The organism is Streptomyces hyderabadensis, assembly GCF_020404845.1.
Lineage (GTDB): Bacteria > Actinomycetota > Actinomycetes > Streptomycetales > Streptomycetaceae > Streptomyces > Streptomyces hyderabadensis.
Genome location: NZ_JAIOJZ010000037.1, coordinates 1 through 56,292, shown reverse-complemented (window position 1 = coordinate 56,292; position 56,292 = coordinate 1). Strand labels below are relative to the sequence as shown.

Annotated in this window: 52 protein-coding genes, 1 pseudogene and 1 riboswitch (1 of these 54 only partly in view); of the genes and pseudogenes, 35 read left to right on the top strand and 18 right to left on the bottom strand. The window is 73.2% G+C overall.

From position 1 onward, the window contains the following. Both metK and K7854_RS25515 read left to right on the top strand, forming a co-directional pair. A protein-coding gene (gene metK, locus K7854_RS25520; protein ID WP_226028883.1) for a methionine adenosyltransferase crosses the window boundary here: on the top strand, positions 1-463 show its 3' portion. The gene continues 746 nt to the left of window position 1, outside the view; 463 of the gene's 1,209 nt are visible here — the last part of the coding sequence; the start codon falls outside the window, past its left edge; its stop codon occupies positions 461-463. A 128-nt stretch (positions 464-591) separates the two neighbouring features. After that, the gene (locus tag K7854_RS25515) at positions 592-2,742 is read left to right on the top strand and encodes a primosomal protein N' (protein WP_226028882.1); all 2,151 of its coding nucleotides are present in this window, start codon (positions 592-594) and stop codon (positions 2,740-2,742) included. A gap of 116 nt (positions 2,743-2,858) precedes the next feature. On the opposite strand, the gene K7854_RS25510 is transcribed toward K7854_RS25515, so the two are convergent. Beyond that, entirely contained in the window at positions 2,859-3,410 is a 552-nt protein-coding gene (locus K7854_RS25510) for a hypothetical protein (protein ID WP_226028881.1), read from the bottom strand. Positions 3,411-3,709: 299 nt separating this feature from the next. Between K7854_RS25510 and fmt the strand changes: the two genes are divergently transcribed. The 10 genes from fmt (at position 3,710) to K7854_RS25460 (ending at position 14,554) form a co-directional block, all read left to right on the top strand. After that, positions 3,710-4,642, top strand: a complete 933-nt coding sequence (gene fmt, locus K7854_RS25505; RefSeq protein ID WP_226028880.1) for a methionyl-tRNA formyltransferase — start codon at positions 3,710-3,712, stop codon at positions 4,640-4,642. A gap of 96 nt (positions 4,643-4,738) precedes the next feature. Continuing rightward, a complete protein-coding gene (locus K7854_RS25500) occupies positions 4,739-6,166 on the top strand; it encodes an RsmB/NOP family class I SAM-dependent RNA methyltransferase (RefSeq protein ID WP_226028879.1) in 1,428 nt (475 codons plus the stop codon). 362 nt (positions 6,167-6,528) lie between these two features. Continuing rightward, positions 6,529-7,215: a ribulose-phosphate 3-epimerase gene (gene rpe / locus K7854_RS25495; protein ID WP_226028878.1), complete on the top strand. Its 687-nt coding sequence runs from the start codon at positions 6,529-6,531 to the stop codon at positions 7,213-7,215. 77 nt (positions 7,216-7,292) lie between these two features. Then, the gene (locus K7854_RS25490; protein ID WP_226028877.1) at positions 7,293-8,336 is read left to right on the top strand and encodes a sugar-binding transcriptional regulator; all 1,044 of its coding nucleotides are present in this window, start codon (positions 7,293-7,295) and stop codon (positions 8,334-8,336) included. Between the two features lie 63 nt (positions 8,337-8,399). Continuing rightward, positions 8,400-8,753 carry a barstar family protein gene (locus K7854_RS25485; protein WP_226028876.1) on the top strand — a complete coding sequence of 118 codons (354 nt, stop codon included), beginning with the start codon at positions 8,400-8,402 and terminating at the stop codon, positions 8,751-8,753. Positions 8,754-8,861: 108 nt separating this feature from the next. After that, entirely contained in the window at positions 8,862-10,304 is a 1,443-nt protein-coding gene (locus K7854_RS25480) for a GuaB1 family IMP dehydrogenase-related protein (RefSeq protein WP_226028875.1), read from the top strand. 137 nt (positions 10,305-10,441) lie between these two features. Then, positions 10,442-10,837, top strand: coding sequence for a hypothetical protein (locus K7854_RS25475; protein WP_226028874.1), 396 nt, complete (start codon positions 10,442-10,444; stop codon positions 10,835-10,837). Positions 10,838-11,181: 344 nt separating this feature from the next. Continuing rightward, complete coding sequence (locus tag K7854_RS25470; RefSeq protein WP_226028873.1) at positions 11,182-12,672, top strand: amino acid permease; 1,491 nt, start codon at positions 11,182-11,184, stop codon at positions 12,670-12,672. A 15-nt stretch (positions 12,673-12,687) separates the two neighbouring features. Beyond that, a complete protein-coding gene (locus K7854_RS25465) occupies positions 12,688-13,140 on the top strand; it encodes an Lrp/AsnC family transcriptional regulator (RefSeq protein WP_133888152.1) in 453 nt (150 codons plus the stop codon). A gap of 148 nt (positions 13,141-13,288) precedes the next feature. Then, positions 13,289-14,554: an MFS transporter gene (locus tag K7854_RS25460; RefSeq protein ID WP_226028872.1), complete on the top strand. Its 1,266-nt coding sequence runs from the start codon at positions 13,289-13,291 to the stop codon at positions 14,552-14,554. Here the strand turns inward: K7854_RS25460 and K7854_RS25455 are convergent. Beyond that, complete coding sequence (locus tag K7854_RS25455; RefSeq protein WP_226028871.1) at positions 14,502-14,786, bottom strand: hypothetical protein; 285 nt, start codon at positions 14,784-14,786, stop codon at positions 14,502-14,504. The two genes, K7854_RS25460 and K7854_RS25455, sit on opposite strands and share 53 nt — an antisense overlap. A 136-nt stretch (positions 14,787-14,922) precedes the next feature. Between K7854_RS25455 and K7854_RS25450 the strand changes: the two genes are divergently transcribed. Together K7854_RS25450 and K7854_RS25445 are read left to right on the top strand one after the other, a co-directional pair. Beyond that, on the top strand, positions 14,923-15,711 hold the full coding sequence (locus tag K7854_RS25450) for a carbon-nitrogen hydrolase family protein (protein WP_226028870.1): 789 nt from the start codon (positions 14,923-14,925) through the stop codon (positions 15,709-15,711). A 56-nt stretch (positions 15,712-15,767) separates the two neighbouring features. Then, positions 15,768-17,465: a flavin monoamine oxidase family protein gene (locus K7854_RS25445; RefSeq protein ID WP_226028869.1), complete on the top strand. Its 1,698-nt coding sequence runs from the start codon at positions 15,768-15,770 to the stop codon at positions 17,463-17,465. Between the two features lie 20 nt (positions 17,466-17,485). On the opposite strand, the gene K7854_RS25440 is transcribed toward K7854_RS25445, so the two are convergent. Together K7854_RS25440 and K7854_RS25435 are read right to left on the bottom strand one after the other, a co-directional pair. Continuing rightward, positions 17,486-18,418 (bottom strand): LLM class F420-dependent oxidoreductase, encoded by a 933-nt coding sequence (locus K7854_RS25440; protein WP_226028868.1) that lies wholly within the window; start codon positions 18,416-18,418, stop codon positions 17,486-17,488. A gap of 137 nt (positions 18,419-18,555) precedes the next feature. After that, entirely contained in the window at positions 18,556-19,251 is a 696-nt protein-coding gene (locus K7854_RS25435) for a DUF5995 family protein (RefSeq protein WP_226028867.1), read from the bottom strand. A gap of 174 nt (positions 19,252-19,425) precedes the next feature. Here K7854_RS25435 and K7854_RS25430 point away from each other — a divergent pair, with 174 nt between their 5' ends. After that, positions 19,426-20,568, top strand: coding sequence for a glycoside hydrolase family 6 protein (locus tag K7854_RS25430; RefSeq protein ID WP_226028900.1), 1,143 nt, complete (start codon positions 19,426-19,428; stop codon positions 20,566-20,568). On the opposite strand, the gene K7854_RS25425 is transcribed toward K7854_RS25430, so the two are convergent. Next, complete coding sequence (locus K7854_RS25425; protein ID WP_226028866.1) at positions 20,550-21,980, bottom strand: uracil-xanthine permease family protein; 1,431 nt, start codon at positions 21,978-21,980, stop codon at positions 20,550-20,552. The genes K7854_RS25430 and K7854_RS25425 overlap by 19 nt on opposite strands. Before the next feature lie 177 nt (positions 21,981-22,157). On the opposite strand from K7854_RS25425, the gene K7854_RS25420 reads away from it, so the two are divergent. Beyond that, positions 22,158-22,625, top strand: a complete 468-nt coding sequence (locus tag K7854_RS25420; protein WP_226028865.1) for an acyl-CoA thioesterase — start codon at positions 22,158-22,160, stop codon at positions 22,623-22,625. On the opposite strand, the gene K7854_RS25415 is transcribed toward K7854_RS25420, so the two are convergent. Further along, positions 22,585-23,796, bottom strand: a complete 1,212-nt coding sequence (locus K7854_RS25415; protein ID WP_226028864.1) for an MFS transporter — start codon at positions 23,794-23,796, stop codon at positions 22,585-22,587. The genes K7854_RS25420 and K7854_RS25415 overlap by 41 nt on opposite strands. A 113-nt stretch (positions 23,797-23,909) precedes the next feature. Here K7854_RS25415 and K7854_RS25410 point away from each other — a divergent pair, with 113 nt between their 5' ends. Continuing rightward, the gene (locus K7854_RS25410) at positions 23,910-25,109 is read left to right on the top strand and encodes an ROK family transcriptional regulator (RefSeq protein WP_226028863.1); all 1,200 of its coding nucleotides are present in this window, start codon (positions 23,910-23,912) and stop codon (positions 25,107-25,109) included. 21 nt (positions 25,110-25,130) lie between these two features. On the opposite strand, the gene K7854_RS25405 is transcribed toward K7854_RS25410, so the two are convergent. From K7854_RS25405 to K7854_RS25395, 3 genes are all read right to left on the bottom strand, one after another. Next, on the bottom strand, positions 25,131-25,580 hold the full coding sequence (locus K7854_RS25405) for a hypothetical protein (RefSeq protein ID WP_226028862.1): 450 nt from the start codon (positions 25,578-25,580) through the stop codon (positions 25,131-25,133). Further along, on the bottom strand, positions 25,577-26,341 hold the full coding sequence (locus tag K7854_RS25400; protein WP_226028861.1) for an SDR family oxidoreductase: 765 nt from the start codon (positions 26,339-26,341) through the stop codon (positions 25,577-25,579). Before K7854_RS25400 ends, K7854_RS25405 begins: the two co-directional genes overlap by 4 nt. Before the next feature lie 160 nt (positions 26,342-26,501). Beyond that, positions 26,502-28,877 carry a chitinase C-terminal domain-containing protein gene (locus K7854_RS25395; protein ID WP_226028860.1) on the bottom strand — a complete coding sequence of 792 codons (2,376 nt, stop codon included), beginning with the start codon at positions 28,875-28,877 and terminating at the stop codon, positions 26,502-26,504. Positions 28,878-29,090: 213 nt separating this feature from the next. Further along, a riboswitch (FMN riboswitch) is annotated at positions 29,091-29,221 on the top strand. 149 nt (positions 29,222-29,370) lie between these two features. On the opposite strand from K7854_RS25395, the gene K7854_RS25390 reads away from it, so the two are divergent. The 9 genes from K7854_RS25390 (at position 29,371) to K7854_RS25350 (ending at position 36,705) form a co-directional block, all read left to right on the top strand. Continuing rightward, entirely contained in the window at positions 29,371-29,973 is a 603-nt protein-coding gene (locus tag K7854_RS25390; protein WP_226028859.1) for a riboflavin synthase, read from the top strand. Further along, positions 29,970-30,614 carry a nicotinamide mononucleotide transporter family protein gene (locus K7854_RS25385; protein ID WP_226028858.1) on the top strand — a complete coding sequence of 215 codons (645 nt, stop codon included), beginning with the start codon at positions 29,970-29,972 and terminating at the stop codon, positions 30,612-30,614. The genes K7854_RS25390 and K7854_RS25385 overlap by 4 nt, the downstream gene beginning before the upstream one ends. Further along, positions 30,611-31,900, top strand: a complete 1,290-nt coding sequence (locus tag K7854_RS25380) for a bifunctional 3,4-dihydroxy-2-butanone-4-phosphate synthase/GTP cyclohydrolase II (protein ID WP_226028857.1) — start codon at positions 30,611-30,613, stop codon at positions 31,898-31,900. The genes K7854_RS25385 and K7854_RS25380 overlap by 4 nt, the downstream gene beginning before the upstream one ends. Positions 31,901-31,921: 21 nt before the next feature. Then, the gene (gene ribH / locus K7854_RS25375) at positions 31,922-32,407 is read left to right on the top strand and encodes a 6,7-dimethyl-8-ribityllumazine synthase (protein WP_226028856.1); all 486 of its coding nucleotides are present in this window, start codon (positions 31,922-31,924) and stop codon (positions 32,405-32,407) included. 34 nt (positions 32,408-32,441) lie between these two features. Then, positions 32,442-32,714, top strand: a complete 273-nt coding sequence (locus K7854_RS25370; RefSeq protein WP_011027788.1) for a phosphoribosyl-ATP diphosphatase — start codon at positions 32,442-32,444, stop codon at positions 32,712-32,714. Positions 32,715-32,763: 49 nt separating this feature from the next. Further along, the gene (gene hisG / locus K7854_RS25365) at positions 32,764-33,621 is read left to right on the top strand and encodes an ATP phosphoribosyltransferase (RefSeq protein WP_226028855.1); all 858 of its coding nucleotides are present in this window, start codon (positions 32,764-32,766) and stop codon (positions 33,619-33,621) included. Positions 33,622-33,659: 38 nt separating this feature from the next. Beyond that, complete coding sequence (locus tag K7854_RS25360) at positions 33,660-34,130, top strand: PH domain-containing protein (protein WP_226028854.1); 471 nt, start codon at positions 33,660-33,662, stop codon at positions 34,128-34,130. A 203-nt stretch (positions 34,131-34,333) separates the two neighbouring features. Beyond that, complete coding sequence (locus tag K7854_RS25355) at positions 34,334-35,665, top strand: hemolysin family protein (RefSeq protein ID WP_226028853.1); 1,332 nt, start codon at positions 34,334-34,336, stop codon at positions 35,663-35,665. Next, a complete protein-coding gene (locus K7854_RS25350; protein WP_226028852.1) occupies positions 35,662-36,705 on the top strand; it encodes a hemolysin family protein in 1,044 nt (347 codons plus the stop codon). Before K7854_RS25355 ends, K7854_RS25350 begins: the two co-directional genes overlap by 4 nt. A gap of 176 nt (positions 36,706-36,881) precedes the next feature. On the opposite strand, the gene K7854_RS25345 is transcribed toward K7854_RS25350, so the two are convergent. Continuing rightward, the gene (locus tag K7854_RS25345) at positions 36,882-38,738 is read right to left on the bottom strand and encodes an AAA family ATPase (RefSeq protein WP_226028851.1); all 1,857 of its coding nucleotides are present in this window, start codon (positions 38,736-38,738) and stop codon (positions 36,882-36,884) included. Positions 38,739-39,165: 427 nt separating this feature from the next. After that, complete coding sequence (locus K7854_RS25340; RefSeq protein ID WP_226028850.1) at positions 39,166-39,735, bottom strand: uridine kinase family protein; 570 nt, start codon at positions 39,733-39,735, stop codon at positions 39,166-39,168. A gap of 234 nt (positions 39,736-39,969) precedes the next feature. Between K7854_RS25340 and K7854_RS25335 the strand changes: the two genes are divergently transcribed. The 3 genes from K7854_RS25335 (at position 39,970) to K7854_RS25325 (ending at position 42,366) form a co-directional block, all read left to right on the top strand. Then, complete coding sequence (locus K7854_RS25335; RefSeq protein ID WP_226028849.1) at positions 39,970-41,337, top strand: C39 family peptidase; 1,368 nt, start codon at positions 39,970-39,972, stop codon at positions 41,335-41,337. A 119-nt stretch (positions 41,338-41,456) separates the two neighbouring features. Continuing rightward, positions 41,457-41,597 (top strand): SCO1431 family membrane protein, encoded by a 141-nt coding sequence (locus tag K7854_RS25330; RefSeq protein WP_161379883.1) that lies wholly within the window; start codon positions 41,457-41,459, stop codon positions 41,595-41,597. Between the two features lie 106 nt (positions 41,598-41,703). Beyond that, on the top strand, positions 41,704-42,366 hold the full coding sequence (locus tag K7854_RS25325) for a TetR/AcrR family transcriptional regulator (RefSeq protein ID WP_226028848.1): 663 nt from the start codon (positions 41,704-41,706) through the stop codon (positions 42,364-42,366). A gap of 108 nt (positions 42,367-42,474) precedes the next feature. Here K7854_RS25325 and K7854_RS25320 read toward each other — a convergent pair whose 3' ends face one another. Continuing rightward, positions 42,475-43,740, bottom strand: coding sequence for a glycoside hydrolase family 18 protein (locus K7854_RS25320; protein WP_226028847.1), 1,266 nt, complete (start codon positions 43,738-43,740; stop codon positions 42,475-42,477). Positions 43,741-44,109: 369 nt separating this feature from the next. Here K7854_RS25320 and K7854_RS25315 point away from each other — a divergent pair, with 369 nt between their 5' ends. After that, complete coding sequence (locus K7854_RS25315) at positions 44,110-45,285, top strand: acyl-CoA dehydrogenase family protein (protein ID WP_226028846.1); 1,176 nt, start codon at positions 44,110-44,112, stop codon at positions 45,283-45,285. Here the strand turns inward: K7854_RS25315 and K7854_RS25310 are convergent. Continuing rightward, positions 45,248-45,565, bottom strand: coding sequence for a hypothetical protein (locus tag K7854_RS25310; protein ID WP_226028845.1), 318 nt, complete (start codon positions 45,563-45,565; stop codon positions 45,248-45,250). The two genes, K7854_RS25315 and K7854_RS25310, sit on opposite strands and share 38 nt — an antisense overlap. Before the next feature lie 162 nt (positions 45,566-45,727). Beyond that, on the bottom strand, positions 45,728-46,165 hold the full coding sequence (locus K7854_RS25305) for a hypothetical protein (protein WP_226028844.1): 438 nt from the start codon (positions 46,163-46,165) through the stop codon (positions 45,728-45,730). 277 nt (positions 46,166-46,442) lie between these two features. Between K7854_RS25305 and K7854_RS25300 the strand changes: the two genes are divergently transcribed. The 4 genes and pseudogenes from K7854_RS25300 to fxsA all read left to right on the top strand — a co-directional run bounded on the left by K7854_RS25300 (position 46,443) and on the right by fxsA (position 50,790). Next, complete coding sequence (locus K7854_RS25300) at positions 46,443-46,883, top strand: Lrp/AsnC family transcriptional regulator (RefSeq protein ID WP_019983923.1); 441 nt, start codon at positions 46,443-46,445, stop codon at positions 46,881-46,883. Positions 46,884-46,994: 111 nt separating this feature from the next. Continuing rightward, on the top strand, positions 46,995-48,599 hold the full coding sequence (locus K7854_RS25295) for an amidohydrolase (RefSeq protein ID WP_226028843.1): 1,605 nt from the start codon (positions 46,995-46,997) through the stop codon (positions 48,597-48,599). A 525-nt stretch (positions 48,600-49,124) separates the two neighbouring features. Further along, positions 49,125-49,913: pseudogene (locus K7854_RS25290) on the top strand (polyprenol monophosphomannose synthase); the annotation flags it as partial. Positions 49,914-50,202: 289 nt separating this feature from the next. After that, positions 50,203-50,790: an FxsA family membrane protein gene (fxsA, locus tag K7854_RS25285; RefSeq protein WP_226028842.1), complete on the top strand. Its 588-nt coding sequence runs from the start codon at positions 50,203-50,205 to the stop codon at positions 50,788-50,790. A 90-nt stretch (positions 50,791-50,880) separates the two neighbouring features. On the opposite strand, the gene K7854_RS25280 is transcribed toward fxsA, so the two are convergent. The 4 genes from K7854_RS25280 to yczE form a co-directional block, all read right to left on the bottom strand. Continuing rightward, the gene (locus tag K7854_RS25280) at positions 50,881-51,255 is read right to left on the bottom strand and encodes an RNA polymerase-binding protein RbpA (protein ID WP_003977404.1); all 375 of its coding nucleotides are present in this window, start codon (positions 51,253-51,255) and stop codon (positions 50,881-50,883) included. 277 nt (positions 51,256-51,532) lie between these two features. Beyond that, positions 51,533-52,891, bottom strand: coding sequence for an MFS transporter (locus tag K7854_RS25275; RefSeq protein ID WP_226028899.1), 1,359 nt, complete (start codon positions 52,889-52,891; stop codon positions 51,533-51,535). Positions 52,892-52,946: 55 nt separating this feature from the next. Then, positions 52,947-53,714: a glycerophosphodiester phosphodiesterase family protein gene (locus K7854_RS25270; RefSeq protein ID WP_226028841.1), complete on the bottom strand. Its 768-nt coding sequence runs from the start codon at positions 53,712-53,714 to the stop codon at positions 52,947-52,949. Beyond that, on the bottom strand, positions 53,711-54,394 hold the full coding sequence (gene yczE, locus K7854_RS25265) for a membrane protein YczE (RefSeq protein ID WP_226028840.1): 684 nt from the start codon (positions 54,392-54,394) through the stop codon (positions 53,711-53,713). Before yczE ends, K7854_RS25270 begins: the two co-directional genes overlap by 4 nt. A 100-nt stretch (positions 54,395-54,494) precedes the next feature. Between yczE and K7854_RS25260 the strand changes: the two genes are divergently transcribed. Next, a complete protein-coding gene (locus K7854_RS25260) occupies positions 54,495-55,994 on the top strand; it encodes an SCO1417 family PLP biosynthesis transcription factor (RefSeq protein ID WP_226028839.1) in 1,500 nt (499 codons plus the stop codon). Positions 55,995-56,292: the final 298 nt, after the last annotated feature.

Here is a 56,292-nt window from a genome sequence, read left to right as displayed (position 1 = left end):
GATCGGCGGCCCGATGGGCGACGCGGGCCTGACCGGCCGGAAGATCATCATCGACACCTACGGCGGCATGGCCCGGCACGGCGGCGGGGCCTTCTCCGGCAAGGACCCGTCCAAGGTCGACCGTTCCGCGGCGTACGCGATGCGCTGGGTCGCCAAGAACGTGGTGGCGGCGGGTCTCGCCGCCCGCTGCGAGGTCCAGGTGGCCTACGCGATCGGCAAGGCGGAGCCGGTGGGCCTGTTCGTGGAGACCTTCGGCACGGCCAAGGTCGAGCCCGAGAAGATCGAGAAGGCGATCGACGAGGTCTTCGACCTGCGTCCGGCCGCCATCATCCGCGACCTCGACCTGCTGCGCCCGATCTACGCCCAGACCGCGGCGTACGGCCACTTCGGCCGTGAGCTGCCCGACTTCACGTGGGAGCGCACCGACCGCGTGGACGCGCTGCGCGAGGCCGCCGGCCTGTAGACAGGACTCCTGGGCGCCACCGCGCCCGACGGGCGTGACGAGGCCCGGTGTCCCCGACGGGGGCGCCGGGCCTCGCCGCATGCTCCCGTCCCGGCAGTGCTGTCAGTGGTCTTTGCGAGAATGCAGGCGTGAGCAGCGAGAACGGACCGGAGCAGGGCGGCGCGCAGGACGCGCCGCCCGAGCAGCTCGCGCTCATCCGGGAGACCGTGCGCAAGGCGAAGACCCCGCGGGCCAAGCCGCGCACCTGGCGCGGTGCCGCGCTCGCCAAGGAGCTGCCGGTCGCCAGGGTCCTGGTCGACAAGGGCGTGCTCCATCTCGACCGGTACTTCGACTACGCCGTGCCCGAGGAGCTGGACGCCGACGCCCAGCCCGGGGTGCGGGTGCGGGTGCGCTTCGGCGCCGGACGGCACCGGGTGCGCGACGGGCGGCGCGAGGGCGGCGGGCTCATCGACGGCTTCCTCGTCGAGCGCCTCGCCGAGTCCGACTACGCGGGGCCGCTGGCCGCGCTGGCCCAGGTCGTCTCGCCCGAGCGGATCCTCGACGAGGAGCTGCTCGGCCTCGTCCGCGCGGTCGCCGACCGGTACGCGGGCAGCGTCGCCGACGTCCTCCAGCTCGCCGTGCCCCCGCGCAACGCGCGCGCCGAGAAGCGGGCCTCGCCGCCGCCGCTGCCGGCACCGCCGGTCCCCGAACCGGGACCGTGGACGCGCTACGAGCAGGGGGCGGCGTTCATCGCGGCCCTCGCGTCCGGCGGCACCCCGCGCGCCGTGTGGAACGCGCTGCCCGGTCCGCGGTGGACGGACGAGCTGGCGCGGGCCGTGGCGGCGACGCTGGCCTCCGGCCGGGGCGCCCTCGTGGTCCTGCCGGACGGCCGGGCGGTCGCCCGCGCCGACGCCGCGCTCACCGCGCTCCTGGGCGAGGGCCGGCACGCGGTGCTCACCGCCGACGCCGGTCCCGAGAAGCGGTACGCCGAGTGGCTCGCGGTGCGCCGGGGCGCCGTACGGGCCGTGATCGGGACCCGGGCCGCCATGTTCGCGCCGGTGCGGGACCTCGGCCTGGTCGCCCTGTGGGACGACGGTGACGACAGCCACGGCGAACCGCACGCCCCGCAGCCGCACGCCCGCGAGGTGCTGCTGCTGCGCGCCGCCCAGGACCGGTGCGCCTTCCTGCTGGGCGGCTGGAGCTGCACCGTGGAGGCGGCCCAGCTGGTGGAGACCGGCTGGGCCCGGCCGCTGGTCGCCGCCCGGGAGCAGGTGCGGGCCGCCGCGCCGCTGGTGCGGACCGTGGGGGACCAGGACCTGGCCCGGGACGAGGCCGCCCGCGCCGCCCGGCTGCCGAGCCTCGCCTGGCAGACCGTCAGGGACGGACTGCGGCACGGACCGGTGCTCGTGCAGGTACCCCGGCGCGGTTACGTACCGCGGATGGCCTGCGCGGCGTGCCGGACGCCCGCGCGGTGCCGGCACTGCTCGGGGCCGCTGGAGGGCCAGGAGTCCGGGTCCGCGCTGCGGTGCGGCTGGTGCGGGCGCGAGGAGGGCGCCTGGTCCTGCCCGGAGTGCGGGGCCGTCCGGCTGCGCGCGCAGATCGTGGGTGCCCGCCGCACCGCGGAGGAGCTGGGGCGGGCCTTCCCCGCCGTCCCCGTGCGCACCTCCGGGCGCGAGCACGTGCTGGACACGGTGTCCGAGGCCCCGGCCCTGGTCGTGAGCACCCCGGGGGCGGAACCCGTGGCCGAGGGCGGCTACGCGGCGGCGCTGCTGCTCGACGGCTGGGCGATGCTCGGGCGGCCCGATCTCCGTGCCGGTGAGGACGCGCTGCGGCGCTGGCTGGCCGCCGCTGCGCTGGTGCGCCCGCAGAGCGCCGGGGGCACCGTCGTCGCGGTCGCCGAGCCGACCCTGCGGCCGGTGCAGGCGCTGGTGCGCTGGGACCCGGCCGGGCACGCGCTGCGGGAGCTGGCGGAGCGGGCCGAGCTGGGCTTTCCGCCGGTGTCGCGGATGGCGGCGGTGGTGGGGCCAGCTGAGGCGGTGGCCGGCTTCCTCGGCGCGGTCGAGCTGCCGCGGGAGGCGGAGGTGCTCGGCCCGGTGCCCCTGCCGGTCACGCCACCGGGGCGGCCGCGGCGGGTGGGGGCGCCGCCGCCCGGCGAGCACTGGGAGCGTGCGCTGGTCCGGGTGCCGCCGGGACGCGGGGCGGCGCTGGCCGGTGCGCTGAAGGCCGCCCAGGCGGCGCGGACGGCACGCGGGAGCGACCCGGCGGTGTGGGTGCGGATCGATCCGCCCGACATCGGCTGAGCGTCGGACACGCCGCGGCCCTCCGTCTCCCGGGGTCGGGGGAGGGCGGAGGGCCGGTGCGGGGTCGCGGCTCGGCCGGTGCGGGCGGCCGGTGCGCGGGTCTGCCGGTGCGCGGATCAGCCGTTGCGCGGGCCGGGGAAGGCGGTCGGACGGACCTCGTCGCGCAGGGACGGGCTGCCCGAGGTCGGCTGGGTCGGCATGGAGCGGGCCGCCGGGACCGTGGGCACCGGGGGGAGCCCGGAGCCCACGTTGACCGCCCGGGTGCCCGTCGTCTCTGGTGCGTGCTCGGTGGTCTCGGTGCTGGACGCCGACTGGGCGGCGGCCCGCCGGGAGCCGTAGCGCCGGTGCACCGCCTGCTTGGTGACGCCGAGCGCCGAGCCCACCGCGTCCCACGAGAAGCCGAGCGAACGGTCGAAGTCCACGGCGGCCGTGACCAGGGTCTCGACACTGTCCCGCAGCTCCTGGGCGAGACGGACCGTCGGGGCGGGGGCGCGTCCGTAGACGACGAAGCCCGTGGAGGGGCCGGAGCGGCGCGGGCGGTAGACGTTGCCCAACTGGGCGGTGAGGGTGCGCAGTGCGTCCACCTGCCGGCGGACCCGCTCGATGTCCCGCACCAGCAAGTGCAGGCTGGCCCGAGCCTGGGCGTCGTGGGTTGCGTGGTCGGCCATGAACAAGCCTCTCGAACCGGCGTTGAAAGGAATCGGGCCGCGCGGGCGGCCCGGTCAACTCTTCCTTGACCAACGCGTCAGTGCTCCGCGGGTCACGGGTCGGGGCGCGGCGGCATATGCGTGCGCCCCTCGGTCCTCGGCCTCGGGGTCTCCCGCCCGCGCACCACGCGTTCGCCGTCGGCCGAGGGGCTGAGGTCTTGCGCGGGGGTGCCGCGCCGTCGGCGGGTTTCCCTCGTCCGGCGGCTCGTAGACTGGTGCGTCGCCCGCCAACGTTCCCGCCCGAGAGGCCCGTCCCACCCATGAAGCTCGTCTTCGCCGGTACCCCCGAGGTCGCCGTCCCCGCCCTGGACGCCCTGATCGCCTCCGGGCGTCACGAGGTGGCCGCCGTCGTCACCCGGCCCGACGCTCCGGCCGGGCGCGGGCGCCGGCTGGTCGCCTCCCCCGTGGCCGAGCGGGCCGAGGAGGCGGGCATCGAGGTGCTCAAGCCCGCGAAGCCGCGCGACCCCGGCTTCCTGGAGCGGCTGCGCGAGATCGGCCCGGACTGCTGCCCCGTCGTCGCCTACGGTGCCCTGCTGCCCCGCGTCGCCCTGGACGTGCCCGCCCGCGGCTGGGTCAACCTGCACTTCTCGCTGCTGCCCGCCTGGCGCGGCGCCGCCCCCGTGCAGCACGCGCTGATGGCGGGCGACGAGATCACCGGCGCCTCCACCTTCCTGATCGAGGAGGGTCTGGACTCCGGCCCCGTGTACGGGACCGTCACCGAGACCGTCCGCCCCACCGACACCAGCGGCGACCTGCTGACCCGGCTGGCCTTCGCCGGCGCCGGCCTGCTCGCGGCCACCATGGACGGCATCGAGGACGGCAGCCTGAAGGCCGTACCGCAGCCGGACGAGGGCGTCACCCTCGCCCCGAAGATCACCGTCGAGGACGCCCGGGTCGACTGGACCGCCCCGGCGCTGCGCGTGGACCGGGTGGTGCGCGGCTGCACCCCGGCCCCCGGCGCCTGGACCACCTTCCGCGGCGAGCGGCTCAAGCTCGTGCAGGCCCTGCCCGTGGCCGACCGGACCGACCTCGCCCCCGGGCAGCTCGCCGCCGGGAAGAACAACGTGTACGTCGGCACCGGCTCGCACGCCGTCGAGCTGCTGTGGGTACAGGCGCAGGGCAAGAAGCCGATGCGGGCCGCGGACTGGGCGCGCGGCGCGCGGATCACCGAGGGCGAGCTGCTCGGCGACTGACGCGCGCCGCCGCGTCCCGACGCCTCCGCCGCACCGTTCACCGCCCCGGCGTACGCTGGTGAACGCACTTCATCCCACACCCGGAGCACCTTTTTCGTGAGCGAGCAGCCCCGCCGTCCCCGCAAGCCCGGCAAGCCGTACCGCAGGCCCCAGAAGGACCCCGTCCGCATCCTCGCCTTCGAGGCGCTGCGGGCCGTGGACGAGCGGGACGCGTACGCCAACCTGGTCCTGCCGCCGCTGCTGCGCAAGGCGCGGGAGAAGGAGGGACCCGAGAAGTTCGACGCCCGGGACGCGGCCCTGGCGACCGAGCTGGTGTACGGGACGCTGCGCCGGCAGGGCACGTACGACGCGATCATCGCGGACTGCGTGGACCGGCCGCTGCGCGAGGTCGACCCGCCGGTGCTGGACGTGCTCAGCCTGGGCGTGCACCAGCTGCTAGGGACGCGGATCCCCAGCCACGCCGCCGTCTCCGCCTCCGTGGAGCTGGCCCGGGTCGTGCTCGGGGACGGGCGGGCCAAGTTCGTCAACGCCGTGCTGCGCAAGGTGGCCCGGGACGACCTCGACGGCTGGCTGGAACGGGTCGCCCCGCCCTACGACGAGGACCCCGAGGACCATCTGGCCGTCGTGCACTCGCACCCGCGCTGGGTCGTCTCCGCGCTGTGGGACTCGCTGGGCGGCGGCCGGGACGGCATCGAGGAGCTGCTGGCCGCCGACAACGAACGCCCCGAGGTCACCCTGGTCGCGCGGCCCGGCCGGGCCACCCGCGAGGAGCTGCTCGGCGAGGACGCCGCCGTACCGGGGCGCTGGTCGCCGTACGCCGTGCGCCTCAGCGAGGGCGGTGAACCCGGAGCCGTCGAGGCCGTGCGGGAGGGCCGCGCCGGTGTGCAGGACGAGGGCAGCCAGCTGGTCGCCCTGGCCCTCGCCAACGCGCCGCTGGAGGGGCCGGACCGACGCTGGCTGGACGGCTGCGCGGGACCCGGCGGCAAGGCCGCGCTCCTCGGTGCGCTGGCCGCCGAGCGGGGAGCGTTCCTGCTGGCCTCGGAGAAGCAGCCGCACCGTGCCGGGCTCGTGGCCAGGGCGCTGGACGGCAATCCCGGCCCGTACCAGGTGATCGCCGCCGACGGCACGCGCCCGGCGTGGCGGCCCGGCAGCTTCGACCGCGTCCTGGTCGACGTGCCGTGCACCGGGCTCGGCGCCCTGCGCCGCCGGCCCGAGGCGCGCTGGCGGCGCCGCCCCGAGGACCTGGACGGATTCGCCCCGCTCCAGCGCGGGCTGCTGCGCAGCGCCCTGGAGGCCGTACGGGTGGGAGGCGTCGTCGCCTACGCGACCTGCTCACCCCACCTCGCCGAGACCCGCGCGGTCGTCGCCGACGTCCTCAAGCAGCACCCGGAGGCGGAACTGCTCGACGCCCGCCCCCTCCTCCCCGACGTCCCCCACCTCGGAGAGGGCCCCGACATCCAGCTCTGGCCCCACCTCCACGGCACCGACGCGATGTACCTGGCCTTGATCCGCCGCACCGCGTAACTGCAACACGGTACGGTTCCGCCGCGCGGACGCGAGCCACCACACCCCCCGGGCGCGACGCTGTGACACGGTGTGGTTCCGCCGCGCGGACGCGGGCAACCACACGCAGCCCGAACCCGACGACGATCCGCAACCACCCCCAGGGGCGCGGGGAACTGCGCGACCAGCCCCCACCGGCCCGCGGCCGACGTACAACCCCTACCGCCCCCGCGGCGGACGATCACCCCTCGCCCCGCCGCCGGTCGGCTAACACCCCTCGCCCCGCCGGCCGGCAAACACCCCCCCGCCCCCCGGCCGGCGAACACCCGACCCCGGGGGTACCCATGCCGCCCACCCCCGGAGGGCATGGCAGGCTTGGGGACATGGCCGCGCAGATCAACCCCAGCATCCTGTCCGCCGACTTCGCCCGCCTCGCGGACGAGGCCCAGGCGGTCCAGGGAGCCGACTGGCTCCACGTCGACGTCATGGACAACCACTTCGTCCCGAACCTCACGCTCGGCGTGCCGGTGGTCGAGTCCCTGGCCCGCGCGACCGACACCCCGCTGGACTGCCACCTCATGATCGAGGCCCCCGACCGCTGGGCGCCCCAGTACGTCGAGGCGGGCGCCGGATCCGTCACCTTCCACGTCGAGGCGGCCGCCGCGCCGGTGCGGCTGGCCCGGGAGATCCGGGCCAAGGGCGCCCGCGCGTCCATGGCACTGAAGCCCGCGACGCCGATCGAGCCCTACGAGGACCTGCTCCCCGAACTCGACATGCTGCTGATCATGACGGTTGAACCCGGCTTCGGCGGGCAGGCGTTCCTCGACATCATGCTGCCCAAGATCCGGCGCACCCGTGAGCTGATCAAGAAGCACGGTCTGGAGCTGTGGCTCCAGGTCGACGGCGGGGTCTCGGCGTCGACGATCGAGCGCTGCGCCGAGGCCGGCGCCGACGTCTTCGTCGCGGGTTCCGCCGTGTACGGGGCGTCCGACCCGGCCGAAGCGGTACGTGCACTGCGCACACAGGCGGACGCGGCCACCGCCAAGGCATCCTGGTCCTGCGACCACTGAGGAACAGAAAGTGAACGGCTCCCATCAGGGCTGATCAAGTGCGCCGAATCTGCAAGGATGAACGGCGTATCCAGAGTGTGAACAGCAGTGAGGAGATCGCCGTGTCGGGTATGTCGGCGGGCCGTTCAGCCATGCGGATGGGACCCGCTGAGCTGGTCCAGGCGGCGGCCATGGCCCGCCGCTTCTACCTCGAGGGCAAGTCCAAGATCCAGATCGCGGAGGAGTTCGGCGTCAGCCGCTTCAAGGTGGCCAGGGTTCTCGAGACCGCCCTCGAGCGGGACCTTGTACGAATCGAGATCCGGGTGCCGGCCGAGCTGGACGCCGAGCGCTCGGACGCCCTGCGGGCCCGCTACGGCCTCAGGCACGCCGTGGTCGTGGAGTCCCCGGCGGACGCCGAGGAGACGCCCGACCCGGAGAACCTGGGCGAGGTGGCCGCCGACCTGCTCGGCGAGCTGGTCAACGAGGGCGATGTGCTCGGGCTGGCCTGGGGCCGGTCCACCATCCACATGGCGGCCGCGCTGGACCGGCTGCCGCCGTGCACGGTGGTCCAGCTGACGGGTGTGTACGACGCCGGGACCGCCGAGCGCGGCTCGGTGGAGGCCGTCCGCCGCGCCGCCCAGGTGTCGGGCGGCGACGCCCACCCCATCTACGCGCCGATGCTGCTGCCGGACGCGGCCACCGCGCAGGCGCTGCGGCACCAGACCGGGATCGCCCGGGCCTTCGAGTACTTCGACAAGGTCACGGTCGCCTGCGTCTCCATCGGCTCCTGGGAGCCCGGCATCTCGACGGTGCACGACATGCTCAGCGACGAGGAGCGCGCGCACTACGCCTCGCTCGGCGTCGCCGCCGAGATGTCCGCGCACCTCTTCGACGCCGAGGGCCGCCGGGTCGGGCGGGACCTGGGGGAGCGGTGCATCACGGTCAAGGCCGAGCAGCTCCGCCGTATCCCCGAGGTCGTCGCGATCGCGGGCGGGCAGCGCAAGGCGGCGGCGATCGACGCGGTGCTGCGCTCCGGCCTCGTCACCAGCCTGGTGACGGACACGTCGGCCGCGGACTACCTGATGACGGCGGGGTCGGCACCGAAGTCGACACTCAACCGCGCCGATCCCGACGGGATCTGACGGGCCGTCGGCGGCACGGGCGGGACCGGAAGAGCCGGAAGAGCGGGAAGAAGGGTGCGCGAGATGACCGAGGACTCCGCGGGGCGGCTCGTGGTCACGCTGGACCTCGGCGGGGTCACGGACAAGGCGGGCCTGATGGACCGCTGCGCCCGTGACCTGGCGCTGCCCGACTGGTTCGGCCGGAACTGGGACGCGCTCGCCGACTCCCTCGCCGACCCCTCCGTGTGGCCCGAGGGAGCGGCCGGCCGGGGTCTGGTCCTCGTGGTGGAGGGCTGGCGGGCGTACGCCGAGGCGCGGCCCGACGAGTGGGCCGTGGCCGAGGAGGTCTTCGCCGAGGCCACCGACCGCGGTCCGGGACTCTTCGTCACCCTGGGCCCTGGAGGTTCCTCCAAGGACTCCGCTGACCAGCCTGGATGATCTGCCCGGGGATTATCGGCCACCCGTCATGGGAGAATGAAGTACGTGCTCTTTCCCCCTGGCTGACCTGTCCGGGGGCCACCTCTGATCGACTGGGATGTGCAGCACGTGCGTTTCCTGAATGACATCCAGCCCTCGTACGACCTGACGTACGACGACGTGTTCATGGTGCCGAGCCGCTCCGCCGTCGGCTCCCGGCAGGGCGTGGACCTCGGCTCCCCGGACGGCACGGGCACCACGATCCCGCTCGTCGTCGCCAACATGACCGCCATCGCGGGCCGCCGGATGGCCGAGACGGTGGCCCGGCGCGGCGGGCTCGTGGTCATCCCGCAGGACATCCCGATCGAGGTCGTCACCGACGTCGTCTCCTGGGTGAAGGGCCGCCACCACGTCCTGGACACCCCGATCGTGCTCGCCCCGCACCAGACCGTCGCCGACGCGCTGGCCCTGTTGCCCAAGCGCGCGCACAACGCGGGCGTCGTCGTGGACGAGGACCACAAGCCGGTCGGCGTGGTCACCGACGCCGACCTGTCCGGGGTGGACCGCTTCACCCAGCTCGAAGAGGTCATGTCCAAGGACCTGCTCCTGATCGACGCGGACCTGGACCCCCGCGAGGCCTTCAACACCCTCGACGCCGCCAACCGGCGCTACGCGCCCGCCGTGGACCGGGACGGCCGCCTGGCCGGCATCCTCACCCGCAAGGGCGCCCTGCGCGCCACCCTCTACACCCCGGCCGTCGACGCGAACGGCAGGCTCCGCATCGCCGCCGCCGTCGGCATCAACGGCGACGTGGCGGGCAAGGCCAAGCAGCTCCTCGACGCGGGCGTGGACACCCTGGTCATCGACACGGCGCACGGCCACCAGGAGTCGATGATCAACGCGGTGAAGGTGGTGCGCGAGCTGGACCCGCGGGTCCCGATCGTCGCGGGCAACATCGTCTCCGCCCAGGGCGTGCGCGACCTGATCGAGGCCGGCGCGGACATCGTCAAGGTCGGTGTCGGACCGGGTGCCATGTGCACCACCCGGATGATGACCGGCGTCGGCCGGCCGCAGTTCTCCGCCGTCCTGGAGTGTGCCGCCGAGGCCAAGAAGTACGGCAAGCACGTGTGGGCCGACGGCGGCGTCCGCCACCCGCGCGACGTGGCGATGGCCCTCGCGGCCGGCGCGTCCAACGTGATGGTCGGCTCCTGGTTCGCCGGTACCTACGAGTCCCCGGGCGACCTCCAGCACGACGCCAACGGCCGCGCCTACAAGGAGTCCTTCGGCATGGCCTCCGCGCGCGCGGTGCGCAACCGCACCTCGGAGGAGTCGGCCTACGACCGGGCCCGCAAGGCGCTGTTCGAAGAGGGCATCTCCACCTCGCGGATGTTCCTGGACCCGGCCCGGCCCGGCGTCGAGGACCTGATCGACTCGATCATCGCGGGCGTCCGCTCCTCCTGCACCTACGCCGGTGCCGCCTCCCTGGAGGAGTTCGCCGAGAAGGCCATCGTCGGCATCCAGAGCGCCGCGGGCTACGCCGAGGGCAAGCCGCTGCACGCCAGCTGGAGCTGACCCGCACCACACCCGCACCCGGAACCGCACCCGCGCCCGGAGCCGTCCCGTGTCCGGATCCGTCCGCGTGTCCGGATCCGGACGTCGTCGCGTCAGGTCTGCTTGACGTCAAGCAGACCTGACGCGACGCTGGGCGTATGACGACACCCCAGAGCATCGAGCCGGAGCACACCCTGCTGACCGCGGTGGCCCGTCTCGACGAACTGCGCGCCCGCGAGTCCCTCGCCGGATTCGGCAGCGACGCCGAGGCCCTGGACCGCCCCCAGCTCCTGGAACTGCTCGCGCTCAGCGAGGTGGTCGCCCGCAAGGCCGCCTACGGGCGCCAGCTCACCGTCCGCGCCGCCCGCGAGGCGGGTGCCTCCTGGTCGCAGATCGGGGCGGCGCTCGGCACCAGCAAGCAGGCCGCCTGGGAGGCGCACACGCGCTGGATCGACGCCCAGGAAGAGGCCCGCGACCGGCCCGGACAGATCGGCTTCGACACCGCGGAGGCGGCCGAGGCACGTGCCGTCGCGGGCGAACCGGACGATCGCTGACCGGTCTCCGCCGGGTCGCCGGGCCAGATCCCGGCACGGTCGCTGACCAGGCCCGATCCGCCGTCCGTCGACCCCGCGCGCAACGCCCCGCACCCCGCGCGCAACGAACACCCGCGCTGCCCCGTGGAACGCAACGATCGTGCTCGAACGCGCAAGGTTGCTGCATTACCGGGGCACCGCCCCGCTCGTAGTGTTCTGCGCTGTACGTGGCGTGGCGGGGACCCCGCTCGGTGGGTTCCCGTTCTGCACGAGCGCGCCCGCCGGTCCCCGCCGCTCCCCAGGCCCGCCGGGAGCCGGTCCGCCCACCCGGGCGGCCTGACCGGCAGCGACAAAGGAGTCAACGCGTGCTCGACCAAGGCGCACCCCCGCACCACGACACATCGGCCACCCCCACGTCCCCGGGGCCGGCCGCGCGCCTCATGCGCCGCAAGCCCGTGGAACGCCTGGTCGCGGAGGGCGGCCAGGGCGAGGGCGGCAGCCTCCGCCGCTCCCTCGGCCTCTGGCAGCTCACGATGATCAGCATCGGTGCCACCCTCGGCACCGGCATCTTCGTCGTGCTCGGCGAGGCCGTCCCCAAGGCCGGACCGGCCGTCACGCTCTCCTTCGTCATCGCCGGCCTCACCGCGCTCTTCTCGGCCCTGTCCTACGCCGAACTGGCCGGCACCATCCCGGTCGCCGGATCCTCGTACTCGTACGCCTACGCCACGATGGGCGAGCTGATCGCCTGGATCTGCGGCTGGTGCCTGGTCCTGGAGTACGGCGTGTCCGTGGCCGCCGTCGCCGTCGGCTGGGGCGAGTACCTGAACGAGCTGCTCGACGGCACCATCGGCGTCACCCTCCCCGCGGCCCTGTCGGCACCGCCCGGCGACGGCGGCGTCTTCAACCTGCCCGCACTGATCGTCGTACTCCTCGCCATGACCTTCCTGCTCGGCGGCGCCCGCGAGTCCGCCCGCGCCAACACGGTCATGGTCGTCGTCAAGATCGCGGCGCTGGTGCTGTTCTGCGCGATCGGCGTGCAGGGCTTCCGCTCCGGCAACTACGAGCACTTCATGCCGCTCGGCATGGCCGGGGTCAGCGCGGCGGGTGCGACGCTCTTCTTCTCGTACATCGGCTTCGACGCCGCCTCCACCGCGGGTGAGGAGGCCAAGAACGCCCAGCGCGACCTGCCCCGCGCGATCATGCTGTCCCTCGTCATCGTCACGGTGCTCTACGTCCTGGTCGCCGCCGTCGCCGTCGGAGCCAAGCCCTGGCGGACCTTCACCGACTCCGAGGCCTCCCTCGCGCAGATCATGACCGACGTCACCGGGCAGAGCTTCTGGGGCACCCTGCTGGCCTTCTGCGCGGTCGTCGCCATCGCCAGCGTCGTCCTGACCGTCCTGTACGGCCAGACCCGCGTCCTGTTCGCCATGTCCCGCGACGGGCTGGTGCCCAAGGTGTTCTCCAAGGTCCACCCGAAGACCGGGGCGCCCCGTGCCAACACGCTGATCGTCTCCCTGTTCTGCGGCGTGCTGGCCGCCGCCATCCCGCTCGGACAGCTCGCCGACGCCACCAGCATCGGCACCCTCTTCGCCTTCGCCCTGGTCAACGTCGCCGTCGTGGTGCTGCGCCGGACCCGTCCCGACATGCGCCGCACCTTCCGCGTGCCGCTGTCGCCGGTCCTGCCCGCCCTGGGCTTCGGCTTCTGCGTCTGGATGATGGGCAGCCTGTCCACCGTCACCTGGGTGGTCTTCGGTGTCTGGATGGCCGTCGGGCTCGTGTTCTACTTCGTGTACGGCCAACGCCACTCCCGACTCGCCGCACCGGACCCCTCCGAGGTCCGCACGCACCAGAAGTGAAGTGAACGACCCGCAGTGCTGAACGATCTCGACGAACGCATCGTGCACGCCCTCGCCGAGGACGCCCGCCGCTCCTACGCGGACATCGGGCAGTCGGTCGGCCTCTCCGCGCCCGCCGTGAAACGGCGCGTGGACCGGCTGCGCGCCACCGGAGCCATCACCGGCTTCACGGTCCGGGTCGACCCCGCCGCGCTCGGCTGGGAGACCGAGGGCTTCGTCGAGATCTTCTGCCGCCGCAACACCTCGCCCGAGACCATCCAGCGCGGCCTGGAGCGCTACCAGGAGGTCGTGGCCGCGTCCACCGTCACCGGGGACGCGGACGCGGTCGCCCAGGTCTTCGCCTCCGACATGCGGCACTTCGAGCGGGTGCTGGAGCGGATCGCCGGGGAGCCGTTCGTGGAGCGCACCAAGTCCGTGCTGGTGCTCTCGCCGCTGCTGCGGCGCTTCTCGTCGGGCTCGCCCGCATAACCCGGTGGGCAGGAGGCCGGCCGGCGTCTAGCATCGGTGCCATGAGCCGACGACATTGATCCACCCGCGTCACCCGTGGCGCCGCCTCCCGAGGGCCGCCCCGGACGCCGTACCTCCGGTGTCCGATCCGCCCCCTCGGGAAGGCCTCATGACCGTCTCACCCTCACCCTCACCCTCGCCGTCGCTCGCGCGCGAGCGTGCCGCCGCCGCGCCCGCCGGTGTCCGCCGGCTCGTGCGCACGCTGTACGCCTCCGCGTTCTGCGACGAGTTCGTCCTGCTCTACCCGGTGTACGCGCTGCTGTTCGCCGACACCGGTCTGTCCGTCTGGCAGACGGCCTCGCTGTTCGCCCTGTGGTCGCTGACCGGCGTGCTGCTGGAGGTGCCTTCCGGTGCCTGGGCCGACGCCGTCTCCCGGCGGCTGCTGCTGATCCTCGGCCCGCTGCTGACCGCCGCGGGCTTCGCCCTGTGGGTGCTCCTGCCGTCCTACGGCGCCTTCGCGCTCGGCTTCGTGCTGTGGGGCGCCGGCGGCGCGCTCGGCTCGGGGGCGCTGGAGGCGCTGGTCTACGACGAACTGGACCGGGCCGGTGCGGCCGGCCGCTACGCCCGCGTCATGGGCCGGGCCCGGGCGATCGGCATCGCCGGGACCATGTCCGCCATGGGCCTGGCCGGTCCGGTCTTCGCCTGGGGCGGCTACGACGCGGTGGGCGCGGCGAGCGTGCTGGCCTGTCTGGCCGGGGCGCTGATCGCGACCCGGTTCCCCGAGCACCGCACGCCCTCCGGCGACGGCGAGCGCTGGTCGGCGACCCTGCGCGCGGGACTCGCCGACGCCCGCGCCGACCGGTCCGTGCGCGGCGCGCTGCTCCTCGTACCGGCCGTGACCTCGGTGTGGGGCGCCCTCGACGAGTACACCCCGCTGCTGGCGAGCGACACCGGCGTGGCACCCCAGACCGTGCCCTGGCTGCTGCTGGTGATCTGGGCCGGGGCCACGGCGGGCAGTCTGCTGGCCGGTGCGGCGGAGCGCCTGACCACCGACGGGTTCGCCGCCCTGCTCACCGCCTCCGCGCTCGCCCTGGCCGTGGGCGGCCTGGCCGGCACACCGGCCGCCCTGCTCCTGGTCGCGCTCGCCTTCGGCGGCTTCCAGCTGGCGACCGTGCTGGCCGACGCCCGTCTCCAGCAGCGCATCGACGACACCGGGCGGGCCACCCTGACCTCGGTCGCGGGCCTCGGCACCGAGCTGGGCAACCTCGCCACCTACGGTGCCTACGCGGCGGCGGCCACGGCGTGGGGCCACGGCACCGCCTTCGCCCTGTCGGCGGTGCCGTACGTCCTGACGGCGCTACTGCTGGCCGGTGCCGTCCGGACTACGGCCGCGGCCGCGAGGGCGCGCCGCCGAGGCCGCCGGTCTCCCTCCTGACCTCCCAGCGGTGGCCGAGCAGGTCGTGCCGGTCCGCGAGGGCGGAGCTGCCGTCGTCCCCGGCCGACCGGTACGGCCGGGCGGTGCCGGTGAGCGCGGCGGCCTCCCGCCGGGGCGGTCCGTCGTGCGGGCTGCCGCGCGGGCCGGAGACGACGGCCGCGCCCGTGGTGGCGGTGAGCAGCAGGGCGGCGCAGAAGGGGAGGGCACGCCGGGACTCGGGGGGAGCGCGCAACGAATCGCCGTGGGGTGCCGGGCGCACGCAACGATCCGCTCACCGGCGCGCAACAGGTCCGTCTTGTCCGGCCGAGTCCGCCGACCGTACCGTCTATCTGGCCCTCCGACCCCCTTCCCTCCGGTGAGGAACACGCATGCGCACCGCCCTGCTCCAGAGCTCCGGCCGCCCCGGTTGCACCGCCGAGAACCTCAAGGTCCTCGACGAGGCCGCGGGCCGCGCCGCCGCCGCGGGTGCCGCGCTGCTCGTCACCTCCGAGCTGTTCCTGACCGGATACGCCGTCGGCGACGAGATCGGCGTCCTCGCCGAGCCCGCCGACGGCGACTCGGCCGACGCGGTGGCCGAGATCACCGGGCGCCACGGACTCGCCATCGCCTACGGCTACCCGGAGCGGGCGGGCGAGCGGGTGTTCAACTCCGTGCAGCTGATCTCCGCCGACGGCACCCGCCTGGCCGGCTACCGCAAGACCCACCTCTTCGGCTGCTTCGAACGCGACCACTTCACGCCGGGGGAGCGGCCCGTCGTCCAGGCCGAGCTGAACGGCGTCACCGTCGGCCTGATGATCTGCTACGACGTGGAGTTCCCGGAGAACGTCCGCGCCCACGCCCTGGCCGGCACCGACCTGCTGCTCGTCCCGACCGCGCAGATGCACCCGTTCCAGTTCGTCGCCGAGTCGGTCGTGCCGGTGCGGGCCTTCGAGAACCAGATGTACCTGGCGTACGTCAACCGCGTCGGCCACGAGGGCGAGTTCGAGTTCGTCGGCCTGTCCACCCTCGCCGGGCCCGACGGCGTCGCCCGCGCCCGGGCGGGACACGCCGAGGAGCTGGTCCTCGCCGACGTCGACCCGGCCTTCCTGGCCGCCTCGCGCGAGGCCAACCCGTACCTGCGGGACCGCCGCCCCGGGCTGTACGGCGCCCTCGCCTGAGCCCCCCGACCGCGCGTCCCGACCTCCGTTCCACCCGTGCAAGGAGCCCGTACCCCATGACGTCCACCGTGCCCAACGCGATCGAGCACGCAGACGAGCAGCAGCCGCCGATCACCATGTTCGGGCCGGACTTCCCGTACGCGTACGACGACTTCCTCGCCCACCCCGCCGGCCTCGGCCAGATACCCGCCACCGAGCACGGCACCGAGGTCGCCGTCATCGGCGGCGGCCTGTCCGGCATCGTGGCCGCCTACGAGCTGATGAAGATGGGTCTCAAGCCCGTCGTCTACGAGGCCGACCGGATCGGCGGCCGCCTGCGCACCGTCGGCTTCGACGGCTGCGACCCCTCGCTGACCGCCGAGATGGGCGCGATGCGCTTCCCGCCGTCCTCCACCGCCCTGCAGCACTACATCGACCTGGTGGGCCTGGAGACCAGGGCCTTTCCCAACCCGCTGGCCGAAGCGACCCCCTCGACCGTCGTCGACCTCAAGGGCGAGTCGCACTACGCCGAGACGCTCGACGACCTGCCGCAGGTCTACCGGGACGTGGCCGAGGCCTGGGCGAAGTGCCTGGAGGACGGCGCCGACTTCACAGACATGAACCGCGCCCTGCGCGAGCGTGACGTGCCCCGCATCCGCGAGATCTGGGCGAAGCTGGTCGAGAAGCTCGACAACCAGACCTTCTACGGCTTCCTGTGCGACTCCGAGGCCTTCAAGTCCTTCCGGCACCGCGAGATCTTCGGCCAGGTCGGCTTCGGCACCGGCGGCTGGGACACCGACTTCCCCAACTCCATCCTGGAGATCCTCCGCGTCGTCTACACCGAGGCCGACGACCACCACCGCGGCATCGTCGGCGGTTCCCAGCAACTGCCGCTCAGGCTCTGGGAGCGCGAGCCGGAGAAGATCGTCCACTGGCCGCACGGCACCTCGCTGAAGTCCCTCCATGTGGACGGCGACCCCCGCCCGGCCGTGACCCGGCTCAACCGCACCGCGGGCAACCGCATCACCGTGACCGACGCCGACGGCGACATCCGTACGTACCGGGCGGCGATCTTCACCGCCCAGTCCTGGATGCTGCTCTCCAAGATCGCCTGCGACGACTCACTCTTCCCGATCGACCACTGGACCGCGATCGAGCGGACCCACTACATGGAGAGCTCCAAGCTCTTCGTGCCCGTCGACCGGCCCTTCTGGCTGGACAAGGACGAGGACACCGGCCGGGACGTCATGTCGATGACGCTCACCGACCGCATGACCCGCGGCACCTACCTGCTCGACGACGGCCCGGACAAGCCCGCCGTCATCTGCCTCTCCTACACCTGGTGCGACGACAGCCTGAAGTGGCTGCCGCTGTCCGCGAACGAGCGGATGGAGGTCATGCTGAAGTCACTCGGCGAGATCTACCCGAAGGTCGACATCAGGAAGCACATCATCGGCAACCCGGTGACCGTCTCCTGGGAGAACGAGCCGTACTTCATGGGCGCGTTCAAGGCCAACCTGCCCGGCCACTACCGCTACCAGCGGCGCCTGTTCACCCACTTCATGCAGGAGGAGCTGCCCGAGGACAAGCGGGGCATCTTCCTCGCCGGCGACGACATCTCCTGGACGGCGGGCTGGGCCGAGGGCGCCGTCCAGACCGCGCTGAACGCGGTCTGGGGGGTCATGCACCACCTCGGCGGCGAAACCGACCCGACCAACCCCGGCCCGGGCGACCTGTACGAGGAGATCGCGCCGGTGGAACTCCCCGAGGATTAGGGGCGCCTCCGGCCGGGGGCCTAGACCCCGGCCGCCCTCGCCTTCTCGTAGACCAGGGCGGCGACGTCCTTGAGCTCCTCGGCGTCGCGCGTGGTGCCCTGCACGTCGATGAGGATCTCGTCCAGGCCGATCTCGGCGTGCGCGGCCAGGTCCTCGACGATCTGGTCGACGCCGCCCTGGAAGGGGCGGCGGCCGGGACCCTCGTAGTTCTTCGCGCTGTAGCGGGCGTTGACCCGCAGCACCGTCCGGATCGGCTCCGTGCGGCCCCGCTCGGCGGCCAGCTCCCGCAGTTGCCGCCACTGCTCGGCGACGGTCTCGGCGCCCATGCCGGTGGGCAGCCAGCCGTCGGCGTGGTCGACCAGCCGGCGCCGGGCCCGGCCGCTGTCGCCCGCCGCCAGCAGGATCGGGATCGGCCGGGCGGGCTTGGGGCCGACCACGGCGGACGCGATCTTCGTGACCTCGCCGTCGTACACCACCGGGTCCGGACCCCACACCGCCCGGCACACCCCGATCAGCTCGTCCAGGGCGGCGCCGCGCTCGGCGAACGGCCGTACGGACGCCGCCGCGTACTCGTCGTGCGACCAGCCGGTGCCGAAGCCCGCCACCACCCGGCCGCCGCTCGCCGCGTCCAGCGAGGCCAGCGTCTTGGCGAGCTGGAAGGGCACGTGCAGCGGGGCGACCAGCACGCTCGTGCCCAGCCGGGCCCGCTCGGTGGCCGCGGCGGCGAGGGCGAGGGTGACCAGCGGCTCCGCCACGCTCCGGTAGGTGTCCGGCCAGGGCAGGCCCTCGACGCCGTACAGGCCCTGGGTCGCGGGCTCGGGGAACAGGGCGCGCTCGAACACCCACAGGCTCTCGTAGCCCGTCCGTTCCGCCGCGCGCGCCACGTCGGGGACGTCCTTGCCGATGTCGTACTGCCGCATCTGGGGGAGACCGAGTCCGAGTGGGGTCGTCATGCCGGGTGCTCCTTCGCAGTCGGGGTGCGATGTTGCCCGAGGGCCAGCCGGTTTCAACGTACAACGAACGTGCGCCTGTTCCGGAGGCGCACACCGGTCATGCGCACCGGTCGTGCGCACGGCGGGAATCGGCCGGATCAGTCCGGCAGCGGAGTGAGCAGCATGCGGCCCGCGAAGCCCACCGCCGCGTCCAGCCGTTCGGTGAACTCCCCGGCCACGTCCGGCAGCCGACGCAGCGCCCACAGCGCGCGGGCGGCGGCCCAGGTGGCCTCGCGGGCGCGCTCCAGGCTCCAGGAGCCGAGCAAATGGGTCAGCGGGTCGGCGATCTGGAGGAGGTCGGGGCCGGGCATCAGCTCGTCGCGGATGCGCTCCTCCAGCGAGACGAGGAGATCGCCCACGCGGTCGAACTCGTCCTCCAGCTCGACCGGTTCGCAGCCGAGCGTACGACAGGTGTCCACCACGGCCAGCGCGAGATCGTGGCCGATGTGCGCGTTGATGCCCGCCAGCGCGAACTGCAGCGGCCGTACCCCGGGATGGCGGCGGAACTGGAACAGGGGGCGCCAGCACGCGGGCGGACGGCGGTCCTCCTCCGCCGCGTCCACGGCGGCCAGGTAGCGCTCCGCGAACCGTACGTCCAGCGCGGTAGCGGCGGCGGTGTCCGCGAACCGGCCGCCGTCGATGTGCCGGTCGACGGCCTCCGTGACGGCCAGGTAGACGCGGTTGAAGACCGCGAGGCCGTCCCGGGCGGGCAGCGAAGCGTCGAGGGCGCGCATCCGGGACAGGACGCTGTCCACCGTCAAGGCGGCCGTCGGGACTTGCTCGCAGTGCGCCATGGCGGCAGCGTCGCAGCTTTAGGCTGACGGCTGGGCCGGCGGGCCCGACGCTTCCCCAGAACGGGGGAACGAGCCCGCCGCGCGGGGGAGGGGGATCCGTACGTGGCAGGCCTTCGTGCCCGGCGTCGGGCGGCCCGGAGGGCGGAGCGCAGGCGTGCCGCCGGCCGTGGCGCGATGGTCGCGGCGGCGTCCGTCGTCGTCGCGGTGGGCACCGTCACCGGCCTGCTGACCGCGCTCGGCGACGACGGCGGCGGCGCCGACCGGGCCGGGCCGCGAGTGACCCGCCCGGTGCGGCTGGACGCCCTGCCCGTCTCGCCGTCTCCGTCCCCGCCCTCGTCCCCGTCGGCGGAGCCGTCACGCTCCGCGTCGCCGTCCCCGATGCCCCGGAGGCGGACGCCCAGCCCCTCGCCGCGGCGGACCTCCGGGGAGCGGGACCCCCGGGCCACGACGGCCGCCACCCGGCTCTACCGGCACCCCGAGTCCCAGGTCCTCGACTGGGTCCGCGCCCACCCCGACGACCCGCGCCAGGACGTCATCGCGTCCCGGATCGCCGGCCGCCCGGCCGCCGTCTGGTTCACCGACCACTCGCCGGCCGCCATCACGGCCCGGGTCCGCGCCGTCACCTCGGCGGGCGCCGCGCAGGGCCGGGTGCCGGTCCTGGTGCCGTACGCGATACCCGACCGCGACTGCGGCGGCCACTCCGAGGGCGGCGCGCCCGGCCTCGACGCCTACGACGCCTGGATCGACCGGTTCGCCGCCGGGCTGGGCTCCGGCGAGGTGATCGTCGTGCTGGAGCCCGACTCGGTCGCCCAGTCCACGTGCCTGTCCGCCGGTGAGCGCGCCGACCGCTTCGCCTCCCTGGCCCGCGCCGGGCGAGTCATGAAGGACGCCAACCCGGCCGCCCGGGTGTACTACGACGCGGGCCACTCCGGCTGGCACCCGCCCGCCGAGCAGGCGGCCTGGCTGAAACAGGCCGGTGCCGCCTCGGCCGACTCCTCCGACGGCGTCTTCAGCAACGTCTCCAACTTCCACACCACCGCCGACGAGGTCGCCTACGATCGCGCGGTCCTCGACGCGCTCGGCGGCCCGGCGAGCCTCGGCGCCGTCATCGACACCAGCCGCAACGGCAACGGCGCCCCGCCCGACGGGCAGTGGTGCGACCCGGCCGGCCGCAAGCTCGGCCGCGCGCCGACCCTCAGCACCGGCATGGGGCGCATCGACGCCTACCTGTGGGTCAAGCTGCCGGGCGAGTCGGACGGCTGCCGGGGCGAGCCGGGGACGTTCACGCCGTCGTACGCCTACGACCTGGCGCGCTGAGCCCCGCCGTCACCGTCGCCGCCGGCGCTCCCGTTCTCGGACTTCGCGTCGTACGACGAGGTGCCCTCGTCGAGCAGCGGCTGCTGCGTCTTGAGGTGGGCCGGGGCGAAGGCGCGCAGCGCGTGGTAGCCGGTGATGACGACCAGGGTGCCGAGCGCGATACCGCTCAGGGAGAAGGTGTCGGTGAACTCCATGCTGACGTTGCCGACGCCGATGATGATGCCCGCGGCGGCCGGTACCAGGTTCAGCGGGTTGCGCAGGTCCACCTTGGCGTTGATCCAGATCTGCGCGCCGAGCAGGCCGATCATGCCGTAGAGGATGACGGTGATGCCGCCGAGCACGCCGCCGGGGATCGCGGCGACGACCGCGCCGAACTTCGGGCAGAGGCCGAAGAGCAGGGCGAAGCCCGCCGCGGCCCAGTAGGCGGCCGTCGAGTAGACCCGGGTCGCGGCCATCACGCCGATGTTCTCGGAGTACGTGGTGTTGGGCGGGCCGCCGACCGCCGTGGACAGCATCGAGCCGACGCCGTCGGCCGAGATGGCCGTGCCGAGCTTGTCGTCGAGGTTGTCGCCGGTCATCTCGCCGACCGCCTTGACGTGCCCGGCGTTCTCCGCGATCAGGGCGATGACGACCGGCAGGGCGACCAGGATCGCCGACCACTCGAAGCTCGGCCCGTGGAAGGTCGGCAGCCCGATCCAGTCGGCCTGGCCCACGGCGGAGAAGTCCAGCCGCCAGTGGTCGGTTAGCTTGCCGCTGCCGTCCACCGAGTGGATCTTCCCGAAGATCCGGTCGAGGGCCCAGGACAGGACGTACCCGAAGACCAGCCCGAGGAAGATCGCGATCCGGGACCAGAAGCCGCGCAGGCACACCACGGCCAGACCGGTGAACAGCATCACGAACAGGGCCGTCCACTGGTCCTGCGGCCAGTAGGTGGAGGCCGTGACGGGTGCCAGGTTGAAGCCGATCAGCATCACCACCGCGCCGGTGACGACCGGCGGCATCGCGGCGTGGATGATCCGCGCCCCGAACCGCTGCACGGCGAGCCCCACCAGGAACAGGACGGCGCCGACCACGAGGACCGCGCCGGTCACCGTGGCGCTGGTACCGCCCTGCGCCCGGATCACCGCGGCGACGCCGACGAAGGAGAGCGAGCAGCCGAGGTAGCTGGGCACCCGGCCGCGGGTGGCGAGCAGGAAGATGACGGTCGCCACGCCCGACATCATGATCGCGAGGTTGGGGTCCAGGCCCATCAGGACCGGAGCCACGAAGGACGCCCCGAACATGGCCACCACGTGCTGGGCGCCGAGCCCGGCCGTGCGGGGCCACGAGAGCCGTTCGTCGGGGCGGACCACCGCTCCGGGGGCGGGCACCTTGCCGTCCCCGTGCAGTCTCCAACGCACGCCGAGGTCCATGGTGAGGTTTCGCTTTCTTCGTACCGAGGTCTGTCCGGACCATTGTCAGGGGTGCCCGGCCGTGCGGTTGACCTGCACCCTTCCCGGAGGGGTGTGCTGAGCGTCCGCTTAGGATGGCTGTGGTCCCCGTACGACGCCGACGCCGCGCGTACCACCACGCACCACCCAGGAGCCACCGTGACCGCCGAAGCGCCCGCCGTCCCCGTCCCGCCCGCCGTCCCCTACGGCCGGCTCGTCCCCGTCACCGTCCACTTCGACGACCTGGACGCCCTCGGGCTGCTGCACAACGCCCGCTACCCCGTGATGGTCGAGCGGGCCTGGACCGAGCTGTGGGCCGGGCACGGAGTCCGGTTCGAGGGCGACTGGGCGGCGGCCGGCGACGCCTGCAACGCGGTCAGGGAGCTGACGATCGGCTACGAGGCGCCGGTCACCCGGCCGGGCGCCTACGCCGTCCACCTGTGGCTGGACCGGCTCGGCACCACCGGGCTGACCTACGGGTTCCGGTTCTGCTCGGCGGACGGCGCCACCACCTATGCCCGCGGCACCCGGGTGCTGGTCCGGCTGGACTCCGGGACGCTGCGCCCGGCGCCGTGGAGCGAGGCGTTCAGGACTGCCGGTCGGGCACTTCTGCGACCGGCCCACTGATCTTCGGGCGGTTCCGGTCCCCGGACCGCAGCACCCGCGCGAACACCACCAGGCAGCAGGCCAGCAGCGTCACCAGGCCGAACGACACCACCAGGCTGGTCGCCTGGGCCAGACCGCCGATGGCGCTCGGCGCGACCAGGCCGGAGGTGTACGTGATGGTGGCGACGCCCGCGATGGCCAGGCTCGGATTGGAGCCGGCCCGGCCGGCCGCGGCGAAGCACAGCGGGACGACCACGGCGATGCCGAGGCCCATCAGCGCGAAGCCGCTCATCGCCACCGCCGGATGGCCCCCGACCACGACGAGCAGACCGCCGAGGGTGGCCAGCACACCGCTCACCCGGACCGTGCGCACCGCGCCGAACCGGTCCACCACCTTGTCGCCGGCCAGCCGGGCCAGCGCCATCGTCAGCGTGAAACCCGTCGTGCTCGCCGCCGCCAGACCGGCCGAGGTCTCCAGCTCGTCCCGCAGGTAGACCGCGGACCAGTCCAGGCTCGCGCCCTCCGCGAACACCGCGCAGAAGCCGACCGCGCCGATCAGCAGCGCCGACCTGGGCGGCAGCGCGAAGCGCGGCGGCGGGTCCTCGTCCTCGGCGGGCTGCAGGTCCAGCACCCAGGTGCAGGCGACCAGGCCCGTCACGGTCAGCACCGCGGCGGCCAGGAGGTGGTGGGTCCGGGCGTCCGCGCCCAGGTGGGCGGCGAGCGTGCCGGCCGCCGAACCGGTCAGCGCGCCCGCGCTCCACATGCCGTGCAGCCCGGACATGATCGACTTGTCGAGGCGGTTCTCGATCTCGACACCCAGGGCGTTCATCGCCACGTCCGACATGCCCGCCGTGGCGCCGTAGACGAACAGGGCGAGGCACAGGGTGAGCAGGTTCGGGGCGAGCGAAGGCAGGATCAGCGCCAGCGTCCACAGGGCCAGCAGCCCGCGCAGCGCGGCACGGGCGCCGAAGCGGTGGGTGACGCGGCCGGCCAGCGGCATGGCGAGGGAGGCGCCGAGCGCCGGGAAGGCGAGCGCCAGCCCCAGCTGGCCCGCGCTCACACCGGCGTGGTCCTGGATCCACGGCACGCGGGTCGCGAACGAGCCGGTGACGGAGCCGTGCACGGCGAACACGGCCGCCACGGCGTACCGGGCGCGCTTCACCTCGCGGCGCCCGTAGGTCCCTGTGCTCATGGTCCACCCCTCCGTGTCCGTCAATCCGCGGCGTAAACTATCAGGGAGCCTGCCTGATAGATAGTGGGTTACCGGCGTGGGCCCCCGCGCCGCCGATCTGGAAGGATCCCGGCATGCCCGCATCCCCGAGCACCGCCCGGGCCATCAACGACCGGCTCGCCCTTCATCTGCTCCAGCAGGAGGGCCCGTTGACGGCAGGACAGTTGAAGAAGCTGACCGGCCTGTCCCGGCCCACCGTCGCCGACCTCGTCGAACGCCTGGGCGCCGCCGGACTGATCGAGGTGGCGGGGGAGTCCGGCGAGCAGCGCCGCGGCCCCAACGCCAAGCTGTACGGCATCGTCGCCGGGCGCGCCCACCTCGCCGCCCTCGACGTGCGCACCGAGGGCGTCGCCGTGCTCGTCTCCGACCTGCTCGGCCGGGTCCTCGCCGAGGCTTCCGTGCCCATCGACGACGACTCCGGCACGGGCCCCGCGGTGGAACAGGCGGTGAGCCTGGTCGAGCGCGCGGTCAAGGAGGCCGGCGCCGACCGGCTGCACACCGTCGGGATCGGCGCCCCCGGCCTGATCGACCCGGTCGGCGGCGAACTCCGGGACTCCACGGGACTGCCCGAGTGGCACCGCCGGCTGATGGCGGCGCTGCAGGAGAAGTTCCCCGAGGCGCGGGTCGGCGTCGAGAACGAGACCAACCTCGCCGCCCTGGCCGAACAGCGCGACGGCGCCGCCCGCGACCGGGACACCTTCGTGCTCCTCTGGCTCGGCCTGGGCATCGGCGCCGCCGTCGTCCTCGACGGCACCCTGCGCCGGGGCGTCTCCGGGGGCGCCGGGGAGATCGGCTTCATGCCGGTGCCGGGCACCGCGGGCCTGCCGTCGGCCACCGACTGCGACGGCGGCTTCCACTCCGTGGCGGGAGCGGCGGCGGTCTCCGCCCTCGCGGCGGAGCACGGCGTGACGGCCCGGCCCACCGGGCCCGAGCCGCACGCCGCCGCGCTGGTCCGGGAGGCGGTACACCGGTCGGCGTCCGCGGACGACCCCGCCGCCGGGCGCTTCCTCGACGCGCTCGCGGACCGCATCGCCCTGGGCGCCGCCGCCGTGGTCTCCGTCCTCGACCCCGGCTGCCTGGTCCTCGCCGGGGAGATCGGCCGGGCGGGCGCCGACGCCCTCGCCGGCCGCGTCCAGCACCGCCTCGCCCGGATGTCCCCGCTGGCCACGGAGGTGCGGCCGAGCACCCTGGGCGGCGGCGCGGTACTGCGCGGCGCCCTGCTCACCGCACGCGACCGCGCCCAGGACGACCTCTTCGGCCCGCCGGGGCGGTAGCCCGCGGCACCCGGAAGGGTCTTACCCGGGGTGCCGGCCGGTGCCCGCGGAGCCCGGCTCGGAGCCCGGCTCCCGGAACGCCGGGCCGGCCGCCGCCAGCCACACCAGTACCGCCGGGAGCAGCACGGCCGCCCCCAGCAGGGCCATGAAGCCCGCGGCGCTCGCCGCCGACAGGGGCTCCAGGTGCCGGGCGTGGAACAGCAGGTGGGCGACGGCGGAGACCAGGTAGGCGACCAGGGCCGTCAGCACCAGGCGGCGCTCCATCGTCGCCACCGCCGCGCACAGCACCACGGCGAGCGCGAGGCTCGCCCCGCCGAAGTCCTGGAGCAGATGCTCGTTGTAGGGCGGCAGGTGCGACACCCACGGCCACTTCCAGAACAGCTCGGGCAGCAGCACGATCCACAGCCCCAGCACCACCTGGCCGCCCGCGAGCAGCCCCAGTCCCGCCCGCAGCCACGCCCGTCCGCTCATCCGCGCCGCCCGCCCTCCCCGCCGCCGAACCGCCCCGCCAGGTACTCCTCGAACGTGCCCTTGCCGACCGCGTGTCCGGGCGCGAGATGCCCGCCCGCGCGGAACGCCCGGTAAGTCTTCCCCGCGAGCGGCACGTTCACCACGGCCCGCCGGCGTCCCGTCGCGTCCAGATAGGCACGGGCCAGCGACTCGAAGGTGCGCACCTCGGGACCGCCCACGTCCGGCATCCGACCGGCGGGCGCGCCCTCGGCCAGTGCGGCGAGCCGGTCCGCGACCTCCGCCACCTCCACCGGCTGGTCGCGGGCATGGGCCGGCAGCACCACGACCGGCAGCCTGGCCAGCGTCCGGAGCACCTGTGCCACCAGGTCGTGGAACTGGGTCGCCCGCAGCACCGTCCATCCGAGGCCCGACTCCGCCACCAGCTGCTCGACGGCGAGCTTGGACCGGTAGTAGCCGAGCGGCACCCGGTCGACGCCGACGATCGAGATGTACACCAGGTGGCTCACCCCGGCCCGCCGCGCCGCCGCGATCAGGTTCGCGGCCGACCGCTCGTCCCCGCCGCGCTGCGTGGTCGCACAGTGCACGACCGTGTCGGCACCGGCGAGCGCCGCGTCCAGAGCGCTGCCGCCCTCGCGCAGGTCGACGGCGTACGGCCGGCTGCGCCTGCTGAGCACCCGCACCTCGTGCCCGCCGGCCCGCAGCCGTTCGACGACGAGCCGGCCGAGCGTGCCGGTGCCGCCGGTCACCAGGATCGTGGTCATGCTGATCAGCCCCTGTCGGAAGTGGCGTGCGGTGCGCGGATCACACCGTCGCGCAGCTCCACGCGGAACGCACCCCGCCGGCGCTCGACGGGGTGCGTTGGGGGGACCCGGCGGCGGGCAAGGGCCTTCGTCACCGCCGCCGGGCCCGTTTCGGGTGGGGTCAGCAGGCGCCGAGGTCCTGCCAGACTCCCCATTCACCGGTGGTTCCGGGCTCCTCGCCCTTCGTCCACCACTTGGACTTCCAGGTGTGCCCCTGGTGGGAGACGGTGGTGCCACCGCCGTACGACGCGGCCGCGTCCCAGGCCGGGGCGGCGCACTGCCCGGTGCCGCCCGTCGGGCTCGGGCTCGGGCCCGGGGACTCGGATCCCGTGGGCGTCGGCGTGGGGGTCGGCGTCTGCGTCCCCGGGTCCACCACGGTCGTGCCCCGTGCCAGGTCGCCGGCCAGGGCGTACGCCTTGCCGCCGATCGTCACGGTCCAGTTCGACGGGGTCGACACGGGCAGGTAGTAGTTGAACGACAGGTCGACGGTCGCGCCCGGCGCCAGCGACTGCCACGCCGGCAGCTTCAGCGACACCCGGTGGAAGTCGCCCTTCAGGCCGCCCACGTTGTCGCCCGTGTGGTCGCTGCTGACGACCTTGGTGCCGAACCCGGACTGGTCGGAGGCGTTCCCGGGGGCCGAGGTCGCGTAGTCGAACCGGAACTCGGTGCCGCCCGGCAGCGCGGTCTTCGTGTTGTTCGTGATCCGCAGCTTGGGCGTGATCGGGTAGTTGGAGTCGCCCAGCTTGAAGTCCGTGAACTCCACGTCCACGTTCACGGCCTCGGTCGGCAGGTCCGCGTTCGACTTCTTCGCGCCGTACGGCGCGGCCGACTTGAACGTGTCGTACATCAGCGAGGTGAGGGTGTCGCCCATCTCGTACTGGCCCTTGGCGGCGTTCCAGCCGTAGTCGCCGGCCAGCTCCCAGATCATCGCGCCGCCGATGCCGCGGTCCGCCACGTAGTCGGCCTTGGCCCCGACCGACTGCTCGTCCTCGGTGGACAGGAAGACCTTCTTCTCGGCGTTCCACAGCCAGGGCGCGACCAGCGTCGAGTCGTACTTGCGGGCGTAGGTGCCGGTCAGCTTCGTGTCCGCCGGGAAGCCGTAGTCGGTGACGTAGTCGCCGACGATGCCCTTCTCCAGGTTCTTGGCGTGCCACATCGGGTTGGAGCCCGCCGGGGACTCCTTGCCGTTGGTGTCGAGGTCGTGCCAGAGGTTGTCGATGCCGACGGCGCCGTCCCCGCACTTGGTCAGGCCGGAGCCCGCCGGGCAGGAGGACGCGGAGGCCTTGCCCCACAGGCCGTCGGTGCCGCCCTGGACGTTCTTGTGGCCGCGGGTGTAGTACGGCAGGCCGATGTTGATGCGGCCGGCCGGCATCGAGCCCCGGAAGTAGTGGTAGGCCCAGTCGGTGTTGAGGTAGCCGATGCCGCCGTACTGGGCGCTCCCGTACACGTTGGCGGCGGCCAGCTCGGCGTCCTTGCCGTCGTCGAAGAGCGAGGCGTTCGGGCCGACGTACTCGTTCCAGGCGCCGTGCAGGTCGTACGACATGATGTTGACGTAGTCCAGGTACTTCTGGACCTGGAAGGTCTCCATGCCGCGCAGCAGGTACCCGGAGGACGGCGCGGCGACGGAGAGGAGGTAGTGCCTGCCGTCCGCGGCGCCCGCGCGGTCGAGCTTCTCGCGCAGCGTCTTCATCAGGGCCGCGTAGCCCTTGACCAGCCCGGCCCGGCGGCCGTTGGCGAAGGACCAGTCGAGCGGGTTGCCCGCGTCCTTCATCGTCGTCGGGTACTCGTAGTCGATGTCGACGCCGTTGAAGCCGTACTTCCTGACGAAGTCGACCGCCGAGTCGGCGAAGGTGTCGATGCCGGCCTGGTTGACCGAGCCGTCCGCGTTGGTGGCCATCGAGTAGAAGCCGCCGGAGTCCACGCGCGAGCCGTCGTCCGCGAAGTAGCCGCCCGTCTCGGCCCAGCCGCCCACCGAGATCATCGTCTTGACGTCCGGGTGCTGCTTCTTGAACTTGTTCAGCAGGTTGAAGTGGCCCTTGTAGGGCAGGCCGGGGTCCATCTCGGCGCCCTCGACCCCGGGCCAGGTCATCCCGGTCGCCGGGTTCTTCTCGCCGTCCGTGCCGACGGAGAGCTTGTTGCCGCCGTCGACGTGCGCGAAGGCGTAGTTGATGTGGGTGATCTTGTCCCACGGGATGTCCGAGGCGAGGTAGGCCGGCTTGCCGTCCTTGCCCGTGCGCCAGCTCGTGAAGTACCCGATCACCCGGCGCGGGTGGTCGGCGCCCATCTTCTCCCTGCCGTCGGCGTCGTAGACCGAGCAGTAGGGGACGTCGACGCCGGGGGTCTCGTAGAGCCCGTCGGGTCGACAGGACTCCTGGTCGGCGGCTTGCGACGCGGTCGCCGGGAGACCGGCGAGGAGCAGGCCGGCGACGGCGGCGACGGCCGCGAACAGGGCCGGCCCCGCTCTGTGGCGGGATCTGGAGCGTGACGGGGAAGGCACAGTCGGTTCCTCTCCACGGAAGTTGCGCAGACCCTAGAGAGGACTAGACCAGTGCGTCAATAGGTATGGACCAATCTCAACCCGGTGGGGCAGCCGACCAGTTGGGCCAGCCAGACCGGGCCGGAGGCCAGGGTGAGCATCCTGTGAGCCACTCCACACGCTCCGTCCGCATGGACGGGGACCGGCCGTGGCACACTGGCCCTGTACCAGAAGCAGCGCACTCCGGGGTCGGTGAAAGTCCGAACCGGCGGTTACAGTCCGCGACCCGGTCGCTTCCAGCGACCGGTTGACCAGGTGAAACTCCTGGACCGACGGTTAAAGTCCGGATGGGAGGCAGTGCGCGGCGGGCGAGCAAACGTGCGCGCCGCCGAATTCTGGGCGTACCCGTCCCGGGTGCGTCCTGTCCGGCGTCGTTCCCGGTGTCCTCGTCCGTGGTCTCTGTCGTTCCGACAGCCCCGGAGTCCGTGCCCGAAGAGGCAGGAGGACCCGGGAAGTGTTCACCGGAATCGTCGAAGAGTTGGGCGAGATCACCGCCGTCGAGACCCTCGACGACGCCTGTCGCTTCCGCGTACGCGGCCCCGCGGTCACCGAAGGTGCCCGGCACGGCGACTCCATCGCCGTCAACGGCGTCTGCCTCACGGTCGTCGACCACGAGGGCGACGCGTTCACCGCCGACGTGATGGCCGAGACCCTGAACCGCTCCAGCCTCGGCGCCCTGGCCGTCGGCTCCCGCGTCAACCTGGAGCGCCCCACCGCCGTCGGCGCCCGGCTCGGCGGCCACATCGTGCAGGGCCACGTCGACGGCACCGGCGAGGTCCTGGAGCGCAAGCCCTCCGAGCACTGGGAGATCGTCAAGATCTCGCTGCCCGCCGACCTCGCCCGCTACGTCGTGGAGAAGGGCTCCATCACCGTCGACGGCATCAGCCTCACCGTCGTCGACGCGGGACCCGACTTCTTCACCGTCAGCCTCATCCCCACCACGCTCGCCCTGACCACGCTCGGCATCAAGCAGCCCGGCGACCCGGTCAACCTCGAGGTCGACGTCATCGCCAAGTACGTCGAGCGGCTGCTCACCGCCCAGGGGGGCACCCGGTGAACTGGCTCAACTCGGAGGCGTTCACCCTCTTCGACCAGCACATCAAGTGGTCGGACATGATCGGCAACGTGATCGGTCTGCTCGGCCTCGCCCTCGGCTGGCGGCGCTCGATCTGGACCTGGCCCGTGCAGTTCGTCTCCGGACTCGTCCTCTTCGCGGCCTTCGCCACCGCCCACCTCTCCGGCAGCGCCGGCAAGCAGATCGTCGTCATGGTCGTCGCCGCCTGGGGCTTCTGGCAGTGGAACCGCGGCCGGCAGCAGACGCAGGACGGCTCCGTCGCCGTACGGTTCGCCACCTGGCGCGAACGCGGCGCCCTGCTCGCCGCGGCCGCCGTCGGCACCCTCGCGGTGGGCGCCCTGTTCACCGCCTACCCCACCCTGTCCTGGGACCCCTGGCCGGACGCGTACATCTTCGTAGGCACCGTCGTCGCCATGTACGCCCAGGCCCGCGGCATGGTCGAGTTCTGGTTCGCCTGGCTGCTGGTCGACCTCGTCGGCGTGCCGCTGAACTTCGCCAACGGCTTCGCCTTCTCCGGCTTCGTCTACGTCCTCTACGGCGCGCTCGTCCTGTGGGGCCTGCGCGACTGGTGGCTGCGCTCGCGCAACGCGGCCCGCCCCCTCCCGGAAGGAGCGCCCGCATGAGCACGGCACCCATCCTGTACAGCCCGGACGGCCCCGAGGACCTCGTCCTCGACCCCGTCGAGCAGGCCGTCGCGGACATCGCCGCCGGCCGCCCCGTGGTGGTCGTCGACGACGAGAACCGCGAGAACGAGGGCGACCTCGTCATCGCCGCCGAAAAGGCGACCGAGGAGATCGTCGCCTTCATGATGAGCGAGTGCCGCGGCCTGATCTGCGCCCCCATGGAGGGCGAGGAACTGGACCGGCTCCGGCTCCCGCAGATGGTCGACGACAACACCGAGTCGATGAGGACGGCGTTCACCGTCTCCGTCGACGCCACCGCCGCGCACGGCGTCAGCACCGGCATCTCCGCAGCCGACCGCGCCGCCACCCTCCAACTCCTCGCGAGCGGCACCGCCGAGCCCACCGACCTGGTCCGCCCCGGGCACGTCTTCCCGCTGCGCGCCCGCCCCGGCGGGGTGCTCGTCCGCAACGGCCACACCGAGGCCGCCGTCGACCTGGCCCGCCTCGCGGGACTGCGCCCGGCCGGCGCCATCGTGGAGATCGCCGGCGAGGACGGGCGCATGCTGCGGCTGCCCGAGCTGATCCCGTTCGCCCGCAAGCACGGCCTGACGATCATCTCCATCGAGGACCTCATCGCCTACCGGCGCTCCGAGGAACCCACCGTCCGCCGCGAGGCCGAGGTCCGCCTGCCCACCAGGCACGGCGCGTTCACGGCGTACGGCTACCGCTCCACGGTCGACGGCGTCGAGCACATCGCCCTCGTGCACGGCGAGATCGGCGACGGCGAGGACGTCCTGGTCCGCGTCCACTCCGAGTGCCTCACCGGCGACGTCTTCGGCTCCCAGCGCTGCGACTGCGGCCCCCAGCTCGACGCCTCCCTGGACCGCATCCAGGCCGAGGGCCGGGGCGTCGTCGTCTACCTGCGCGGCCACGAGGGACGCGGCATCGGCCTGATGTCCAAGCTGCGCGCCTACGAACTCCAGGAGCGCGGCCGCGACACCCTCGACGCCAACCTCGAACTCGGCCTGCCCGCCGACGCCCGCGACTACGGCGCCGGCGCCCAGATCCTGCGGGATCTCGGCGTGCGCGCCGTCCGCCTCATGACCAACAACCCCGACAAGAGCGACGCCCTGGAACGGCACGGCGTCACGGTCACCGGCCGCGAGCCCATGCCCGTCCAGGCCGGCGAGCACAACCTCCGCTACCTGCGCACCAAGCGGGACCGGATGGGACACGACCTGCCCTGGCTGGACACGACCCCCGTGTCCACCTGCGGCAACCAGTAAGCAAGCACGACGAGGAGACACGTGAGCGGCAAGGGTGTACCGGAACTGTCCGTACGCAACGTCGGGGACCTCAGGGTCGCCGTGATCGCGTCGCAGTGGCACGACAAGGTGATGAACGGACTGGTGGACGGCGCGCTGCGCGCCCTGCACGAGCTGGGGATCGACGAGCCGACCCTGCTCAGGGTCCCCGGCAGCTTCGAACTGCCGGTGGTCGCCAAGGTCCTCGCGGGCCGCGGCTACGACGCGATCGTCGCCCTCGGCGTCGTCATCCGCGGCGGCACCCCCCACTTCGACTACGTCTGCCAGGGCGTGACCCAGGGCCTGGTCCAGGTCTCCGTCGAGACCGGCGTCCCGGTCGGCTTCGGCGTCCTCACCTGCGACACCGAGGAGCAGGCCCTGGACCGGGCCGGCATCGAGGGCTCCAGCGAGGACAAGGGCCACGAGGCGGTGACCGCGGCCGTCGCCACGGCGGCTACGCTCCGTTCAGTATCTGAACCCTGGCGTTAGGTCGACCGGCATAACCCGTAGAGTGGTCGGCACCATGTCCAAGAAGACTTTCGAGGAGCTCTTCACCGAGCTCCAGCACAAGGCCGCCAACGGCGACCCCGCCACCTCCCGCACCGCCGAACTGGTGGACAAGGGGGTCCACGCCATCGGCAAGAAGGTCGTCGAGGAGGCCGCCGAGGTCTGGATGGCCGCCGAGTACGAGGGCAAGGACGCGGCGGCCGAGGAGATCTCCCAGCTGCTGTACCACGTCCAGGTGATGATGGTCGCCCGCGGCATCTCCCTGGACGACGTCTACGCCCACCTGTAAAGCCGGACCCCCTTCTTCTCCACCCCTTCACACAAAGGAAGCCGACCTCATGCTGCGCATCGCCGTCCCCAACAAGGGTTCCCTGTCAGGCCCCGCGGGGGAGATGCTGCATGAGGCCGGCTACCAGCAGCGCCGCGAGTCCAAGGAACTGCGGATCGTCGACCCGGCCAACGAGGTGGAGTTCTTCTACCTCCGCCCCCGTGACATCGCGATCTACGTCTCCTCCGGCAAGCTCGACATCGGCATCACCGGCCGCGACCTGCTGGTCGACTCCGGCGCCCACGCCGAGGAGATCCTGCCGCTCGGCTTCGCCCGCTCCACCTTCCGCTTCGCCGGCAAGCCCGGCACCGCCACCGGCATCGACGACCTCAAGGGCCGCACCGTGGCCACCTCCTACGAGGGCATCGTCGCCGCCCACCTGGCCGACCGGGGCATCGACGCCTCCGTCGTCCACCTGGACGGCGCCGTCGAGACCGCCATCGAGCTGGGCGTCGCCGAGGTCATCGCGGACGTCGTCGAGACCGGCACCTCCCTGCGCAACGCGGGCCTCGAGGTCTTCGGCGAGCCCATCATGAAGTCCGAGGCCGTCGTGATCCGCCGCTCGGACGCGGAGCCCGACGAGACCACCGAGCCCAAGGTCCAGCAGTTCCTGCGCCGCCTCCAGGGCGTCCTGGTGGCCCGCACGTACGTGATGATGGACTACGACTGCCGGGTGGAGCAGCTGGAGAAGGCCGTCGCCCTCACCCCCGGCCTGGAGTCCCCGACCGTCTCCCCGCTGCACAACGAGGGCTGGGTCGCCGTCCGTGCGATGGTGCCCGCCAAGGAGGCCCAGCGGATCATGGACGACCTGTACGAGATCGGCGCCCGCGCGATCCTGACCACGGCCATCCACGCCTGCCGGCTCTGACCCCCTCCCCGTCTCGGAGCACGACCCGGAGCCACACCATGCCCGACACCACGCCGGACGACCTGCCGGCCCTGCCCGTCACCTTCCGTCCGGGCCGCACCCGCGCCGTCCTGCTCGTCCTCGCGGTCCTCGCCTTCGCGACCATCACGGCGGTCGGGATGGTGCTGGACGGCCTCGGCCCCGGCGAGCGCCTGAGCTTCGTGTTCACGGCCCTCGTCCTGGCCGGCGTGCTGCTCCTGCTGGCCAGGCCCCGGGTCGTCGCCGAGGAGAGGGGCGTCACCGTGGTCAACCTGACCGCCGTGCGCCGCCTCGCCTGGCCGGAGATCCTCCGCGTCAACCTCCGCCAGGGCGACCCCTGGGTCTTCCTCGACCTCAGCGACGGCACCAGCCTGCCCGCGCTCGGCATCCAGCCGGGCATCGCCAGGCAGCGCGCCCTCGCCGACGCCCGCGCCCTGCGCGACCTCGTGGAGGCCCGCTCCGGTGCCCTCCCCGAGGCGCCGCGTGACTGACCCGGCGCCGCCGACCCTGCCGCGGGCACCCTTTTCGTGATTAATCTGGGAACGAGGACGCGGCCCGTCGCGTCCTCGCCCCGTCGCTCCGCCCGGTGCGCGGGGTTCCTGCTACCCGAGGAGTGACTCCCTCCGGCGATGGACGGACCGTCCTGCAGTACCTGCGCCGCCCCCTGCTGTGACACCCCACAGGCGGCGGCATCATGACCACCCCCCTGCTGCTCCTGGCAGCCGCGTTCCTGCTGATCCTCGCCAACGGCTTCTTCGTCGCGGCCGAGTTCGGCCTGGTGACCGTCGAACGCCCGGACGCCGAGCAGGCCGCCGCGACCGGTGACCGGCGCGCCCACCGGGTCGTCGAGTCCCTGAAGGAGCTGTCCTTCCAGCTCTCCGGCACCCAGCTCGGGATCACCATCACCTCCCTCGTCGTCGGCATGCTCGCCGAACCGGCGCTCGCCCAGCTGCTCGACGGCCCGTTCACCGCGATCGGCGTCCCCGACGGCGCCGTGCCCGGTGTGTCGGTCGTCGTCGGCATGCTGCTGGCCTCCGCCGTGCAGATGGTGATCGGCGAGCTGGTGCCCAAGAACTGGGCGGTGTCCAAGCCGCTCCAGGTCGCGCGCTTCGTCGCCGGCCCCCAGCACGCCTTCGCCCGGCTCTTCCACCCGGTGATCGCCGCGCTCAACACCGTGGCCAACCGCCTGGTCCGCACCCTGGGCATCGAACCCACCGAGGAGCTGGCCTCCGCCCGCACCCCCGGCGAACTGGTCTCCCTGGCCCGGCACTCGGCCCGGGCCGGCGCCCTGGAGCAGGACACCGCCGACCTCTTCGTCCGGACCCTCTCCCTCGGCGAACTGACCGCCCAGCACGTCATGACCCCCCGCGTGAAGGTCAGCGCCCTGCACTCCTCGGCCACCGCCGAGGACGTGGTGAACCTGACCCGGGCCACCGGCCTGTCCCGCTTCCCCGTCTACCGGGAGAAGATCGACGAAATCGTCGGCATGGTCCACCTCAAGGACGCCCTCGCGGTCCCCGTGCACGACCGGCTGCGTACCCCCGCGGGCCGGATCGCCCGCCCCGCGCTGCTGGTCCCGGAGACCCTGCCGGTACGGCCGCTGCTGACCCGGCTGCGCAGCGAGCAGCCCATCGCGGTCGTGGTCGACGAGTACGGCGGCACGGCCGGCGTCGTCACCCTGGAGGACATCGTCGAGGAGATCGTCGGCGAGGTCCGTGACGAGCACGACGGCCTCGACGCGCCCGAACTCGCCCCCGCCCCGCCCGAGGACGGACGCCCCGCCTGGGACGTCGACGGCAGCTGCCGCGTGGACGCCCTGCGGCGGGTGGGCCTGGAGGCGCCGGAGGGGCCGTACGAGACGGTGGCCGGACTCGTCGCCGATCTGCTCGGCCGCATCCCGGCCGTCGGCGACCGCGCGGAACTGCCCGGCTGGCGGCTCTCCGTCCGCCAGGTCGGCCACTACCGCGCGGAGCGGATACGACTGGTGCGCACCGCCGCGGACTCCACGCTGGAGGCCGCCCGATGAGCGTTCTGCAACTCGTCTTCGCCGCGCTGCTCGTGCTCGCCAACGGCTTCTTCGTCGGCGCCGAGTTCGCCCTGGTCTCCGTGCGCCGCAGCCAGATCGAACCCCTGGGCACCGCCCGCGCCCGACAGGTGCTGTACGGCCTGGAACGGCTGCCGCAGATGATGGCCGCCGCCCAGTTCGGCATCACCGTCTGCTCGCTGACCCTCGGCGCCGTCGCCGAACCCACCGTCGCCCACCTGCTGGAGCCGGTCTTCGAGTGGATCCACCTGCCGCACGGCATGATCCACCCGCTCGGCTACGTCATCGCGCTGGCCGCCGTGGTCTTCTGCCACCTCGTCATCGGCGAGATGGTCCCGAAGAACCTGGCGATGGCCGCCCCCGAGAAGGCCGCGCTGTGGCTCAGCCCCGGCCTGGTCGCCTTCGCCCGCGTGTGCCGGCCGATCACCGTCGCGCTCGGCGCCTGCGCGCAGGGCATCCTCAGGCTGTTCCACGTGGAGCCCAAGGACGAGGTCGAGGCCGTCTTCACCAGCGAGCAGCTCAACCGCCTGGTCGAGGACGCCGGCCAGGCGGGCCTGCTCGACCCGGAGGAGCAGGAACGCCTGGAGGACGCCCTGGAGCTGGGCTCCCGCCCGGTGACGGACGTACTCCTCCCGCGCGAGTCCCTGGTGACGGTCAGCCCCTCGGTCACGCCCGGGGAGATCGTGGCGCTCACCGCCCGCACCGGGTACTCGCGCTTCCCGATCGCCGCGGACCAGGGCGCCTTCATGGGGTACCTGCACGTCAAGGACGTCCTCGACGTGGAGGAGTCCGACCGGGCCGTCCCCCAGCACCTGTGGCGCCCGATGACCACGCTGCGCCCCGAACTCCCCCTGGACGACGCCCTCACGGTGATGCGCCGCGCGGCCACCCACCTGGCCCAGGTCACGGGCGCGTCGGGCAAGGTGCTGGGCCTGGTCGCCCTGGAGGACGTACTGGAACTCCTGGTCGGCGAGGTCCGCGACCCGGCCCACAGAAACAAAGAGGTAACCCTGGCCACCTAGCGCTGCCGCCCCCGCTGCGGCCACTCGTGCCGCCCCCCCCGCCGCCGCTGCGGGCAGTCGTGCCTCCCCCAGTGCCTGAACGGCCTGGGAGGTACCCCCAGGCGGCACGGGTGGGCGCAGCGGCACCCCGCAACGCCGGGCTGCGTCCACCCCCCCCCGCGCACCGAGGCTCGGCCCTACACAGCCGACGGCCCACCGGGCCCCCGCCCCGACAGCACCTCCCCATACGCCTGCATCAAATCCGGCAGCCGCAACGTCGCCAGATCGTCCCGGGTCAGCACCCCGGGACACACGGACAACCGCAGATCCCGGTACGCACAGCTCTTCTCGTACAGCGTCCGCAGAAACCGCCCGTTCCCCAACTCGTCGATCCACCCCTGGTCCACCACGTGCCCGGCGATCGACCGCAGCTCGTCCAGCGCCTCCTCGTCCCACACGTCCCCGTTCTCCGCCGCGAGCACCTCCCCGATCGAGGTCAGCTCCAACGGCCGGTACGACGGGAAGTCCACCCGCGTCGTGAAGCGTGAGGACAGCCCGGGGTTGGCGCCCAGCAACCGGTCCATGCCCTCCGGATAGCCGGCCAGGATCACCACCAGGTGGTCCCGGTTGTCCTCGGCCCGCTTCAACAGCACCTGGAGCGCCTCGTCGCCGTACGCGTCGCCCTTGCCGTAACCGGAGTTGGACAGCGAGTACGCCTCGTCGACGAAGAGGACACCGCCGAGCGCGGAGTCGATCAGCTCGTTCGCCTTCACGGCGGTCTGGCCCAGGTACTCGCCGACCAGATCGGCCCGCTGCGCTTCCACCAGGTGGTCGCCGCCGAGCAGCCCGAGGGCGTAGAAGACCCGGCCCAGGATGCGGGCCACGGTGGTCTTGCCGGTGCCGGAGGGGCCGGAGAAGACGAAGTGACGTTTGGGCGGCTGCACCGGCAGCCCCTGCCCGGCCCGCAGCCGGGCCATGTTCAGTTGCGCGGACAGTGCCTTGACCTGCCGCTTCACCGGTTCGAGGCCCACCATCCGCTCCAGCTCGGCGAGCGCCTCCTCCAACAGCGCGGGGTCGGTGGGCCCGCTGGGCAGGGACGGGTCGGGTCCGCCCGCCTTCTCCCGCACCGCCGGTCCGCCGAGCGGGGGCAGCGGCGCGGACAGCGGGGGCTCGGGCGCGGAGAGCTTGACGTCGCGCTCCTCGGTGCCGAACAGGGGGTCGAGTCCGTCCAGGCCGTCGGTGCCTGCGCCCGCCTGCGCGAGTCCCGCGAGGTCGGCCGGGTCGTCGTAACCGTCGCCCTCGGCGATCGCGGCCAGCCGGGCCGAGGTGTCCATGAACGCGGGGTCGACGCGGTGCACCGCCCGGTACAGGGGGAGCGCGGCGGCGCTGCGCCCGGTGCCCTCGTGGGCCCGCGCCAGCCAGTAGCGCAGCTCCTTGCGCTGCGGCTGCTCGCTGCGGCACCGCATCAGGGCCGCCGAAAGCAGCGGCTCGGCCTGCCCGTACATCTCCAGGCGGACCCGGGCCATGCCGCTGAACAGGCCGGCCTCGATGCCCAGTAAGGGATCGCCGAGCAGCGGGTCGGTGTGCCGGACCAGCTGCTCCCAGTCCTTGACCAGATAGGCGCGGCACGCGTGCAGGAAGCGGACCTGGGGGTCGGAGTCCACCGGGGGCAGCCCGGCCAGGGCCCGGTCCAGCTCCGGGACGTGCCGGCCGTCCAGCCAGTGCGAGGCGTGCGCAAGGAGCAGGTCACGCGGGTTCTCCAGCACCGGCTGCACCCACCAGCCCAGCCAGTACCAGGAGTTGAGCGTCCGGCGGTGGCGGGCCCGCTGCTCGCCGAAGCGGTCGCGGTTGCGGAACATTCGCAGGAGCGCGTTCGTGGTGTCGACGCGCAGCGCGTGCAGTCCCAGCCAGCCGTCGGCCATCGTGGGGTCGATCCGCACCGCCGCCCGGAACTCCTCCTCCGCCTGCGGGTAGGCCCCCATGGTGTAGGCGTCCACGCCGCGCAGCCAGGCGAGTTCGGCCGGGGCCTGTGGGCCCTGCGTGCCGAAGTCCATCACGTCCCCCACCTACGTGCCCCCGTCGGTATGCCGCCGAGCCGTCGCTCGTCGGCCGCCTCGGTCAACGGCTGTACCGCCGACCGGAGTTGCAGGTGCGTGCGGCAATCTCCGTAGGTCGCACCGAGGGCATCGTACCCGCGGCGGTCCGTCCCCCGAAGGGTGCGGGAGGGGTCGTTCCGCGAGGTGGGAGCGGGTGGGGCGGGGCGCCGGAAGGTGACGGAGGGTGAGCGTACGGCGTCGCGGAGCAGCCGGAAAACGCGCTCAGGGCAGAACGAAGCCCCCGATCACGGGGGAACAACCGGGGGCTTCGCGTCTGTCGGCGGCTTCGAACTACCGCACATTCAGAACGTAAGACCTGTACGGCCCCCGGGTCAAGCGAAGTTGGGGCACGTCGGCGGGTTGTCGGGATGCGATCTTCACGAGTTCAGCACATTGCGGAGGGTCCGTCACTCTGGGTGAGAAAGTGGGCTCCGGAGGCGGTTCCCGCGGGCCCCGGCAGCACCTCGTACCCCTGTTCGCGCTGTCGCACCAGAAGGTGCGCGAAGGGGCGCGAGGGGTCCGCGGCGAAATGCCGGCGCTCGGCCGGGACCCACCCGTCCCAGAACGCACGCTGCTCCGCTCCGTCGCGCGCCCGTCCGCGCTCCCACGCCCGCTCCGGGGGCAGGTCCATCCACAGCAGTCCGGCCAGGTGCGGCCGCAACGCCTCGCGGCCCGCGCCGACGCCCTCGACCAGGACCACGGGAGCGGGCGCCAGCGGACGCGGCGCGCCGAAGCGCCGGGCCCGCCAGTCGTAGGGGGCGTAGTGGGCGGTCTCGCCCCGCCGCAGGGGTGCGATCACCTGGTCGAGCAGTCGCCCGGTCCAGTCGAACAGCTCGTCGTGACTGGCGATGTCGTCGAGGTGCAGCACCGGCGCACCGCCCAGCGCGTCCGCCAGCCGCCCGGCGAACGTGGACTTCCCGGAACCGGCGTGCCCGTCGACGCCGATCAGACGCACGGGCCCGCAGGAGGGCGGAAGCCGGCGGAGCCGGGCTGCTAGGTCGAGGATGGCGGATCCCTGGGGTGCGAGGGGCGGACGGGCTCACCCGCACTCTAGCCAGTGGTCGACACCAATATTGGTGGCGTGGCGTGCGTGGAAGTGCTGGCAGGAGCGGGCGCCTGCGGCCATAGTTGGCGCACGACCGTGCAACGACGGACCCGCCCGACCCGGACACCTGGGGGTCTCCCGCCCATGAGCAGAGTCGAACATCCGTCCCGCAGGACCCTCCTGGCCGCGGCCGTCGCCGCGGCCGCCGTGTCGGGCGGCGCGATCCCGGCCGCAGCCCACGCCGCGCCCGGCACGGGCACCGGCGGCGGCGCCCGACGGCCGGTGGACTACCACGCCTGGACCACGTACGGCGACTGGCGGCAGGGGACCGCGCGAGGAGCCCGCCCCGTCGCGGGCGCCCGCCCCGGCATCGTGATCGGCACCCCGGCCGACACCACCGACTACACCGACCCGCACACCGGCACCACCGCCGCCTGGGAGTACGCGACCTGGACCTCGCCCGTCCACCGGCTCACCGTGCCCGCGACGGAGGTCATCGCCTCCTGGAACGCGCACACGCCGGGCGGCACCTGGATCCAGGTCGAACTGAAGGGCACCTACTCCGACGGCACGGACACCCCCTGGTACGTGCTGGGCCGCTGGACGGCCGGCGACGGCGAGCAGGACATCAGGCGGACCTCGGTGGACGACCAGAGCGACGGCAGGAGCAGCGTCTGGACCGACACCTTCGCCATCGACGACGCCTCCACCGGTCTGCGTCTGGTCTCCTACCGGCTCCGGCTCACCCTCCACCGCCGCCCCGGCACGCGCACCACGCCCACCGTCTGGCGGCTCGGCGCGATGGGCTCCGACGTCCCCGACCGCTTCACCGTCCCGGCCTCCACGCCGGGACACGCCGGGGAACTGCGCGTCCCGCGCTACTCGCAGGAGATCCACAAGGGCCAGTACCCCGAGTACGACAACGGCGGCGAGGCCTGGTGCAGCCCCACCTCCTCGCAGATGATCATCGAGTACTGGGGCGGCCGCCTCACCGAGGAGCAGCTCGCCTGGGTCGACCCCTCCTACGCCGACCCGCAGGTGTGCCACGCCGCCCGCTACACCTACGACAACCAGTACGAGGGCTGTGGCAACTGGCCCTTCAACGCCGCGTACGCCGCCACGTTCCAGGGCCTCCAGGGTGTGGTGACCCGCCTCGGCTCCCTCACCGACCTGGAGACGCTGATCGCGGCCGGCATCCCGGCCATCACCTCCCAGTCGTTCCTGGAGGAGGAGCTGACCGGAGCGGGCTACGGCACCTCGGGGCACCTGATGACCGTGATCGGCTTCACCGCCGACGGCGACGTGATCGCCAACGACCCGGCCTCGGACGACAACGACGCCGTGCGCCGCGTCTACAAGCGGCGCGAGTGGGAGAACATCTGGCTCCGGACCAAGCGGTACAACGCCAGTGGCAAGGTCGTCTCCGGCACCGGTGGCGTCTGCTACCTGTACTTCCCGGCCCACCCGAGTCCGCACCAGCGCAAGGCGCTCGCGGCGGTGGGGGTGCGCTGAGCGGAGCGCGCCGCACCGCTGTGACCAAGCTCTCGGCCGCACGAGCCGCTCACGGTGGCAAGGTGGACACCGTGAGCGGGGGGACTCCGTGAAGCCGAACCCGAGAGCAGCGAGCAGCCATGACCGCACACACCGCAGCCGCCACCCGTGTCCGCACCGGCGGCCCCAAGGACGACGGCCCCAAGATCCTCGAACACGTCATGGGCTGGACCCTCGTCGTGGTGGTCGCGATGCTCGTGGTCCAGCTGGGCCTTCTGTGACCTGACCGGCCCGGGCCTCAGCGACGTGACCGGCGTGTGACCTGTCCCACGCCCCGACCTGCCATACTGCGGAGGTCCCGCCGCCCGTAGGAGACCAGGGTCGAAATTGAATATGAGTCAACAAGGTGCCGACGTCCGTCCCCGGGCGCGCGGCACCGAGCGCTCGCTGGCACGCCGCGCCGAACTCATCGCCATCGGGCGGAGGTTGTTCGCCGACACCTCGTACGACGCGCTCTCGATGGACGACATCGCCCGGCAGGCGCATGTCGCCAAGGGGCTGATCTACTACTACTTCCAGTCCAAGCGGGGCTACTACCTGGCGATCATCCAGGACTCCGTCGCCGACCTCGTCACCACCGCGGCAGGCGGCACCGAACTGCCGCAGGTGGACCGGGTCAGCCGCACCATCGACGGCTACCTGCGCTATGCCGAGCACAACCAGGCCGCCTACCGCACCATCGTGAGCGGGGGAGTCGGCTTCGACACCGAGGTGCACGCCGTCCGGGATGGGGTGCGCGAGGCGATCGTCGCCACCATCGCCGAGGGGGCGTACGGGCGCTCGGACGTCGGGCCGCTGGCCCGCATGGGTCTGCTCGCCTGGGTGTGCGGCGTCGAGGGCGCCACCCTGGACTGGATCGGCCGCCCGGAACTGCCCCGCGAGACCATGGGTGAGCTGCTGGTGAAGTCGCTCGGCGGCACGCTGCGCGCCATCGAGGAACTGGACCCCGCCTGTCCGGCCCCGGCCCCGGCCCGCCGGGACGAGGCCTGACGGCACCCGGCGAAGCCTGACGACGTCTGGCACGTCTGGCGACGCCTGACGAGGGGGCTCAGACCGAGCCGGTCTGAGCCCCCTCGCCCCCCGTGTGCGCCGGGTGGTTCAGTCGATCGCCTTGATCAGCTCACCGTTGGCGGTGTCGCCGCTCAGCTCCCAGAAGAAGGTGCCGCCGAGACCCTGCTCGTTCTTGTAGGCCATCTTGGTCGCGATGGTCTGCGGGGTGTCGTAACTCCACCAGTCGCTGCCGCACTTGGCGTACGCGGTGCCGCCCACCGTGCCGGTCGCCGGGCAGTTGGTCTTCAGCACCTTGTAGTCCTCGATGCCGTCCTCGTACGTGCCCTTCGCCGGGCCGGTCGCGGTGCCGCCCGGTTCCGCCTGGGTGACGCCGGTCCAGCCGCGGCCGTAGAAGCCGAGGCCGAGCAGGAGCTTGGAGGGTGGGATGCCGAGCCCCTTGAGCTTCGCGATCGTCGCCGAGGTGTGGAAGTCCTCCTTCGGGATGCCCGGGTAGGAGGTCAGCGGCGAGTGCGGAGCGGTCGGCCCGGTGGCGTCCCAGGCCCCGAAGAAGTCGTACGTCATCGGGTTGTACCAGTCGACGTACTGGGCGGCGCCCGCGTAGTCCGCCGCGTCGATCTTGCCCCCGGCCGTGGCGTCGGCCGTGATCGCGGCGGTGACCAGGTAGTCCTGGCCGAACTTGGCGCGCAGCGCGCTCATCAGCTTCGGGAAGGCGTCACGGCCGCTGGTGTCGCAGCTCAGGCCGCAGGCGTTCGGGTACTCCCAGTCGATGTCGATGCCGTCGAAGACGTCGGCCCACTTGGAGTTCTCGACCAGGTCGTAGCAGGACTGGGCGAACGCCTCCGGGTTCTGTGCGGCCTGCGCGAAGCCGCCGGACCAGGTCCAGCCGCCGAACGACCAGAGGATCTTCAGGTCGGGGTGCTTCTGCTTCAGCTTGAGCAGCTGGTTGAAGTTGCCCCGCAGCGGCTGGTCCCAGGTGTCGGCGACGCCGTCCACGGAGTCGGCGGCGGTGTAGGCCTTCTCGGTCGCCGCGTAGGCGTCGCCCATGGCGCACTTGCCGCCGGTGACGTTGCCGAACGAGTAGTTGATGTGGGTGAGTTCGTCGGCGGAGCCCGACGACTCGATGCTCTTGACGTGGTAGTTGCGGTCGTAGACGCCCCATTCGGTGAAGTAGCCGACGACCTTGGACCCGGCCGCCGCCTGCGTGGCCGGTGCCTCGGCCGGCACGGCGGGTGCCGCGGCGTCGGCCGAGGCCGGGCCGGCACCGGCCAGCAGCCCGGCGCCGAGGGCGAGGGTGCACAGGGCGGAGAAGAGCGTCCGGTTGGGGCGGACGCGGGGGAGGTGCGGGACGTGCATCGGGTGTCTCCTCGTGGGGGGAAGAGGGAAACGCGCGCCGATTGGCATGAACGCGGTGAGGCGTTCGATCCGTCACCGTAGGAGGACTAGACCAGTGTGGTCAATGGTTCGGACCATCCTCGGGTTCCGCGGCGGGAATCTCGGCCCGGCCGGCCCGGTCGGGGCCCGTTCTCCGAATTGTTCGAGTAAGCGGTCGTTAACTGGTGACTCCGTGCCTCCGATCGGGCATACTCACAGCGCACAGCCGCTGGTCAGCCGCTTCCGCGACCCGGGAGTGCGAGCATCGGCCAGGCCCGAACGACCCGGCGGAACCGCCTCCACCCAAGGCGCACGGCCGCCGATGTGCCCGACAGGGAGGAGAGCGTCGACATGCCCGACCGCGCCCCGCAGCCGGTGGACCGGCAACTGCCCACGGACGAGGCCCGGGACCTGATCTCGCTCGTCCGCGACATCGCGCAGCGCGAGATCGTCCCGAGCGCGGCCGAGGAGGAGGACACCGGGCGCTTCCCGCGCGAGGTCTTCACCCTCCTGTCCGACTCCGGCCTGCTCGGACTGCCCTACGACGCCGAGTTCGGCGGCGGCGAGCAGCCGTACGAGGTCTACCTCCAGGTCCTGGAGGAGCTGGCCGCGGCCCGGCTCACCGTCGGGCTCGGCGTCAGCGTGCACACGCTCGCCTCCTACGCACTGGCCACCTACGGCACCAAGGAGCAGCAGGCCGAGCACCTGCCCGCGATGCTCGGCGGCGGACTGCTCGGCGCCTACTGCCTCTCCGAACCCGCCTCCGGCTCCGACGCGGCCTCACTGCGCACCAAGGCCGTGCGCGAGAGCGGCGGAGACTGGGTGCTCACCGGCACCAAGGCGTGGATCACGCACGGCGGCATCGCCGACTTCTACACCGTCATGGCGCGCACCGGAGCGGACGGACCACGCGGCATCACCGCCTTCCTGGTGCCCGGCGACGCCGAGGGCCTGAGCGCCGCGGTGCCGGAGAAGAAGATGGGGCTCAAGGGCTCGCCCACCGCGCAGGTTCACCTGGACGGCGTACGGGTACCCGACGCCCGCCGTATCGGCGACGAGGGGCAGGGCTTCGCGATCGCCCTGTCCGCACTCGAATCGGGCCGGCTCGGCATCGCCGCCTGTGCGATCGGCGTGGCCCAGGCGGCGCTGGACGCGGCGGTGTCCTACGCGGCCGAGCGGCGGCAGTTCGGCAAGCCGATCGCCGACTTCCAGGGGCTGCGCTTCATGCTCGCCGACATGGCGACGCAGATCGAGGCCGGGCGTGCCCTCTACCTGACGGCGGCGCGACTGCGGGACGCCGGACTGCCGTTCGCCAAGCAGGCGGCCATGGCCAAGCTGCACTGCACCGACACGGCGATGCGGGTCACCACCGACGCCGTGCAGATCCTCGGCGGGTACGGCTACACCGCCGACTTCCCGGCCGAGCGGTACATGCGCGAGGCCAAGGTGCTGCAGATCGTCGAGGGCACCAATCAGATCCAGCGGATGGTCATCGCCCGTCACCTCGCGGGTCCCGAGGAGCGGTGAGGTCGGCGGCGACCGCGAAGTCGCCGCCGACACGGAGGTCGCCGGTGGTGAAGAAGTCACCCGTGGCGAAGAAGTCGCCGAGCCCGCGCGGGGGTTCCGCGAGCCTGACCCACTCCGGGTCGTGGCGCCCCGGCAGGGTGCGGCCGCCGTCGGCCCAGGTCCGCATCAGCTCACGGTAGATCGGCGGGTCGGGGATCTGCGGGGCCGGCGGGACCGGTCCCGCGGACACCGGTACGAACACGCGGCGCCGACTCCCGGCCGACGAGTACGTGGGGGTCATACCAGGGCAACGCGGCGAAGTGCGGACAGGTCACCGGCGGACGCAATCGAGAGTGAGTTCGTGTGCGTCCGCCGCCGACCGCGCCACGGCGTCCTGCGGGCCGTGGCGCCGTGGGATGACGGGATGGAGTGGGCGAGCCCCTGGAGCCGGGGCCCGGGCCGCTCAGGCCGCTTCGCGCCGCATCGTCGGCATCCGCATCGGACGCGAGCCCGGGCCGCCGACGTGGGAGAAGGGCTGGGTCCGCCAGTCGAGGCCCCGCGGGAGCGTCAACAGCAGGGCGGTGTCCTGCTCGTAGGGCTGGAACGACTCGTCCGCGGGGCGCGCCTCGGTGGCCCGGCGGCCGGTGCCGGCGCAGACCGTGAGCCCGAACGGGTCCCACGGTGAGGCGCACAGCGCGTGCTCCGGAAGCGTCTCCTCGTCCGCCAGCAGGGCGATGGGCTGTGCGCAGTCCGGGCACAGCACCCGGTACATCTCGAAGGTGTCGTAGGCGTCGAGTTCCTCGTCGTCGAAGGCGTCGGGTTCGACGCCCTCCGATACGGGCTCGATGACCGGCTGCCGGCGCTTGGACGCGGTACGACCAGGGCGCTTAAGACTCTGCATGGGATTCTCCCCCTCGGGCTGGGCCGTGACGGCACTGCGGCCTCGACCACAGCAAGCACTTCCCGTCCCCCCTCCGGGGTAATCACGAGAACATCACGGAGAACGTTCAACCAGTGTGGTCTTCGTCACATGCCGCTCGCAGATGCCCCGTGCGGAGGGTTTGTCCCCGCTCGGCCGTCGTCCGACGCCCCGTGACACCCCGTCACATCACGAACGGGGCATGACCGGGGCTTCGCTGGTATCCGAGGAGATCAACCGCACTGTAGGTTCTTGCGCCATGGAGGAGCTGGACCGACAGATCGTGCAGCTGCTCGTCAAGGACGGGCGGATGAGCTACACCGACCTGGGCAAGGCCACGGGCCTGTCCACGTCGGCCGTGCACCAGCGGGTGCGGCGGCTGGAACAGCGTGGCGTCATCCGCGGGTACGCCGCGGTCGTCGACCCGGAGGCCGTCGGGCTGCCGATGACCGCGTTCATCTCGGTGAAACCGTTCGACCCCAGCGCCCCCGACGACATCGCGGACCGGCTCGCCGGGGTCCCCGAGATCGAGGCCTGCCACAGCGTCGCCGGTGACGAGAACTACATCCTCAAGGTCCGGGTGGCCACGCCGCACGAGCTGGAGGAACTGCTCGCGCGGGTCCGCTCCCTCGCCGGTGTCTCGACGCGTACCACCGTGGTCCTCTCGACGCCCTACGAGTCCAGGCCGCCGCGGATCTGACGCCGCCCGCGTCGACGGTCCCCGTGCGGGCGCGCGGGCGTGCGGGGCCGCGGCCGCCGCCCGGCCGCCCCGGCTGCCGGGCGGCCCCGGCCAGGGGCGAGACTGGTGTCCATGAGTGAGTCCACCACCCCGCCTTCGACCGTCCTGCTGCGCCGCGGCGAGGTCCACAGTCCCGCCGACCCCTTCGCGACGGCCATGGTCGTCGAACGCGGCCAGGTCGCCTGGGTCGGCTCGGAGGGCGCCGCGGACGCCTTCGCGGACGGGGTCGACGAGGTGATCGACCTGGACGGCGCGCTCGTCACCCCGGCGTTCACCGACGCACACGTGCACACCACCGCCACGGGTCTCGCCCTCACCGGGCTGGACCTGTCCGGCGCCCCGACCCGCGAGGCGGCCCTCGCCCTCGTACGGGACTTCGCCGCCGCCCGTCCGGACGACCGGGTGCTCCTGGGCCACGGCTGGGACGCCGCCCGCTGGCCGGACGGCCAGCCTCCGACGCGGGCCGAACTGGACGCAGCGACCGGCGGCCGACCCCTGTACCTCAGCCGTATCGACGTCCACTCGGCCGTCGTCACCACCGCCCTGCTCGACCTGGCACCCGGTGACCTCGACCGCGCGGACGGCCCGCTCACCGGCGACGCCCACCACGCCGTGCGCGCCGCCGCCCTCGGGGCCGTCACCCCCGCCCAGCGTGCCGGGGCCCAGCGCGCCGCCCTCGCGCACGCCGCCTCCCTCGGTATCGGAACCGTTCACGAATGCGCAGGCCCGGAGATCTCCTCCGAGGACGACCTCACCGGCCTGCTGCGCCTGTCGGCCGAGGAGCCCGGACCGCGGGTGATCGGCTACTGGGCCGAACAGGACGTCGACAAGGCGCGGGAGCTGGGCGCCGTCGGGGCCGCCGGAGATCTCTTCGTCGACGGCTCCCTCGGCTCGCACACCGCCTGCCTGCACCAGCCCTACGCCGACACCGGCCACACCGGCACCGCACACCTGGACGCCGCCGCCGTCGCCGCACACGTCGTCGCCTGCACCGAGGCCGGCCTCCAGGCGGGCTTCCACGCCATCGGCGACGCCGCCGTGACCGCCGTGGTGGAGGGGGTGCGGGCCGCCGCCGACAAGATCGGCCTCGCCCGGGTGCGCGCCGCCCGCCACCGGATCGAGCACGCCGAGATGCTCACCCCCGAGACGGTCGCGGCCTTCGCCGAACTGGGTCTCACCGCCTCCGTCCAGCCCGCCTTCGACGCGCTCTGGGGCGGCGCGGAGGGCATGTACGCCCGGCGTCTGGGTGCCGAGCGGGCCCGCACGCTCAACCCCTTCGCGGCCCTGCTGCGCGCCGGCGTGCCGCTCGCCTTCGGCTCCGACAGCCCGGTCACGCCCCTCGACCCGTGGGGCACCGTCCGGGCCGCCGCCTTCCACCACACCCCGGAGCACCGGGTCTCCGTCCGGGCCGCGTTCACGGCGCACACGCGCGGCGGCTGGCGGGCGATCGGCCGTGACGACGCGGGTGTCCTGGTGCCGGGCGTGCCCGCGGACTACGCCGTGTGGCGGACCGGCGAACTCGTGGTCCAGGCCCCGGACGACCGGGTGGCGCGCTGGTCGACCGACCCGCGCTCCGGCACCCCCGGCCTGCCCGACCTCACCCCCGGCCGGGACCTGCCCGTCTGCCTGCGTACCGTGGTGGGCGGCCGGACCGTCTTCGTACGGCCGGGCGAGTGATCTCCACGGCCGACGGGGCGATGATCTTCGCACGGCCACGACCTGCGCCTCCTCGGCGCTGACCTGCGCATTGACATCAAAGGCGCAGGTCGAACGACTGTTGACAGGCGGCGGCGGGGGGCCGGTAGGTTCGGCCGGGTCCACCACCGGACGCCCGACCGGGGAACCTTCCGCACACGCGTCGCGGCGCCGCTGAGTCAGGGACGGTGTGCCGCACCGGGACGCCGCCACTGGGAGCCAGGCTCAGTGCCCGCACCGCGACGAGGGAACGTTCCGGCCGGTCGGCAGGTGTGACCCGGGTGGGGCCCGGGCGCTCAGTAGACAACGGCCTGGGCCGACCCGCAGCCGGCGGGTCCCGGGCCGGCCCGAAGGGCGCCGGGCCCCCATCCGTCGCACAAACGGCCTGAATCGGCCATCCCTACCCCGGTTCCGGGAAAACGACACCACCGGACGACCGTCCTGTCACGTCGGCGCAGGCCGCGGCGATTATGGTGGTGCTCTGTGTACGGACACGAAGGGGCAGTGGTGAACGACGGCGACGGGACCCCCGCGGCTGCGGCGCGGGAGAGGCGGTTCGGCCCCCTGGGCACGGCCCTGGTGATCATCCCGACCTACAACGAGGCGGAGAACATCAAGGCGATCGTCACGCGCGTGCGCGAGGCCGTCCCCGACGCGCACGTTCTCGTGGCCGACGACAACAGCCCCGACGGCACCGGCAAGCTCGCCGACGAACTGGCGGCCGGTGACGACCACGTCCAGGTCATGCACCGCAAGGGCAAGGAAGGACTGGGCGCCGCCTACCTCGCGGGCTTCCGCTGGGGCCTGGAGCACGGCTACGGCGTGCTGATCGAGATGGACGCCGACGGCTCCCACCAGCCCGAGGAACTGCCCCGGCTGCTGACCGCCCTCAAGGGCGCCGACCTCGTGCTCGGCTCCCGGTGGGTGCCCGGCGGCCGGGTGGTGAACTGGCCCAAGTCCCGCGAGTTCATCTCGCGCGGCGGCAGCATGTACTCGCGGATCGCGCTCGACCTGCCGCTGCGCGACATCACCGGCGGCTACCGGGCCTTCCGCCGCGAGACCCTGGAGGGGCTCGGCCTCGAGGAGGTGGCCTCCCAGGGCTACTGCTTCCAGGTCGACCTCGCCCGCCGCGCGATCAAGGCCGGGTACCACGTCGTGGAGGTGCCGATCACGTTCGTCGAGCGGGAACTCGGCGACTCCAAGATGAGCCGCGACATCCTGGTGGAGGCCCTGTGGCGGGTCACCACGTGGGGCGTCGGGGAGCGGGTCGGCAAGGTCCTGGGCCGCGACAGGCGGCCCGGCCCGGCGGCCGAGGGACAGACGGCTGCCGGTGGCGACGCGTCGGCGAAGGCCGGTGACGTGTCGGCCGAGTCCGGCGACGTGGCAGCCGGGTCGGGCGGCGCGTCGACCGAGACCGGTGACGCCTCGGCGAAGGCCGGTGGCGAGTCGGCGAAGCCCGGTGAGGCGTCGGCCGGGCCCGGTGACGCCTCGGCGGCGTCCGGAGACGCGTCGGCGAAGGCGTCCGACGCCAAGGCCTGACCGCCCTCTTACGCCGCACTGAGCCGGGGCCAGGCACACTGGGGGTATGATGACAGGCGCTCAGACCCCCAGGTCCCCCGCCCGGCCTCCGCGCTCCCGGCTGCGCACGTTCCTGCCGCTGGGCGTCGCCGCCTGGCTCGTGCTGGAGATCTGGCTGCTGACCGTGGTCGCGGGGGCGTCGAGCGGCTTCGTGGTCTTCCTGCTCCTGGCCGCCGGCGTGATCCTCGGCTCCGTGGTCATCAAGGCGGCGGGCCGCCGGGCCTTCCGCAATCTCACGGAGACGCTCAACCAGCAGCAGTCGGCGATGCGGTCGGGCCTGCCGCCCGAGTCCGTCCGTCCGAACAGCGAGGGCAACGGCCTGATGATGCTGGGCGGGCTGCTCCTGATCCTGCCCGGTCTGATCTCGGACGCGCTGGGCCTGCTCATGCTGCTGCCCCCGGTGCAGAAGGCCGTCAGCCGCTACGCCCAGCGCACGGTGGAGCGCAAGCTCCGGGACGCCGGCCCCGGCACCCTGGGCGACGCCTTCCGCCAGGCCCGGATGCACCGTCCCGACGGCAAGGTCGTCCAGGGCGAGGTCATACGCGACGACCCGGACGACGCCCCGCAGGACCCCCGCCCTCCGCTGACGCGCTGAGCCCCGGGACACGACAAAACCGCGGGTGCCGTACATGACGCTCATGTACGGCACCCGCGGTTGTTCGCTCGTGTCGCCTACGGTCTCCCGCTACGCACTCTTGCGGCTGTCTCGCGGATGGACCGCGATGTTCATCGCGCCGGAGCGCAGAACGGCCAGCCGCTCCTCGAGGACCTCTTCGAGCTCCTCGCGGGTGCGTCGCTCCATCAGCATGTCCCAGTGCGTACGCGCGGGCTTGGCCTTCTTCTCCTCAGGGCCGTCGCCGTCGACCAGGAGTGCCTGGGCCCCGCAGACCTTGCACTCCCACTCCGGCGGGATCTCCGCCTCGACCGAGAAGGGCATCTCGAACCGATGGCCCTTCTCGCATGCGTACTCCACGGCCTGGCGCGGGGCCAGGTCGATGCCGCGGTCCGTCTCGTAGCTGGTCACCACGAGGCGCGTGCCGCGAAGAGCTCGCTCACTCATGAATCGTGCCTCCCGGGCTTGTCGCCCACAGGACAGGTGTCGCTGTCGTCGTCATCCGGTCAACGTCCGGGCGGCGGTAAAGATTCCCGTCCCGACTCCCGATCCGGGCCCTGCGTCGCCGTCGCAGCCGCAGCCTTGCAACCAGTGCAGTACCCGCCGACGTCCGGTTTGTCACCTCTGCTGGCAGATGTGACATAGCGATTCGGCACCTTTGACGCGCAGTAACGGTACGCCTGGCAGGCCAAACGCGTACACTACAGCCCTTTCGCGCCGAGTGCTAAATCCTTTCGGGTACCGGATTGCCCGCGTCGCCGATCGCCCGCCGCACCGGGACCCGCGCGAGCAGCACGAAACCGATCACGAAGAAGGCCACCAGCGAGATGATCGCGTCCCGGTAGCTCCCGGTCAGCTGGTAGGTCAGCCCGAAGAGCAGCGGCCCGAGCCAGCTCATCCCGCGGTCGCTCAGCTCGTACGCCGAGAAGTACTCGGCCTCCTTGCCCGGCGGGACCAGATGGGAGAACAGGGAGCGGGACAGCGCCTGGCTGCCGCCCAGGACGAGCCCGATCCCGGCGGCCAGCACGAAGAACCACGCCGGCGCCCCGGCCGGCAGGAAGTACCCGGCCGCGAGGGTCACCGTCCAGGCGACCAGCGAACCGAGGATCGTGCGCTTGGCCCCGTACCTGCCGGCCAGCCGGCCCAGCGCCAGCGCGCCCGCCACCGCCAGCACCTGGACCAGCAGGACCGCCACGATCAGCGTGGACTGCCCGAGGTCCAGCTCCTCGGAGCCGTAGACCGACGCCTGGGAGATCACCGTCTGGATGCCGTCGTTGTAGACCAGGTACGCCAGCAGGAAGGCCAGCGTCAGCGGGCGGCGGCGCATGTCCCGGACGGTCGCCGCCAGCTGCCGGAACCCGGGCAGCGCCGCGCCCTCCCGGGCCGCCGCGCGCCGGTCGCGTAGCCGCCGGAGCGGAATCAGCGCGAAGGCGCCCCACCACAGTCCCGCCGACGCCAGGCAGATGCGGACCGCCGCGCTCTCGCTCAGCCCGAAGGAGTCGTGGCCGGTGTAGAGGACCAGGTTGACGATCAGGACCAGGGAACCGGCCGCGTAGCCGAAGGCCCAGCCCCGGGAGGAGACCGCGTCGCGCTCCTCGGGCGGGGCGATCTGCGGCAGGTACGAGTTGTAGAGCATCATCGCGACCGACTGCGCCGCGTTGGCCACCACCAGGAGCAGGCCGCCCAGCAGATAGCGGTCGCCGTCGAGGAAGAACATGGCCGTCGTGGCCGCGGCGCCGGTGTACGCGGCGGCGGCCAGCAGCGGTTTCTTGCGGCCCGAGCGGTCCGCCGCCGCACCCACCAGCGGCATCACCAGCACCGCCACGATCACCGAAAGCGACACCGAGTACGCGAAGAACGACCCGGCCCGCACCGGTATGCCCAGCGGGTGGACGTAGCCGTCCGGGTCCGCCGCCGACTCGGCGACCGAGGTCAGATAGGGACCCAGGAACACGGTGAGCACGCTCGTCGAGTAGACGGAACACGCCCAGTCGTAGAAGTACCAGCCGCGCTGCTCGCGCCGTCGTTCGGCGGCCGGGTCGGCCCCGCCCGCCGCGTCCGACCGCAGGGTGTCGGTGCCCACCGTGCCCTCGCCTTCCCCGTGCACGCGCACCGTCCCCGGGGCGCGGCCGGGTGGCTCAGCCCCAGACGCCGCGGTCCTCCATGACCTTGCGCAGTGTGTCGATGTGATCGGTCATGATGCCATCCACTCCCAGGTCCAGGAGCCGGTGCATACGGTCCGCGTCGTTGACCGTCCAGACGTGCACCTGCAGCCCGCGCGCGTGGGCGGCGCGTACGAAGCGGTGGTCCACCACCGGGACGCCCGACTGCGCCTCGGGGACCTGCGCGGCCACCGCCGAGCGGCGTGGCGCGGCCGGCAGGCCCCAGGAGCGCAGCCGCAGACCGAGGACGCCCCGGGTGCCGTAGGAGGTGGCCAGGCGCGGGCCCGCGAGCCGCTGGGCGCGGACCACGCGCGCCTCGGAGAAGGAGCCCACACAGATCCGGTCCCAGGCGTCCAGCCGCCCGATCAGCTCCAGGAGGGGCCGCAGCGCGGGCTCCGCCTTCACGTCGATGTTCCAGCGGACCTCGGGGAAGGTCTCCAGGAGTTCCTCGAAGAGCGGCACCGGTTCCGCGCCCGCCACGCGCGCGTGGCGCACCTCGGCCCAGGGCAGGTCGGCGATCCGCCCGGCGCCGTCGGTCACCCGGTCCAGGGTCGCGTCGTGGAAGGCCACGAGCTTCCCGTCCCGCGTGGCGTGCACGTCGGTCTCGATGTACCGGTAGCCCGCCTCGACCGCGCGGCGGAACTGCCGCAGCGTGTTCTCCAGACCGTCCGCGGCCCCGCCCCGGTGCGCGAAGGCGATCGGTCCGGGATGGTCGAGGTACGGGTGGCGTGTCGGCGTGGTCACCGACGCAGTATCGCGCGCCGGGGTCGACCGGCGGCAACCACCGTGCTGCCGTGCGGTGTCGGCGGCACGGCGAAAATGCGCAGGAACACCTGGGCGAGCGGGCCGATCGACACTGCGTAGAGCAGGGTGCCGAGGCCGACCGTGCCGCCGAGGGCGAAGCCCGTCACCACCACGGTGATCTCGACGACGGTCCGCACCAGGCGCACCGAGAGCCCGGTGCGCCGGTTCAGCCCCGTCATCAGGCCGTCACGCGGGCCCGGACCGAACCGTGCGGCGATGTACAGCCCGGTCGCGGCGCCGTTCAGGACGATGCCCGCCACCATCGCGGCGATCCGCAGCGTCCAGCCGTGGGCGTCCGGCACGACGCTCAGCGTGGCGTCCATCGCGGCGCCGATCACCAGCACGTTGGAGACGGTGCCGAGCCCCGGCCGCTGGCGCAGCGGAATCCACAGCAGCAGGACCACCGCACCCACGACGGTCAGCACCACGCCCATCGACAGGCCGGTGTGCTCCGCGAGGCCCTGGTGCAGCACGTTCCACGGTTCCAGCCCGAGCCCGGACCTGACGAGCAGCGCCGAACTCGCGCCGTAGAGCGCGAGTCCGCCGTAGAGCTGGGTCAGCCGCCGCACGAGTCGCCTGGACTGCCTCGGCTGCCTGGACTGCCTGGACTGCCTGGACAAGAGGTCCCCCTGGGTGGTGGTAGTGGCCTGCCACGTGACACCCTGTGGCTTGAGAGGAAGAGTGAACCATGGCCAATTCGGGGAAGGTGGACTGATTTCCATGGCGCAGTGGACCTCGGCCGTGGGGGCCGGGCAGCTCGCGCGGCTGCTCGGCTCGCAGCAGGACCGCCCGGCCGGGCCCGGCACGCGCCGCCCGCCGGCGTACCGCGCGCTCGCCGACGGCATCCGGCTGCTCGTGCTGGAGGGCCGCGTCCCGGTCGCCGCCCGGCTGCCCGCCGAGCGGGAACTGGCCCTCGCCCTGACCGTCAGCCGCACCACCGTCGCCGCCGCCTACGAGGCGCTGCGCGCCGAGGGCTTCCTGGAGTCCCGGCGGGGCGCGGGCAGCTGGACCGCGGTCCCGGCCGGGAACCCGCTGCCGGCCCGCGGACTGGAGCCGCTGCCACCCGAGGCCCTCGGCTCGGTGATCGACCTGGGCTGCGCCGCGCTGCCCGCGCCCGAGCCCTGGCTCACCCGGGCGGTGCAGGGCGCCCTGGAGGAACTGCCGCCGTACGCGCACACCCACGGCGACTACCCGGCCGGGCTGCCCGCGCTGCGCGCGATGATCGCCGAGCGCTACACCACCCGGGGCATCCCCACCATGCCCGAGCAGATCATGGTGACCACGGGGGCGATGGGCGCGATCGACGCCATCTGCCACCTCTTCGGGGGACGCGGCGAGCGCATCGCCGTGGAGTCCCCCTCCTACGCCAACATCCTCCAGCTGATGCGCGAGGCGGGGGCCCGGCTGGTCCCCGTGGCGATGGCCGAGGGACTCACCGGCTGGGACGTGGACCGCTGGCGCCAGGTGCTGCGCGAGGCGGCACCCCGCATCGCCTACGTCGTCGCCGACTTCCACAACCCCACCGGCGCGCTCGCCGACGACGACCAGCGGCGGCGGCTGGTGGACGCCGCCCGGTCCGCGGGGACCGTACTCGTGGCCGACGAGACGATGAGCGAGCTGTGGCTGGACGACGACGTCGAGATGCCGCGCCCGGTGTGCGCCTTCGACCCGGCCGGGTCCAGCGTGATCACCGTCGGCTCGGCGAGCAAGGCCTTCTGGGCCGGGATGCGCATCGGCTGGGTGCGTGCCGCGCCCGACGTGATCCGCAGCCTGGTCGCCGCGCGAGCCTACGCCGACCTCGGCACACCGGTACTGGAGCAGCTCGCCGTGAACTGGCTGTTCAGCACCGGCGGCTGGGAGCAGGCCGTGACGGTGCGCCGCGAACAGGCCCGGCAGAACCGGGACGAGCTGGTGGCGGCGGTACGGCGGGAGCTGCCGGACTGGGAGTTCGAGGTGCCCCGGGGCGGCCTCACCCTGTGGGTGCGGACCGGGGGCCTGTCGGGCTCCCGGCTCGCCGAGGCGGGGGAACGGGTGGGCGTCCGCGTCCCGTCCGGGCCGCGCTTCGGGGTCGACGGTGCCTTCGAGGGGTACGTCCGGCTGCCGTTCACGGTCGGCGGCGCGGTGGCCGAGGAGGCGGCGGTGCGACTGGCCGCCGCGGCCCGCCTGGTGGAGAACGGCGGTGTCGGCGGCGGCGAGGCACCGCGGACGTTCGTGGCCTAGGCCTGTCCGGCGGAACGGGACTCGGGGAACCACCGGTCCGTGGGCGTGCCGAGGGGCGGAGCCCGGTGCGTCCGGCCGCCGGGACCGGGACGGGGTCGGCTTGTCGTGCCGATGACGGGCGGTGACGCGGTGGACGCCCCGGCCGGCCGTGTCGGCTGTGCCGACCGGGCGGGGCGGCGTCGGCGGCCGGCGGAGTCGCGCAGGGCGGGCTGCGAGCGCGGGTGTCTTCGCGGGCGCGGTGGCCGCCGGGCCGGCGGGGCGGGCGGGACGCGGGCCGCGACGGATGTGCGAGGGGCCG

What these genes read in the sequence shown, in the direction of transcription:
- K7854_RS25355 (WP_226028853.1), top strand. Translation starts at nt 34,334, where the DNA reads ATGACCACCCCCCTGCTGCTCCTGGCAGCCGCGTTCCTGCTGATCCTC.
- K7854_RS25300 (WP_019983923.1), top strand. Translation starts at nt 46,443, where the DNA reads ATGGAGGAGCTGGACCGACAGATCGTGCAGCTGCTCGTCAAGGACGGG.
- K7854_RS25260 (WP_226028839.1), top strand. Translation starts at nt 54,495, where the DNA reads ATGGCGCAGTGGACCTCGGCCGTGGGGGCCGGGCAGCTCGCGCGGCTG.
- K7854_RS25330 (WP_161379883.1), top strand. Translation starts at nt 41,457, where the DNA reads ATGACCGCACACACCGCAGCCGCCACCCGTGTCCGCACCGGCGGCCCC.
- K7854_RS25380 (WP_226028857.1), top strand. Translation starts at nt 30,611, where the DNA reads ATGAGCACGGCACCCATCCTGTACAGCCCGGACGGCCCCGAGGACCTC.
- K7854_RS25485 (WP_226028876.1), top strand. Translation starts at nt 8,400, where the DNA reads ATGACCGAGGACTCCGCGGGGCGGCTCGTGGTCACGCTGGACCTCGGC.
- K7854_RS25450 (WP_226028870.1), top strand. Translation starts at nt 14,923, where the DNA reads ATGCGCACCGCCCTGCTCCAGAGCTCCGGCCGCCCCGGTTGCACCGCC.
- K7854_RS25310 (WP_226028845.1), bottom strand. Translation starts at nt 45,565, where the DNA reads ATGACCCCCACGTACTCGTCGGCCGGGAGTCGGCGCCGCGTGTTCGTA.
- K7854_RS25315 (WP_226028846.1), top strand. Translation starts at nt 44,110, where the DNA reads ATGCCCGACCGCGCCCCGCAGCCGGTGGACCGGCAACTGCCCACGGAC.
- K7854_RS25445 (WP_226028869.1), top strand. Translation starts at nt 15,768, where the DNA reads ATGACGTCCACCGTGCCCAACGCGATCGAGCACGCAGACGAGCAGCAG.
- K7854_RS25475 (WP_226028874.1), top strand. Translation starts at nt 10,442, where the DNA reads ATGACGACACCCCAGAGCATCGAGCCGGAGCACACCCTGCTGACCGCG.
- K7854_RS25435 (WP_226028867.1), bottom strand. Translation starts at nt 19,251, where the DNA reads ATGGCGCACTGCGAGCAAGTCCCGACGGCCGCCTTGACGGTGGACAGC.
- K7854_RS25295 (WP_226028843.1), top strand. Translation starts at nt 46,995, where the DNA reads ATGAGTGAGTCCACCACCCCGCCTTCGACCGTCCTGCTGCGCCGCGGC.
- K7854_RS25430 (WP_226028900.1), top strand. Translation starts at nt 19,426, where the DNA reads ATGGTCGCGGCGGCGTCCGTCGTCGTCGCGGTGGGCACCGTCACCGGC.
- K7854_RS25335 (WP_226028849.1), top strand. Translation starts at nt 39,970, where the DNA reads ATGAGCAGAGTCGAACATCCGTCCCGCAGGACCCTCCTGGCCGCGGCC.
- fmt (WP_226028880.1), top strand. Translation starts at nt 3,710, where the DNA reads ATGAAGCTCGTCTTCGCCGGTACCCCCGAGGTCGCCGTCCCCGCCCTG.
- K7854_RS25460 (WP_226028872.1), top strand. Translation starts at nt 13,289, where the DNA reads ATGACCGTCTCACCCTCACCCTCACCCTCGCCGTCGCTCGCGCGCGAG.
- fxsA (WP_226028842.1), top strand. Translation starts at nt 50,203, where the DNA reads ATGATGACAGGCGCTCAGACCCCCAGGTCCCCCGCCCGGCCTCCGCGC.
- K7854_RS25415 (WP_226028864.1), bottom strand. Translation starts at nt 23,796, where the DNA reads ATGAGCACAGGGACCTACGGGCGCCGCGAGGTGAAGCGCGCCCGGTAC.
- K7854_RS25440 (WP_226028868.1), bottom strand. Translation starts at nt 18,418, where the DNA reads ATGACGACCCCACTCGGACTCGGTCTCCCCCAGATGCGGCAGTACGAC.
- K7854_RS25280 (WP_003977404.1), bottom strand. Translation starts at nt 51,255, where the DNA reads ATGAGTGAGCGAGCTCTTCGCGGCACGCGCCTCGTGGTGACCAGCTAC.
- K7854_RS25320 (WP_226028847.1), bottom strand. Translation starts at nt 43,740, where the DNA reads ATGCACGTCCCGCACCTCCCCCGCGTCCGCCCCAACCGGACGCTCTTC.
- K7854_RS25425 (WP_226028866.1), bottom strand. Translation starts at nt 21,980, where the DNA reads ATGGACCTCGGCGTGCGTTGGAGACTGCACGGGGACGGCAAGGTGCCC.
- K7854_RS25305 (WP_226028844.1), bottom strand. Translation starts at nt 46,165, where the DNA reads ATGCAGAGTCTTAAGCGCCCTGGTCGTACCGCGTCCAAGCGCCGGCAG.
- rpe (WP_226028878.1), top strand. Translation starts at nt 6,529, where the DNA reads ATGGCCGCGCAGATCAACCCCAGCATCCTGTCCGCCGACTTCGCCCGC.
- K7854_RS25510 (WP_226028881.1), bottom strand. Translation starts at nt 3,410, where the DNA reads ATGGCCGACCACGCAACCCACGACGCCCAGGCTCGGGCCAGCCTGCAC.
- K7854_RS25360 (WP_226028854.1), top strand. Translation starts at nt 33,660, where the DNA reads ATGCCCGACACCACGCCGGACGACCTGCCGGCCCTGCCCGTCACCTTC.
- K7854_RS25370 (WP_011027788.1), top strand. Translation starts at nt 32,442, where the DNA reads ATGTCCAAGAAGACTTTCGAGGAGCTCTTCACCGAGCTCCAGCACAAG.
- K7854_RS25345 (WP_226028851.1), bottom strand. Translation starts at nt 38,738, where the DNA reads ATGGACTTCGGCACGCAGGGCCCACAGGCCCCGGCCGAACTCGCCTGG.
- K7854_RS25405 (WP_226028862.1), bottom strand. Translation starts at nt 25,580, where the DNA reads ATGAGCGGACGGGCGTGGCTGCGGGCGGGACTGGGGCTGCTCGCGGGC.
- hisG (WP_226028855.1), top strand. Translation starts at nt 32,764, where the DNA reads ATGCTGCGCATCGCCGTCCCCAACAAGGGTTCCCTGTCAGGCCCCGCG.
- K7854_RS25410 (WP_226028863.1), top strand. Translation starts at nt 23,910, where the DNA reads ATGCCCGCATCCCCGAGCACCGCCCGGGCCATCAACGACCGGCTCGCC.
- K7854_RS25350 (WP_226028852.1), top strand. Translation starts at nt 35,662, where the DNA reads ATGAGCGTTCTGCAACTCGTCTTCGCCGCGCTGCTCGTGCTCGCCAAC.
- K7854_RS25400 (WP_226028861.1), bottom strand. Translation starts at nt 26,341, where the DNA reads ATGACCACGATCCTGGTGACCGGCGGCACCGGCACGCTCGGCCGGCTC.